Origin of the sequence: Blautia faecis (assembly GCF_020554845.1) — a bacterium.
Classification (GTDB): domain Bacteria; phylum Bacillota; class Clostridia; order Lachnospirales; family Lachnospiraceae; genus Blautia_A; species Blautia_A faecis.
The window spans coordinates 1-57,524 of record NZ_JAJCIA010000004.1 but is presented as its reverse complement, the minus strand read 5'-3'; the positions used below and the strand labels follow the sequence as shown (position 1 = coordinate 57,524).

Sequence of the window (57,524 nt, the reverse complement as noted above, 5' to 3'; positions counted from 1 at the left end):
TGGGGGCCGGAAAATATGCGAGACCCTCTTCCATTGTACCGATATTAGCTCTGAAAATGTACATTATCAAGCGGATAAACTGCAGAAATGTACACGATCATTCTGCCTTATATTTGTCGAATATATGTTCTTTTATATCCTTGCTATTATCCGCACCTGACGGTAATATGCACATACCGAAAGGGAAAACAAGGAAAAAACAAAGGAGAACATACCATGAACGATAAAACAAGAGAGCAGATTGAAGCCATGAAGAACCAGACCATCGGAGTTGAGATCGAGATGAACAACATCACCAGAGAAAAAGCGGCAAGAAAGGTCGCCGAGTACTTCGGAACCAGAGCATGGAACGCCGCCGGCGAGTACGGATATTACAGCTGGGCTTGCAAGGATGGACAGGGCAGGGTTTGGAAATTCCAGAGGGATGTGAGCATCTACGGACCGGACGCAGAAAAATGCGAACTGGTCACCCCGATCCTCACCTACGACGACATCGAAACCTTGCAGGAAATCATCCGGCTGCTCCGAAAGGCAGGCGCAAAGAGCGGCCCAAGCCGCGGATGCGGAGTCCACATTCACATTGGCAAAGGCGACCACACCGCAAAGACCATCCGCAACCTTGTGAACATCATGGCGGCGCACGAACAGCAGATCGGCAGAGCCATCCGGATCGATGCAGGGCGCACCGGACAATATTGCCAGGTGGTCAACCATCGCTTCCTCGACCGGCTGAACCGCGAGAAGCCGACCACCATGCACAGGCTGGAAGACATCTGGTACGAAGGCAACGGTTCCAGCTGGGAAAACCGGAATGCCCACTACAATTCAAGCCGGTACCATATGCTGAACCTCCATGCCACCTTTACAAAAGGGACCATTGAATTCCGCCTTTTCCAATTCGCAGACCCAGCGGACGGAAAGTGCAACGGACTGCACGCCGGTGAGATGAAAGCCTATATCCAGCTTTGCCTCGCAATGAGCCAGCTTGCCAAGATGGTCAGGACGGCAAGCCCAAAGCCCCAGCAGACCGACAATGAAAAGTATGCGATGCGGTGCTGGATGCTGAGGCTGGGATTCATCGGGGATGAATTTGCAACGGCAAGGGAGATCCTTCTGCGGAACATGGAGGGCAACGCATCCTGGCGGAACAAATAAGCCGGGATGCACGGGCACCTTTTGGGCGGGCAACCGCCCTTGAGGTGGTAGAAGGAGGTGCAGGTTTATGAAAAGCACGTTAAAAAATGAAAACACACCGGGTGGCAGAACCTTTAAGGTGACCATCACCGAGACCTACCAGAGAACGGTGACCATTTATGAATCCGAGATGAAAGAGCCGACCGTGGAGGAAGCACAGCGTGTGGCAGAGGACTGGTGGCAGGACAGCCAGATCGAGCTTGGGACAGAGGATTTCCAGGGCGTGGAATTCACTGGCAGGGAGGACGGTGAGGCAGATGTTTGAGTTGATCAGCCGAGTCCCATCCAGATATTATCTTGCCTACGGAAGCAACCTCGACATGGAGCGGATGGGAAAGAGATGCCCCTACGCTGTGGTGGTCGGCACGACCGAGATCAAGGGCTACCGGCTTCTGTTCAAAAAGAGCAAGACCGGCTGCTATGCCACCATCGAGCAGGATGCCAATGAAAGCGTACCTGCGGTGGTCTGGAAACTCTCGGAATACGATGAACTCCTGCTGGACCGGTACGAGGGCTGCCCACGATACTACTACAAGAAGCAGTTCCAGCTTCCGGTCTGGAACCTGAACGGGAACCGCATGAAAAAGGCAAAGCCCTGCATCGCTTATGTGATGCACGAGGACCGGCGGCTTGGCTGCCCGGATGCCGAGTATTTTGAACTGCTGCAGGGCGGATACAGCGACTGGGAGTTTCCGCTGGACACACTGAAGCGTGGACTGGCAGCCAGTATCGGAAGGGCGGAAGCCATCCGGTATCTGAAGAAGCGGCAGATGATGTAAGAGTACACGATCAAAAGCAAAAAACATTGTGCAGTATATGATGCTCATCGGCCTTGATAAATCAGGGCAGAAGAGTGATATATACCATACCGCCAGACAAGAGCGGAGAAAACCGAAGGGAGAGATTCAAATGAAGAACAAGAAATATTACATCGCCTACGGCAGCAACCTGTCGGTGGAGCAGATGGCAGACCGATGCCCGGATGCAAAAATTGCAGGGCAGGCGGTGCTGGCCGGCTGGGAGCTTTTGTTCCGTGGCTGCGCCACCATCGCACCGAACCCGAAGAAGAACACGCCGGTTCTGGTGTGGGAGATCTCGGAAAGGGACGAAGGAAACCTCGACCTCTATGAAGGCTACCCGAACTACTACCGCAAGGAAGATCTGAACATCGAACTGCTCCGGGAAAGGGCAGAGCCGGAGATGGTGACCGCAATGGTCTACATCATGGAGAACGACTTCGGACGCCGCGCACCGAGCCGGTATTACTACAAAGTTCTGCATGACGGCTACAAGGCATTCCACTTCCCGATGCACATCCTCGAAGGTGCGCTGAAGGAATGCATGGATAAGGATGCCGCCCAGCGGATGATCGAGGAGGTGCAGGCATGAATTTCGCAGATAAGAAAACGGTCGAGAAGCTGAGAAAAGAGTTCCCGGTCGGATGTCGGATCGTCCTCGATGAGATGGATGACAGGCAGGCACCGACCATCGGAACGCAGGGAACCTGCAACGGGGTCGATGATGCCGGAAACATTTTAGTGAGCTGGGATACCGGAAGCCATCTAAACGTTGCCTACGGCGCGGACAGTTGCCACCGTGTGGCAACGGATGCCGAGGTCAAGGTGTCGCTCGACCGCCTTGGTAAAACGCGACAGACCGGCCCGCGTTGCCCCAGGTGCGGAGCAAAGCCCGACTGCTACGACCATCAGCAGCAGGCACTCAGCCGAAGGGCGGACATCCAGATCTGCAACCGCTGCGGAACGGAGGAAGCATTAGAGGACATTGCATGGGGCGGACAGCAGAAGATGCATCTTGCAGACTGGGCAATCGTGAAAGGGGGCTGGGTCGAATGAAAGTTCTTCTGATCAAACCGATGGAGCATCCGCAGGTGGTGGACATTGAAAACTCTCTGAAAGAGTTCTACCGCATCCTCGATTGCGACTGCATCACAGCCACCTACCCGTGGGAAGAATGCGCCGCCCTGGTCACCGATGACAACGGGCTGTTCACCGAGAAGTCATTCAGCAGATACATTCCAGAGCTGGAGCAGCCCATCAAGGGAAACTTCTTCATTTGCGGATTGGGCGAGGAAGATTTCGCAGAACTGCCCCAGGACCTCATCCGGAAATTCAGGGAACGCTTCTGGGTGCCGGAGGCATTCGTCAGCATGTTCGGACAGATGGCGGTCATCCAGATGGATGACGGAACGAAGCCGGAATAAGATAGCACAATCAGAAAAATACCCTCTCGGCCAGAAAAGACCGGGAGGGCTTGGTTTAACAGGAGGAGCCTATGGGACACAGAAAGATGCCTGCTTATGGCGAGAGGGAACACGGCGGCAGATACATTCTGGATGATTATGTGTTTTCCAGAAATCACAATAAGGCAGAGCGAATCCGCAGATGGAAGCGTGATCTGAAGAAAAGAGCCAGAGCGCATAACCGCAGGGTGATGTATCAGGCAATACGGGGCGAAGCCGATTAGACGGAAAATGGGGGCCTCAAAAGAATGAGAACCCCCTTCCAGTTTACTGTATATTACCTCTATAAAGCAACGATAGCAAGATGAACCGCCGCCATAATGTACACAAACATCTGGCAGCGGTTTTGTGTATCATACCAAACCAAAACGGGGGATACGAGGCAGAGCCCCAGTCTCTGCTGGGGAGCCTCTTGGGATTCCTTAGAAGAAATCCCTCATGCTCATGCCGACCTCGTTCAGTCGTTCCTCCATGCTGTGGTAGTGCCAATCCTCTTCCTCTTCTTCGTCATCTTCCTCAAGCTCCTCTGGGAAAGGGTCGTGCCGCCATCCGGCTTTCTGGTATTCTTCTTCCCGAATGTCGTTGCGGTCGTAAATGTCCAGCTCGTATTCTTCTTCAAGCTCTGCGATGCGGTTTTCGATTGCGGTTTCAACTTCTGTAATGGTCTTTTTCATGTTTTTTGTCCTCCGTTTTTGGTTTGGTTTTCTTTGCTTTCGTTGTGTGTATAATGCCGCAGAAACACATATATAGCAAGTCAATCAGGGGTCATATATGTACCAAACATGAGGGACGAAGATCGTTGATAATATGAGGTTTTATGGCCTTGCTATCACAGGGCAGTGACGGTAATATACAGCTACAAAAAGCAAAGGAGGACAGCAGAATGGCTGATTGGAGAACATGGAAAAAAGGAAGAAAGACAACATGGCACTGGGACGAATTCGATGGTAGCGGAAGCCGGGAAGGGATCATCACCGAGGTTCATGAAGACCATGCGATTATGGAAGCAGACGGCATGCACCTCTGGATCGACGATGACACGGCAGAGATGTTCAGCTAAGAAAAACGGGGAGGGAAACTTCCCCGGATAAACACATAAATCCACCAGTTCAGGGCGCAGATGATCGTGTACTTTAGCCGCTTGATAGTGTCCGGCAGTGACGGTAATATACAGCTACCAAAACGAAAGGGGCAAAGAACATGGAACGCTACACTTACGAGATTATCTTTACACGGCTGGATGGACAGCCGGATGAAATCCAGCAGCACACCAGCGAGGAGCTGGCAAGAGAATGCTTCCGGCTTTTCGATGAGCCGGATAGCGCAGAGATGTACAGCAAAATCGAACTTAGCTGCCATGACTGGGAGACAGGCATGGATGAGATTCTGGAAACGATGACATTCTGAGGAGAAAAAAACATGACCTACACAAAAATCAGCCTTTACCTTGCAAACGGAATTCCAGAGGCACTCAGCAACCTCTGGTACGGAAGCGACAGCGCGGTGGTCGAGATCAGGGATGCCGTTGAGGATGCGAAGAACGGCAAGGACCTTCTGAACCGCATCCAGAAGATGAAGCTCCTGCGGAAATTCACCCTCGACAGGGAGAATGACAAGCGCATCCGCTTCAAGGGAACGGACTGCTGGGGCAACGTAAGCTACCTTGAAATCATCCGCTAAAGGCAAGACCGACAGGCGCAAGGGGCTGGAAATGACCAGCCTTTTGCTCGTGTCTGTCTTCCGAAAGCTGGCATGAAAAGCACATAAATATGACAATTACAGGATTGAATGATCGTGTAGTTTAGCCGCTTGATAGTGCTCCGAGGTGACGGTAATATACAGTCACCGAAAGGGGAAAACAACAAAAACGGAGGATACGACAATGACGAAGAACGAAGAACGCATCAATAAACTTTTCAAGGAACTGGTACCGGAGACGGGCAAGGCAGACAGCCTCGCAGGGGAGCTGGTAAGGGCAATGAGCCGCATCGGATACCGCTTTTACAACGATGGCGACCAGCTGGGCATCGGCTACGGCAAGGAAACCTGCAACCCTGCAGGGCGGTTCCTTGGAGTCAAGGGCAACGACAAAATCGCAAAGCTGACTGCAGATGCCTGGGCAGTCTACAGCGAGGAAGCCTACGAAAAGGTTCTGGACATCCTTTGCGGAGCGGTTGCCGACTATGTCGAGCAGAACCCAGACCTTAGAAACCAGCCGACTGAAGATATGTGGGACTTCAAAGATGAGGAAGAAGACCAGGATGACAGCTGGGATGAAGAGGAAGATGACTGGGACGAAGAGGAAGATTACGAGGACGATGAAGACTACTAAGCCAGAGAAACACATGGGGCTTGCCGGAAACGGCGGCCCTTTTCTTCTGCCGTAATACGCACAGTTCCGGGGGAACATATTTGTGTAGTATAGCCGCTTGATAGTGTGTGACATAGACGGTAATATGCACATACCGAAACGGAAAACCAAGAAAAACGGAGGAAACCACCATGAAGAAGAACATCACCAAGGAAGAGGAAAAAGCCCTGCTGGAGATCGCCAAGCGCCTGATGGCAGCGATAGACAGCCGGGGCGACCTCGAAGCCCGCGATAATGACAGCGAGGACTTCATTGAGGTTCCGGTCTGGGGCATCCAGAAAGCAATGGAAGAAGCCTACCTGCTGGGACGGATGACCAGATAAACCGACAGCCCCCGACACAGCCCCACACAGGGGCTTGTGCCACGGGTGGCAAAACGATCCGAATGAACCGACAACGTCCAACACAGGGGCAGATGTGGCGGCGTGGATGCGCCAGAAAGGAGAAGCACATGGAAGAGCGGATGATGGATGTCATCGTGGAAATCTACAACCACATGGAGGACAGCGATAAGGATGCCTTTACGCTGGAGGATGCCGAGGATATGGTGGAAGACCAGATCAGGATGGATAAGGAAGCCGGACGGGAACCGCTGGCATATGACCCGCAGTTCTTCTACGATACCATTGTGGAACTCATGGAGCAGGATGCAGAGTGATGTACATTCTGCTTGGTATTCAGGGCAGAAGATCGTGTACTTTAGCCGCTTGCTATCTGCTGCACCTGACGGTAATATGCACATACCGAAAGGGGAAAGCCCCAAGGGAAAAACGAAAACACGGAGGAATTCACCATGAAAAAGCATTTGATCGACTTTCCAGAAAACAACATCAGCATTGAGAGTTTCTACGACCGACTCAGACCTTGCTACGACAGCATCATGCAGTTCGGTGACCGGGTTTTGGTTGCCCAGATGAACTGGAACGGCATGCTGGAGGGAGCGGTATACGGATTTGTGGAAGACCCAGAGGAAGGCTGGTCACCGATTGAGTGCCGACTGGAGCTTCTGAAGATTTCCGATGAGACCTACACGGATGCCGGTCACGCGATCGAGTGGTGCATCAAGAACGCACACTGAAAAAGGGCAGAGCTCCTTCGGGGGCTTTTGCTCGTAGTGGCGGATTTCTCCAGTGTGGAAATACACATAAATCCGACAAAAAGAGGTGTGTATGATCGTGCGGCATAGCCGCTTGCTATGTCCGGGCAGTGACGGTAATATACAGTCACAACGAAGGGAAAAGCCCTACGGAAAACAAAACACACGGAGGATACAGACCATGACGAACAAAGCAAAAACCTACCTCAAGAACATTCAGGAAGCCGACACCGAGAAGAAGCTGATCGGCATCGAGATCGCCTTCAAGCAGGACATGACCCTCAGCTGCAGCGACCTCGGAAGCCTTTGCAAGGCGGCAGAAGACAAGCGGTACAGCCTGCGGAACAACGAGGAAACGCTGAAGCTGAAGCAGATCCTTTTCTTCCGGACGAAAGCGGAGATGGATGCCTACCACGACATGAGCCGCAAGCCGGAAGACTGGACAGAAGCGGAGATCGAGCAGCAGAGAAGCCGCTTCTGCAGCGTCTGGCAGGTCATCGAGGAAGCGGAGCTGGTCGATGAGTACGAGGCTTGGAAGGAAGCCAACCCCAACGCATAACAGCACCCAAAAGGTACACGCCCCGAAAAGGGGCTGTGCCTCGTATCCGATGTGTTTTATATAAAGTTGTCGAAATGGGAAACTACTTACTATTCATACGAAAAAGTTTCTCGTTTGGGAAAATGATATTTTAAGGACTTCTTCGGAGGTCCTTTTTCTTTACCCATTTTTACAGAAGGGAGGGGAAGCCAATGGCTACCAGAGGCAGAAAACCAAAGCCGACCGCCATGAAGGAGCTGGAAGGCAATCCGGGCAAGCATCCGCTGAACACCAGCGAACCGAAGCCCAACAAGAAAGCACCGGCCTGTCCGAAGTGGCTGGAGCCGGAAGCAAAGAAAGAGTGGCGCAGACTTGCAAAACAGATGGAAGCCATCGGCATCCTGACCGAAGTGGATATGGCGGCCTTTGCCGGTTACTGTCAGGCATATGCCCGATGGAAGGAGGCAGAGGAGTTCATCACCCAGCACGGCACCATTGTCAAGACCCCGTCCGGCTACTGGCAGCAGGTGCCGCAGGTGTCCATCGCACAGACCTATCTGAAGATCATGAACAAGTTCGCAGAGCAGTTCGGCCTGACCCCGTCCTCCCGAAGCCGCATCATTGCTTCAGACGGCGGTCCTGCGGATGCTACCGATGAGATGGAAAATCTGCTGGGAGGAGGTGGAAGCTGATGGCAGAGTGCAGACCGAAAAACTATCCAAAACTGAAGGACTATAAACCAAGTCGGTTCATGCTTCCCAGCTGCCATTACGATGCCGCAAAAGCAGATCGGGCAGTAACCTTTATTGAGAACCTCCGACACACCAAAGGTAAGTGGGCAGGAAAGCGGTTCTGGCTGCTTCCGTGGCAGGAGCAGATCATCCGGGATGTGTTCGGCATCGTGGACGAAAAAGGGAACCGTCAGTTTCGCACGGCTTATGTCGAAATCGGCAAGAAAAACGGAAAATCCGAGCTTGCCGCTGCGGTGGCCTTGTATCTGCTTTTTGCCGATAATGAGCCATCTGCCGAAGTCTATGGTGCTGCAGCTGACCGCCAGCAGGCATCCATCGTTTTTGATGTTGCCCACCAGATGGTGCAGATGACCCCGGCACTTTTGAAACGGTGCAAGATCATGGCGGCTACGAAGCGCATTGTGAACTACGGGAACGCAGGATTTTATCAAGTCTTGTCTGCTGAAGTTGGAACGAAACACGGCTTGAACGTGTCGGGTCTTGTTCTGGATGAGGTTCATGCCCAGCCAAACCGGAAACTCTACGATGTCCTTACCAAAGGTTCCGGTGACGCCCGTGAACAGCCGCTGTTCTTCCTGATCACCACGGCCGGCACGGACAAGGAGAGCATCTGCTACGAGCTCCACATGAAAGCCCTTGACCTGCTGGCTGGACGTAAGATCGACCACACCTTTTATCCTGTGGTCTATGGACTGACAGATGAGGATGACTGGCATGATGAAGCCAACTGGTATAAAGCAAATCCCTCATTGGGGCAGACCATTCAGATCCAGCGTGTCCGGGATGCATATCAGGAAGCACTGGATAACCCGGCAGAGGAGAATGTGTTCAAGCAGCTTCGTCTGAACATGTGGGTGTCCTCGCTGACTCGGTTTATCCCGGAACACATCTATGACCTCGGCAATCAGCCAATCGATATGGAAGCACTTAAAGGCCGTGACTGTTATGGAGGACTGGACTTGTCCAGCACTGGAGACATCACGGCTTTTGTGCTGATGTTCCCGCCCAGAGTTCCAGAGGAGAAGTACATCATGCTTCCGTTTTTCTGGATACCGGAGGACACGATCCCCCAGCGGGTGCGCAGGGCATCCGTTCCGTATGATGTCTGGTATCAGCAGGGCTACCTGATGGCGACCGAGGGAAATGTCATCCACTACGGCTTTATCGAAAAGGTTATCGAGGAGCTGGGCAAGACCTATCACATTCTGGAGATTGCCTTTGACCGATGGGGAGCCGTGCAGATGACCCAGAACCTTGAGGGGATGGGATTCACAGTCGTTCCTTTCGGTCAGGGATTCAAAGATATGAGCCCGCCTACCAAGGAGTTCTACAAGCTCCTGATGGAAGGCAGGATCATCCACGGCGGCAATCCGGTCATGGCATGGATGGCGGGGAATGTGGTCGTGGATACCGACCCGGCTGGCAACATCAAGCCGACCAAGGCGAAGTCGCCGGAGAAGATCGATGGTATCGTCGCTGCGATCATGGCGCTGGACCGCTGCATCCGAAATGAAGGTCAGCAGCAGGGAAGCGTCTACGACGAACGTGACATGATCGTTTTTTGATATGAAGATTTGGAGGAAAACACAATGAAGTATCTGATGAGTGCAGAATGGTGGAAGGCAGCCGGCATCCGTGCTGCAAAGACGATGTTCCAGACTGGTGCGGCTCTGGTCGTGACACAGATGCCCGGCGGCAGTGTGGACTGGATGGCGGTCGGCAGTGCAGTGATCGTGGCAGGTGTTGCGTCCCTTGGCACCAGCCTTGCCGGTCTGCCGGAACTGGAGAAGGGGGATAAGGCTTAATGGGATTCTGGGAATGGATGGGGTTTGAGAACCCAAGGGATTCTCCCAAAACAGAACAGCCAAAAGAAGGTCTGCCGCAGGTCACGGATAATGTCCGCGATTCCGGGCAGACCTTTGTGTTTGGGCGTTCCAATGCCGGGGAGCAGGTGGATGAAAAAGCCGCCATGCAGATCCCGACTGTATATGCCTGTGTCCGTCTGCTGGCAGAGTCCATTGCGGCACTGCCGCTGCATCTCTACCGGGTGACAGACAACAACGGCAACAAGGAAAAGGCACGGGATCATCCGCTGTACAAGATCCTGTATCGCCAGCCCAACCCGGAGATGACATCCTTTGTCTTCTGGGAAACACTGATGACCCACCTGCTCCTCTGGGGCAACGCCTATGCACAGATCGTCCGGGATGGCAAGAACACGGTGCTTGGTCTGTATCCGCTTTTACCGGAAAATGTCGAAGTGGACCGGGATGAGAGCGGCGAGCTCTATTATATCTACCACGCATACACGGATGAAGTTCCGGGAGAGCAGAACAAGGACATCTACTTCCGCCGGGACGAGATTTTTCATGTGCCGGGACTGGGCTTCAATGGGCTGATCGGTTTTTCACCAATCGCCATGATGAAGAACAGTCTCGGTACTTCCATTGCGGTAGATAAATACGGTTCCTCTTTCTTCAAGAACGGCGCACAGCCCAGTGGTGTGCTGGAACATCCTGGCGTTGTGAAAGACCCGAACCGTATCCGGGATAGCTGGGAAGCGGCTTATGGCGGTGCAGCCAATGCCCATCGCGTGGCTGTGCTGGAAGAGGGCATGGCCTACAAACCGATCTCCCTGCCGCCGGAGGACAGCCAGTTTTTGGAGACGAAGCAGTTTTCCGTGACGGAGATCTGCCGCATCTTCCGTGTGCCTCCGCATCTGGTGGCTGACCTGTCCAGGGCGACCTTCTCCAACATTGAATACCAGTCGCTGAACTTCGTGATGCACTCCCTGACCCCGTGGCTTGTCCGCATCGAGCAGGGCATCATCAAGGATCTGTTGCTGGAGGAGGAGCAGGATACCTACTTCCCGAAATTCAATGTGGATGGTCTGCTCCGTGGCGATTACCAGAGCCGGATGAACGGTTATGCGACCGGCATCAGCAACGGCTTCCTCTCTCCAAATGATGTGCATCGTCTGGAGAACATGGATCTCATCCCGGCAGAGGAGGGCGGTGACGACTACTACCTGAACGGCGGCTATGTGAAGCTGAAAGATGCAGGGGTGGCACAGCAGAATAAAGCTGCCGCAGCCCAGCAGAATCAGCCGAAAGAAACACAGCCCGACCCGGAAGAAGAACCTGACAGCGATAATCGGCTGAGTGAGAGTAAGCCACGGAAAAATGGAAGGAGAACCCGATGAAGAAATTCTGGAACTGGATCAAAAACAGTGACGATACCAGAATCCTCCGGCTGGAAGGCCCCATCGATGAGGAATCATTCTGGGGCGATGAAATAACGCCGCAGATGTTCCGGGATGAGCTGGAATCCGGCGAGGGGGATGTGACCGTCTGGATCAACTCTCCGGGCGGCAATGTGTTCGCCGCTGCTGAGATCTATACCATGCTTAAGGACTACAAGGGCAGTATCACGGTCAAGATCGATGCGATTGCGGCATCTGCTGCATCCGTTGTGGCGATGGCCGGTGACACTGTCCAGATGAGTCCTGTTGCCATGCTGATGATCCATGACCCCAGCACCGTTGCGATGGGCAACACCAAGGACATGGAAAAGGCCATCGAGGTGCTGACCGAGGTCAAGGAAAGCATCATCAATGCCTACGCAGCGAAGAGCGGCCTCAGCCACGCCCGCATCGCCAACCTTATGAGCAATGAGACCTGGATGAATGCGAAGAAGGCGGTGGAGCTGGGCTTTGCAGACGAGATCCTCTTTGCAAAGAAAGAGGAGGAGCCGGACAGTGACCCGGTAGACCCGGAAAATCCGGAAGAAGACCCTGACAGTGAACCGGGCGAGGGCGAAGAAAAGAAGCCGTTCCAGAAGGATACGGCAGGGCACCTTTTCTCTAGCCGTCAGATGGATCTAATCGTCTTGAACCGTCTGGGTGTGAAGCCGGAAGATGTGGGGCAGAAATACACTGAACCAAAGAAACCGGATGCCGAGCCGCCAGCTGACCCGAAACCGTCCGCAGAGCCGACCCCTCCGGCAGAACCGCCTGCCAATCTGGGACCTGTTCTTGACATGGACGGCAAGACCGAGGATGGCAGCATCCCTTACAATATCCTGATGAAACAGCTTGAGTGCATGAAGTGATGTGCATCCAGGCTGTTTTTATATCCAATCAACCATCACAAATTTATGGAGGAAACGTACTATGAGTAAGATTCTGGAACTGCGCACCAAGCGCAACACTCTCTGGGAGCAGACCAAGGACTTTCTGGAGAAGAACCGCGGCGAGAACGGTCTGGTAAAGGCTGAGGCCGTGGAGCAGTACAACAAGATGGCACAGGAGGTCAAGGACCTGGGTGCAGAGATTGAGCGTCTGGAGCAGCAGGCACAGATCGAGGCACAGCTGTCCGCACCGACTTCCAGCCCTGTCCACGCTGACCCGAAGAGCGGTGCCAAGAAGGATGTCAAGCCGACTGCCACTGCCGAGTATGCCGAGAACTTCTGGAACATGATCCGCAACCGTGGCCATTACGGCGAAGTCCGCAATGCCCTGTCTGTGGGTGAGGACACTGAGGGCGGCTTTACCGTTCCCGATGAGTTTGAGAAGAAGCTGGTGGAGGCACTGGAAGAGAATAACATCTTCCGTGGCATGGCAACGGTCATCCGCACCAGCTCCGGCACCCGCAAGATTCCTATCGCGGAGGATACCGGTGAGGCAAGCTGGATCGATGAGGGCGAGGAGATCCCGGAGAGCGATACCACCTTCGGTCAGACCATGCTGTCTGCGTACAAGCTGGGCACTATGATCAAGATCTCCAATGAGCTGCTGAACGACTCCGCATTCGACCTTGCCACCTATATCGCCCGCCGTTTCGGTGTGCGTATGGGCAACGCAGAGGAGCGCGCCTTTATCACCGGTGACGGTGTGGGCAAGCCTCTGGGTCTGCTGGCTGAGACTGGCGGTGCCAAGGTCGGTGTGACCGCTGCCCAGAAGGATGCCGTTACCTTCGATGAGATCTTTAAGCTCTACTACGCACTGAAGGCTCCGTACCGCAAGAAGGCACAGTTCCTCTGCAACGAAGCCCTGGTGCTGCAGCTGATGACCATCAAGGACAACAACGGCAACTATATCTGGAAGCCTGGTCTGGAGATCGGCAAGCCTGATACCCTGCTGAACCGTCCGCTGAAGACTTCCGCCTTCATGCCGGAGATCAAGGGTGGCAGCAAGGTCATAGCCTTTGGCGATTACAGCTACTACTGGGTGGCTGACCGCCAGAACCGCACCTTCCGCCGTCTGAACGAGCTGTATGCCCGTACTGATCAGGTCGGCTTCCTGACCACCCAGCGTGTGGATGGCAAGCTGATCCTGCCGGAAGCCGTACAGCTTCTGCAGATGGCACCGCAGGGCTAAGAAAGCCAGGAAAGGAGGAGCCGGTTATGGCACTGATCCCGCTATACGAAGCGAAGACCTATCTCCGGGTAGACAGCAGCGATGAAGATGCCTTAATCGGCATCCTTTTATCTTCTGCGGAGCAGATGTGCAAGGATGTGGGCCGTTTATCGGAAGACCAGTGGGAGGCAGTCAATGCCGCTGATCGGGATGCCGAGAACGGAGTACAGCCTACAAGGGAACTGGAAGCCCTGCGCAGCACCTGCCGTGTGGCGATTCTGTATGCACTGGGGTATCTCTATGAGCACCGGGACGAAGCCGACCATCACCAGCTGATGCTGACGCTTCGTTCCATTCTGTTTGCTGTGAGGGAGGGGGTGTTCTGATGATCGAGAAGCTGAATGAGCGGATCACGATCGAGAAAAGCACGGTTGTGACCGATAAGGTCGGAAACCATCGGAACACATGGGAGAAATATTTCACCTGCTTTGCCTACGCTTCGACCTATCAGGCGCAGGAAGAAGAGGGTGAGGTCATAGCCGAGCAGAAGAGTGTGGTGTTCACGGTCCGCTGGTGCAGTGAGACGAGAGGCCTGACTTCCACTGGCTACCGCATCCGTTTCCGGGAGCAGCTCTACAATATCGAATCCGTTGACCCGATGAATTTCCAGAAGAAAACGCTGAAGATTCATTGCCGTTTGGAAAGGAGGCAGCCGGATGAGCAGAACTGTCAACATCGATGAAATGGCAGATGCCATCAATGAGGGCTTGAAAGAGTATGCGACCCTTGCCTCCACCGAGGTCAAGAAAGCTGTCCGTAAATCTGCCAAGACCGTCAAGGAGCAGATTCAGTCCGGCGCACCGTCCAGAACCGGGCGGTACAAGGAAAGCTGGGTAGCGACCAAACAGTCGGAATCCAGCCAGAGCCTTCAGATGGTGGTGCATTCCAAGAACCGCTACCAGCTGGCACATCTGCTGGAAAAGGGTCATGCCAAGCGCGGCGGCGGTCGTGTGGCAGGAAGACCCCATATTGCTCCGGCAGAACAGGCCGGTATCGAGCAGCTCCAGTCCCTTATCGAAAAGGCACTGAAGTGAGGAGAAACCAATGACCCACGAAGAAGTAAAAGCTCTGGTGGAGGAAATGGGGCTTCCTTATGCGTATGACCATTTCGCAGAAGGGGAGAGTCCTGATCCACCGTTTATCTGCTTCCTGTATCCGAAAGCCGAGAATTTCGGCGCAGATAACCTTGTGTACCACCATTTCAACCGGCTGGACATCGAGGTGTACACCGATTACAAAGACCCGGATATGGAAGCAACTATTGAAGAAGTCCTGACCGCACACGAACTCTACTATGAGAAAAGCGAGGTCTGGATCGAAACCGAAAAAATGTATGAAGTCCTGTATGAGCTGACTGTGTGATGCTCATGCAGGATATTTTTATGGGAGGAACACTATGTCGAAGAAAAGCAATAAGGTCAAATTTGGCCTGAAAAACTGCCATTATGCAAAGGCGACCTTTGACGAAGATGGCAGTGTCACCTATGCGAAGCCGGTCCGCATCCCCGGTGCAGTCAGTCTTTCGATGGATGCCAATGGCGAGATCGAGCCGTTTTATGCGGACAATATCGCCTACTATGTCGTGAATAACAACTCCGGCTACGAGGGTGATCTGGAAATCGCACTGATCCCGGAGAGCTTCCTCACGGACATCATGCACGAGGAGCTGGATGGCAACGGCGTGCTTGCTGAGAACGCCAATGTGGAACTGGAGCATTTCGCCTTCCTGTTTGAGTTCGATGGCGACCAGCGCCACATCCGTCATGTGCTGTACAACTGTGTGGCAAGCCGTCCGTCCATCGAGGGTGAGACCAATGAGGACAGTAAGGAAGTCAAGACGGACACTCTGAACCTGCAGGCAACCCCTCTGGCAAACGGTTATGTCAAGGCAAAGACCGGTACTAACACCACCGATGATGTCTATAACAAATGGTACGATGCGGTCTACGAGCCGCAGGCAGAAGCTGTGGACACCGAAGACACCAGTCACACCGAGGAGCCGCAGGGCTAAGTGACCGACACACACTGCAGGGCTTCGGCTCTGCTTACATTATTATAAAGAGGTATACGATTATGAAGAAGTTTTTTCCTTTGTTCGCAGTGATCATCGTTCTGGTGCTGGCTGTCTGCTCGTTCCACATCATCCCCACCGGTTACACGGGCGTGAAGACCAGCTTCGGTCAGATCCAGAAAACCACCATTCAGAGCGGCAAGCTCAACTTCTGCATTCCCTTTGTGCAGAGCATCCACAAGGTCAACAACAAGCAGCAGGATAAGCACATCGAAGCGCAGGTCTGGGGCGAAGCCTCCGACAAGACCCCTGTGTATGCCGCTGATGTGATCGTGACCTATCAGGTGCTTCCTGAGAAGAGTGCATGGCTGTATGCGAATGTGTCCGACATCAAGAATCTGGTTGGTGATGAGCTGGTGGCATCTGCCATCAAGTCTGCGATGGCTGAACTTGGCCCCAATGAGGTGACAAACCGCACCAAGATTGAGCCTCTGGCACAACAGAAGCTGGCAGAATCCCTTGTGCAGAAATATGGTGAGGACGTTGTGTTTGTGAACAAGGTCGTCATCAACGACATGAATTTCGAGGATGCTTATAACGAAGCCATCCAGCAGAAGTCCATTGCACAGCAGAATGCAGATAAGCAGAAGATCGAGAATGAAGCCGCCATTGCCAAGGCAGAAGCGGATAAGCAGGTGGCAATCACCAATGCAGAGGCGGAAGCCCAGAAGACTTCCATTGCCGCAGAAGCACAGGCAGAGGCAAACCGCAAACTGGCAGAAAGCCTGTCCGATACGCTGATCGAGTACCAGAAGATCCAGAAGTGGGATGGTAAGCTGCCTACTGTGAGCGGCGGTAATGCACTGGTGAGCATTGACCCGGCAGAGTAAGAAACACGATATACGGCAGGGCTTCGGCTCTGCCAATTTTACATGAAATTTTGGAGGATTACGATTATGGCAGTTACGAAGAAAATCGAGATCGATGGCAAGGAAGTCACTTTTAAGGCAAGTGCCGCCGTGCCGCGCCTGTACCGCATCAAGTTTGGCCGTGACATTTATAAAGACCTGCGCCAGCTGGAAAAGAGCGTGGGGGAGAACGATGAGGACAATTCCAACCTCGACCTGTTCAGTCTGGAGATGTTCGAGGACCTGGCATGGCTGATGGCTCGTCATGCGGACCCGGCAAAGGTGCCGGACAGCCCGGAGGAGTTTCTGGACCAGTTCAACACCTTCTCCATCTACCAGATCCTGCCCCAGCTGATCGAACTGTGGGGTCTGAACGTGCAGACGGAGGTGGAATCCAGAAAAAACCTCGAAAAAGTGAGCGGGAAATGACCACCCCGCTCTTTCTGCTGCGCTGTGTACAGCTCGGTATCAGCATCGCCGACCTCGACCTGCTGACCATCGGGTTGGTCAATGATATGTTTACGGAGCGGCAGAACGACGAGTATCCGTATAAGGAACTGGCATCGCAGGAGGACTTTGACCGGTTCTAAGGCGAAAAAACAGACGAACGTGCTTATATTGTGAATGAAATAAGCACAATCGTCTGGCAATGGGTATAAAAAATCCCCCAGCCGTGCACAACTGGGGGAGAAAGAAGGTGGCCCGAAGGTCATCTTCCCGGTCTCGGACCTCGCAAGGTTACCGAAACCTGATCATCATCAAAGTATAGTCGATTAGGCAGAAAAAGTCAATCGGACTTTTCGTGCTTCAGAACTCTCTTCTGGGCAAGTTCGTACACTTCTTCATCAGCACGGACTCCAATGACAATAATCATCATAGATGTCTCAGTACGTCGAAGCTGATAGACAATGCGCAGACCCGCAGAGCGGAGTTTGATTTTCAGAAGTCCTGCAAGGTTAGTGCTGTTGTGATTGCCGAGCGGTTTGCCGTAGCCCTGTTCATCAACAGGCAGTGGATTTTGCTGAACTTTTTTGATGGCTTTCAGAACAAGATTGCGCTGGCTACCATCTAAACCTTTGAGGTCTTTTTCTGCTTCAGGGAGGTATTCAACTTTCCAGCTCATTCGATTTCTACCTCGTCAAAACCGGCGAGATCGTCTTCTGTAACACCGAGACGGCGGTTCATTTCTTCCTCAGAAATCAAAGAGGTGGGATCAAAGTGTGCCATACGTTCAGAAGCAACAGCCAGCAGACGAGCATCATTTAATTCATCCATTAAACGGACATATTCGTCCGGGGAGATGAGAACGCATTCGGCAGCATTGTTTTTCATAACAACCTTGGCACCGCACTGCTTGACATCTTCAAATATTTTTCCGGCAAGACCACGGTTGAATTGGGTGATTGGAACAGTGTTGGTAATAGCACTCATAACAGAAGCCATAATCGTCAACTCCTTTCTTTGATTGCATTATAGCACACGTTTGCAAAAATATCAACCGGTTAGTCGATAAATTTACTGATAAATATATTGTATGCTGAAAGGATGACTTTGATACACAGCTAATAGCATTTTTTCCTTTAGCCTGTCTGCTTCGTGCAGATGGGCTTTTTTCATGCCTGCGAGGAGGTGGTTACGCAAATGGCATCCAGAATCCAGGGCATCACCGTTGAGATCGGCGGCGATACCACAAAGCTCTCCAAAGCACTGGAAAGTGTAAACAAATCAATCAAGGGGACGCAGTCCGGACTGAAGGATGTCAACAAACTCCTGAAACTGGACCCTTCCAATACAGAACTGGTCGTCCAGAAGCAGAAGATGCTGAAGGATGCCATTGAAGCCACTAAGGAAAAGCTGGCAACTTTGAAAACTGCCGCACAGCAGGCTAATGAGCAGCTTGCCAACGGTGAGATCACCCAGCAGCAGTACGATGCTCTTCAGCGTGAGATCGTGGAGACCGAACAGAATCTGCGATCCTTACAGGATCAGGCGGCTACTACCAATGCGACGCTTGCCAAGATCGATGAAGCTGGAGAAAAGCTCCAGAACATCGGATCTTCTGTGGAGAATGTAGGCAAGAAGTTCCTTCCGGTGACTGCCGCTGTGACGGGTCTTGGCACTGCCGCAGTGAAGACCGCAGCCGATTTTGATTCCGAGATGAGTAAGGTCTCTGCCATTTCCGGTGCGACCGGGGATGACTTTGACCAGCTCCGTGCGAAAGCCCGTGAGATGGGTGCAAAGACCAAGTTCTCTGCATCCGAGGCAGCTTCGGCGATGGAATACATGGCCATGGCCGGATGGAAGACTTCTGACATGCTGAACGGCATCGAGGGCGTCATGAACCTCGCGGCCGCTTCGGGTGAAGACCTCGCTACGACTTCAGATATTGTTACCGATGCCCTTACCGCGTTCGGCTTATCCGCTGCGGATTCTGGGCATTTTGCCGATATCCTCGCAGCCGCTTCCTCCAATGCGAACACCAACGTCTCCATGATGGGCGAGACGTTCAAGTACTGTGCGCCTATTGCCGGTGCGCTGGGGTTCTCGGCAGAGGATACCGCAGAAGCCATCGGACTTATGGCAAATAGTGGTATCAAGGCTTCGCAGGCTGGTACGTCCCTTCGTACCATCATGAACAACCTTTCCGGTGAAGTGACCTTTGCAGGCAAGAACATCGGTGAGGTTACGATTGCCACCAGCAATGCAGATGGCAGTATGAGGAGCCTGAACGATATCCTCGCAGACTGCCGTGTAGCATTCTCCGGCTTGACCGAATCTGAAAAAGCATCCAATGCAGAGGCACTGGTCGGCAAGAATGCGATGTCCGGTTTCCTTGCCCTGATGAATTCCAGCGAGACGGACATCAACAAACTGCGTGGTGCCATTGAAAATTGTGACGGCGCATCCGAGAGCATGGCAGAAACCATGCAGGACAACTTAAATGGTCAGCTCACCATCCTGAAATCTCAGCTGGAGGAGCTGGCTATTTCTTTTGGCGATATCCTGATGCCCACCATCCGCAAGATCGTATCTGCCGTGCAGCAGTTCGTGGACAAGCTCAACAGCATGGATGAGGGTACCAGGGAAACGATCATCAAGATCGGGCTCCTGGCGGCATCCATCGGTCCGCTGCTCATTGTGCTTGGCAAGACCATATCGACCGTCGGCACAGCGATGCGGGGATTCAGTTCTCTTGCAAAGGGTGTCCGGCTTCTTATCACCCATGTGGGCAGTGCCAGCGGTGTGTTCAGCAAGCTGGGTGTGGTTCTGGGTGGTCTGTCCGGGCCGGTCGTAGCAGTGGTGGCGGTCATCGGCACACTGGTGGCGGCGTTCATGAACCTCTGGAATACGAACGAGGAATTCCGTACTGCCATTACCGGTATCTGGAACGACATCGTTTCCAAGGTGAAAGGGTTCTGTGATCAGCTGACACAGCGGATCAATGGGCTGGGCTTTGATTTTAAGGATGTCACCGAGGTACTGAAAGCAGTCTGGGATGGCCTTTGTCAGGTGCTTGCCCCGTTGTTTGAGGGAGCATTCCAGAATATTTCGACCATCCTCGGCGTCGTTCTGGATACCTTACTGGGTCTGTTCGATGTCTTTTCCAATGTGTTCTCCGGCAACTGGAGTGGCGCATGGGAAGCGGTGAAGGGTATCTTCTCCAGTATCTGGGATGGCGTGAAGTCTGTATTCTCTACGACTCTTACCGCATTAAAGAGCGCACTGGATGTGTTTCTTGGGCTGTTCGGTACGGACTGGCAGACGGTCTGGGGCAGTATCAAGAGCTTCTTTGAGACCGTGTGGAGCGGAATCAGCAGCTTCTTTTCAAACACAGTTTCTGCTATCCAGAGTGTGGCAACGACTGTGTTCACTGCAGTTTCGAGCTTCTTTACGACTGTCCTTACGAGTATCCAGACGACCTTCAGCACCATCTGGACTGCCATTTCCACAGCCGTTTCTTCTGTGTTGAATACGATCCATACCACGGTGACAACTGTGTGGACGGCGATCTCGACTGCGATTTCTACGGTCATGAACACCATCAGCACGACGATCACTTCGGTGTGGAATGGCATCTACAACACCATGAAACCTCTGTTGGATGCGTTCAAATATCTGTTTGAAACCATCTGGCAGGCAATTCAGATCCTGATCGGTGCAGCACTGACTGCGATCCAGACGAAGATCACTTCCATCTGGAACGCCATCGTCGCCTTTGTGACTCCGATCCTGACTGGATTGCAGACGACTTTCTCTACGGTTTGGTCCGCGATCCAGACAGCCATATCTACGGTGCTAACTGCAATCCAGACCGCGGTGACAACTGTATGGAACGCTATTGTATCGTTCCTGTCTCCGCTGCTGACTGGCATTCAGACCCGGATGAGTACGGCATGGAATGCAATCAAGACGGTCATTTCGACTGTCCTTTCAGCAATCCAGTCCACGGTTTCTTCCATCTGGAGCGCCATCAGCAGCAAAATCTCCGGTGTGGTAAATGGTATCAAATCGGTGGTTTCTTCCGGCTGGAATGCCATGAAGTCTACGGTTTCGTCCCTCAGTAACAGCATCAAGAGCGCGGCGACCACAGCTTTTAACTCGATGAAATCCGGGATTTCCTCTACCATTTCCGGTATTAAGTCCACCATCACGAACGGCTTTAACAGTGCAGTTTCCTTTATCAAGGGTCTGGCTGGACAGGCATTCTCGTGGGGCTCGGACATGATCGGCAACATTGTGTCCGGTATCCAGTCGAGGATTCAGGATGTGGCAAGCGCCGTATCGGGAGTGGCGGACCGTATCCGCTCTTTCCTGCACTTCTCTGTGCCGGATGAGGGGCCTCTGGCAGATATGGAAAGCTGGATGCCGGACTTCATGCAGGGACTGGCAAACGGCATCACGACCAACACCAGCCTTGTAACTGCGGCGGCAGAGAATCTGTCCACCACGCTGTCTACTTCCATCACCAACTCCATGAGGGGAGTGGAGCAGGCATACAGTAAGAGCTGGGCGGCCATCAGCCAGACGGTGAAGACCGGAACGGCAGGTGTGAGTGCCGCGATGAGATCCGCATGGAGTTCCATTACAACCAGTACCACGAGCACATGGAACAGCATCAAGACCACCATCCAGACCAGCTTTGCGGCGGTGAAATCCAATGTGACCTCTGCGACAGCAGCTGTCAAATCTTCCATGACCAGTGCATGGAGTGCGGTAAAGTCGCTGACAACGACCAGCTGGAACGGTATCAAGAGTGTTATCACCACAGCATGGAATGGAATCAAGTCTCTGACTACTTCGGCAACTGCTTCTGTCAAATCTTCCATGACAAGCGCATGGAACGCAGTGAAAACTCTGACGAACACCAGCTGGAATGGTATCAAGACGGTCATCACGACTGCATGGAACAGCATCAAGAGTCTTACAACTTCCTCTGTATCCGCAGTTCGCAGTACGGCCACAAGCGGCTGGAACACACTGAAATCCACCACGACCTCTGCCTTCAACAGCATCAAGTCCACGGTGTCTTCGGCAATGTCCAGCCTGCGCAGCACGGTTTCTTCCGGTGTTGCAAGTATCAGGAGCAGTTTTAACTCGCTCGGTTCGATTGCTTCTTCTGCATACCGCTGGGGCGCAGATATCTGTTCCCAGATGGCGGCAGGTGTCCGGGCAGCGGCCGGTTCCGTGATCGCAGCGGCGGAAAATGTCGCAAGCAGGGTCAGAAGTCTGCTGCATTTCTCTGTACCAGATGAAGGACCTCTGTCTGATGCAGATACCTATATGCCCGACTTCATGAAGCTGCTGGCGACCGGCATTAAAAAAAATGTCAAGTCGGTGGTGAAAGCCGTGCAGGGACTTGCCGGGTCTATGAGCAACAACCTTACGACCCCGGTAGATTCTCTGGGCGACTGGATGGATTCTGTGGTCGGCAGTTTTGCTGCCACGATCAAGAGAAGCCAAAATGGTATCGGCAGTGCTGCAAGGGATGTGGGCAGCGGTATCCAGTCCCAGCTGATGGCCGGGCTTTCCGGGCTGAAAACACAGTTCCAGCAGCTCTGGACTGACCTGCAGGGTATCACCAAAACAGCAGTCGGCAGTATGAGCGATGAAGTGAAGCAGGGCTTTACGGACATAAAGGATTCCATTGGAGAGCTGAGTTCTCAGACCGGTTCCCTTGGAAATGCGATCCGCAGCCTTGGCGATACCTTCAACTCGGATTTCTTAAAGAGCCTCGGCAACGGCATCAGCAAGGTCGGTGACACGGTCAATACGGTCACGGGGCTTGTGGACAAGCTCGGTTCCATGAAGAATACCATCGGAAACCTCGGAAGTACGTTGCAGAACCTCGGCAATGTTCTTGGCTCCGAAAACGGAGGCGGTCTGCTGTCCAACATCGGCAGTTTCCTGTCGAAGATCGGCAGCGCAGATGGTGGTCAGATCGTGTCGAACTTTGGCAACCTGATCTCCGGGCTGACCTCCAAAATGGGCGGTCTGGGAGAGGGAATCTCCGGTATCATCTCGAAGCTGGGAAGCCTTGGCTCCAGCGGTGGGGGAATCCTGTCGAATCTGGGCGGGCTGCTTTCCGGTGTAGTGACGAAGATCGGCGGCTTAGGCGGCAGTCTTTCTGGGCTTCTGTCTGGTGTGGGTTCCACATTGGGCGGAATTGCTGGTTCTGCCGGCTCCGCAATCGCAGGACTGTTCGGCTCGGTTGGCACGGCCGTATCTGGTCTGGCGGCAGGTGCGGGTACGGCTCTTGCAGGCGTAGCAAGCTCCGCAGGTGGTTTCCTCGCATCCGCAGGCACAGCACTTGCTGGTCTGGCGGGTCCTGCAGGTATCGCAGTGGCGGCCGTTGGCGGCATCGGTCTTGGACTGACCGCTCTCTGGAAAAACTGCGATGGCTTCCGGGAAGGAGTCACGAATATCTGGAACAAGGTCACTTCGGTATTCTCGAATGGAGTAAATGCCATCAAGAACGGTATCTCCAATGCGGCTTCTGCCATCGGCAACGTGGCATCGTCCATCTGGGGCGGTATCAAGAACGTGGCTTCCTCGGCAGTCAGCTGGGGCAAGGATATCGTTGGCGGTATTGCAGGAGGCATCAAGAAGGGTGTGAGCTGGGTCGGCAGTGCGGTCAAGAGTGTGGCAAGCGGTATCCGTTCATTCCTGCACTTCTCTGTGCCGGATGAAGGACCTCTGGCAGATGCGGACACCTATATGCCCGACTTTATGAAGCTGCTTTCCGGCGGCATCAAGAAAGGCGAGGGCGGACTAATCAGCCAGATCAAGTCGATGGCAGCAAAGGTGCAGCAGGGTATGGAGGGCATCAGTTCCTTCAGTCTGCCGGAACTGACCCTGCCGCACTTCGATGGCTCTGGCTGGAACTTCCCGCAGGCGGCTCTGGCCGGAGGCGGCACCACCCGGACGACCAACCTTGGCGGTGTGTATATCACGGTCAATGGCTACAATGCCCGGAACGACGATGAACTCGCACAGACCGTTGCCGATAAGATCAACGGCATGATCCACGAGGATGATTCGGTCTTCAAGTAAAGGAGGTAGATGCGTATGGGCTACAATGCCCCAAAGCAGACAGTATCACAGTTTCAGCTTAAAGGCAGATACGCCAGACAGTATCTGTCCTTTGCCGGGAAGTCCAGTAAGGACTTCCTATTATATTTGTCTGGACCCGGTGTGTATGATTCCCCGGCTGCGGATGTGGAGAGTACCTCCGTACCAGGCAGGAACGGGGACATCATCACCGAGAATGCAAGGACAGGCAGGCGCAGATATCAGAACGTGGATATCAAGTATAAGGCATTTTTCTTCAACGGTCTGCCTGCCAAGACCGCAGCGGTCAAGGCATGGCTGTTATCTCCGATCGGGTATCAGAAATTGCAGGACACCTACGACCCGGATTTCTTCCGGATGGCAGTCTGCAAGGATGCTCTGGAATTTGATGTGACAGCCCAGAAAGCCGCTGAGATGGAGCTGACATTCAACTGTAAGCCCCAGCGTTGGAGCGTGGATGGGCAGAGGGTGATCCGGCTGGATGGCAGGTCGACCTTAAAGAACCCCTTCGCTTTTCCGGCACAGCCTATCTTCAAGATCTACGGGGATTCTGGCGGCGAACTGTATGTGGGTGAGGAGAAGATCACCATCCACAGCATCAAGGACTACGTGCTGCTCAACTGTGAAACGCACAACGCTTACAACGCTTCCGGCTTCTGCAATGAGACCATCCTTTCGGATGATTTCCCGGAACTGCCGGAGGGAAAGACACAAATCGCATGGACAGGCGGCATCACGGCGGTGGAGGTGACTCCACGCTGGTGGACGCTGTAAGAGGGAGGTGCAGCCAGTGATCCCATGTTTATATGCATCAACAGAGATGAAGTTCAATCATAACGGTATTGGAAAGCTGGCAGATGCACAGTCTTGTACCGTAACGGAAAAGAGAAACGGAAGCTATGAGCTGAAGCTGGTCTGTCCGGCAGATGGCATCCATGCAGAGATGCTGGAGGAGGGGAATATCATCCTTGCCAAGCCATCCGATACCATGCAGTCTCAGCCGTTCCGCATCTACAAGATCACGACCCCGATAGATGGAAAGCTGGAAGTTCAGGCTCGGCACATTTCCTACCAGCTGAACTTCATCACAGTTTCCCCGTTCTCAGTGACTGGGTGTGCGGGAGCAATGCAGGGGCTGAAAAGCCACGCTGCTTCTGACTGCCCTTTCGATGTCTGGACGGATGTGGACTCCAGTGCCACCTTTACGCTTGGAATTCCATCCTCCTTCCGAAATTGCCTTGGAGGTATGGCCGGGTCAGTTCTGGATGTTTTTGGCGGTGAATTCGAGTGGGATCGGTACACGGTCAAGTTTCATAAAACCAGAGGTACGGATCACAATGTCCACATCATCTACGGGAAGAACCTGACAGACTTCAAGATGGAGAAATCCATCGAGAACACCATCACGGGTGTGCATCCGTACTGGGTGGATAATGAAACCCAGGCGGTCATGGAACTGCCGGAGAAGGTGGTGCTGCAAAGCAAACGGTCGATCCCCTACCAGAAGATCACCGTGCTGGATTGTACCAGCAATTTTCAGGAAAAGCCGAGTGAAGCGGCACTCCGGGAATACGCACAGAACTATATCGACACCACGGACTTAACAGAGCCGGAGATCGATATCAAGATCGACTTTTTACAGCTCTGGAATACGCCGGGGTATGAGGACATCGTGGAAGCAGAGCGTGTTTCCCTTTGCGATACGGTCCATGTGTTTATCTCAAAGCTGGGAATCGAAGTCAGTTCCAAAGTCACCGAAACAGAGTATGACGCGCTACTGGAACGCTATAACAGCATCACGCTCTCAAACTCAACGGTCAGCAGCCGAAATTCTTCTCTGACAGGTTCGCTCAACAGCATCCGGAATACAGCGACGATTGCCTATGATACGGCAGTCCGTGCGGAAACGGCAGTGGGAGAGCAGGTCGGTGGGATCACAGCATCTATCATTTATGACGGTGCGCTTTTTGCTGCGCTGTTTGGCCTTCATTATAAAAATGAAACTGACAATAAGGGAAATACGACCCGGTATGCATTCAATGCGGCGACTTTGAAACAGTCCACGGTCGCATGGAAGAACAGCTCTGCTGGGTTGTTTGTATCCACGGATGGCGGTAAGACGTGGGGCTATGGCTGGGAGGCGGATGACACTGCAGTCAGGACAGCGATCCTGCTGGAACAGACCCTCAAAGAACTGGATGACCGCTATAAGAAAGCCACGGAGCTTTCCGAGGAGCTGCTGAAGGAACTGGATGAGCGGTACAAAACAGCGACCGCCATTTCTGCCGAGCTTCAGAAAACGCTCGATCAGCGGTACGAAACAGCAAAAAAGCTGTCCAAGGATTTATATGAGGAACTGGATAAGCGGTATGGCACCCTTACGGAAATCTCGGAAGATCTGCAAAAGGAGTTGGACGAGAGATACAGTGCGGCGAAGAAGCTGTCGGAAGAGGTCGAAAAAGAACTGGATGAAAAGTACCAGCCGAGTGTCCCGGTATCGGAAACCGCACCGGAAGCCCCAGCAGCAGATACGCTCTGGGTCGATAAGAAGAACCTTCGGTTAAAGCTTTGGGATGGAGAACAGTGGCAGACCATCGGCCATGAGCCGGAACAGCCAACGGAACCGACCACACCAACGGAACCGGAAAAGCCGGAGCCGGAGAACCCGGACACCGAAGGAAAAGATAATGGGAACAAAGAAGAAACAGATGATAAGAAGACCGATCAGGAAGGAGGGGGCGCGTAATGGTCACAAGCATTTATCAGAAAGTGGAGCTGTCGCTGACGGAGAATCTTATCCCGGTGACAGTCCCAGTCAAACAATATGACAACAAAGCACGGAAAGTTCGCTGTGTTTTGTATAACAACTCGGTGCAGTATTCCGTGCCACAGGACTGCATCGTTGCCTGTTCCGGTACCAGACCGGACGGTACGATCTTTCACTACACCAGCGAAACAGCATCCGACCTTGTGTTTGTTGAAAATGGGGCGGTCGTCTTTACGATCACGACCTTCATGACCGCACAGGCCGGGCGGTTTCCGCTGGATGTTGTTATGCTCAGCACAGCGGGTGATGTCCTTGGTTCGTTCTCCCTCACATTGAAGGTGGAGCGGGCGGCCATCAACAACGGTAAGATCGCCACCTATACCTACGCGGGTGTGGTGGAAGCTATCCGCAAGGGACTGCTGGAAGTGTATATCACGGACGATGGCTATTTTGCCGTTGTGTCGGAGGATGGACTCGGCTTCAGTGACAAGTCGGAATCCAGCACCATCCAGAAATTCATTGAAAATCTTTTGAACTGTACGGTTACGGATGACGGCTATCTTGCTTTCACCACTGAAGACGGTCTGAAGCTCATCTTTTCAATGGACGGTGACGGACGGCTGATCGTAGAGTTTACAAACGGCTGATGGAGCCGGGAAAGGGGAAAATATGTCGGAATATATCGGAAACCGAATCGTCCCTCGCCATGATGGTGTCTGGGACAAAGCAAAAGAATATGAGCCTCTTACCATTGTGTATGAGGAATCCACAGGCGACAGCTATATGAGCCGGAAACCTGTACCGGCCGGAACGCTTCTGTCACAGGAGGAATACTGGGCGATGTGTTCCCGGTTCTCGGAACAGATGGCTCTGTACCGTCAGAATACGGCAGAAGAAGTGGAGCAGTTCCGCAAGGATACTGCGGCAGATGTAGAGCAGCTTCGTACAGATACTGCATCAGATGTGGCAGCCTTGCGCAAGATGACCGCACAGGATGTAGCGGATATCACCCAGAAGGTCGATGCCGCAAACAGTGCGGTTGCGGCCAGTAAGTCCGAGATGGATAAGACTGCAGAAACGCTGAAAGCCCAGATCAATGCCAACGTCAAGGCATCTACAGATAAAAATGCCAACTATGCACAGGAGCTTGTAGATGCCCGTGTGGATGATGAGGGAAAGACTTATCCCACAGCCGGTGACAATATCCGTGCGGTCGGCAGGGTGCGTTCCATGCAGAATATCATGAAGAACTGGGTGATCAAAAATGGTTACGCAAACCAGAACGGCAACCTTGTAGCTTCGGAAAGCTGGCGCGTGGCGCACATGGTCCCGGTCAGCGGTGATGCGATTCTGGTGGACGGTCAGTTCGGCTATATGAGCGGCCGGAATGACTATAACAACGTGGTCTGCTATGACATGGACCGTAAGTTCCTCGGTGGCTGTTTCCGGGCAGAGAGCGGCAAGGTCTACGACAACTATGTGATCACATTGCTTCCGAACACCCGATTTATTTCGGTCACCACCAATGAAAAGCTGTTCTCGAAGCTCTCGGTGTACCTCTATGATAACATGCTCCCACTGAGATTGCTGTCAAATTACGCAACAGGCTGGCAGTGGATGAACGGCAGCGTGGATATCAGGTTCACGGGCAGCAAGGTGACAGTCACATTCCCGGAGGGAAAGAGTGTGTATGTCTGCCGCCGTACAAATGGTACACAGTATGAGCAGACGAAACTGGGGGCAGAGAACAGTACCTCGATTGATTTCGCTGCGAAAGGCTGGTGGGCAATCTATTACGATGGAATGGAAGTATCTGCTGACGAAACGGGAGAAAAGATTGAACTGCCGGTCATTAAAGCGGAAAACACGGGCGGTGACTGGGGCGGTTTGTTCACAAGGAACCGCTTTGTGTTTGCAGTGCTTTATGACGGCAATGTTGTGTATGCGGCTCCGTCTAACAGTGGGACGGTTATCAACGGAATCGATTATGGAAATCCGGCGAAAGCAGCGTACAATTCGATGACCTGGCACAAGTACCGTTCAGCAAAAATGTTCCTCGCTACAGGCCAGTTTGCGATCGATACGGTCAACCGCACCATTCAGGTCACGAAACGTATCCTGGCGGTTGTCGATAACGGTGCTTACTACTGGATCAGTGCTAGTGAGGAGCCGGTACCGATGTTGGATAGTACGGAAGCAGAAAAGCATCACATGCTGATCCTTGCCTATGACTCGTCCATAGATCAGATCAATCTTTACAACACTGCACAGTTCCGGGCATTGGGAGTAAACGGCTACTATATCGCTGCATGGTATGAAAACCATTTCTGGTATCCGCACATGGGTTCTTCTTTCAGCATTGTACTGGATGGCACGACTTATAAGGCTGGTGAGCTGTTCGATGAAGAGCGGCGTGACTACTATATCGAAAAGAAGTATGAGGACCGCTTCCAGCAGCTCCGCACGGATCTTGCCGGTAAGGATTCCCGCCATATGTATCTGGCAAGCGGTGGCATTACCATTGACCAGAATGCCGGTACGATCCAGGTCAGTACCAAGTGTCTGGGTGTTCCGGATACGTTCCACTATGAGTGGATCACGGCAGGCGATCCGGCGGAGATGGCATTTAACACACCCAGCTCGACTTTTGGCATGCCGATGCGCATTCTCGCTTATGACGCTGGTACGAAAACCATCAATCTGTACGACACCAGCCTGTTCCGAAAGCTGGGTACGAATGGTTTCTATATTGCATCCTGGTATCAGAGCAAGCTGTATAATCCGCACATTCACCCGGATGTGAAGTTCATTGTGGGCGGTAAGGAATACAAAGCGGGTGATCTCTTCGCAGATAACGCGGCATCTTTCATCCCGAAGCGTATCACGGATTATGTGCAGAAAGCCATTACTCCGGCTGTAGAGGATGACATCGTGACCCCGTCCCACTGGGACTGCATGGAGGGACGCCAGCTTTCCATCTTCTTTGACTGTCTTTCCCGCCACGATGGCAAGGAAAATCTGTATGTGCTCGCCAGAGGCACGAATGCACCGAGCCTGACCCGGAACGAGTACTGCATGAACTACACGCCGACGAAGGACAGTACGGATTTTGCACTGACCGTCCGCCGTCTGGATGAAGATGACTGCCATACGGTATCGTCCAAACCTGTCCAGGTCAGGGTTCACCATAAGCTGAAGGACAAGCTCACGAAGAATATCTGCATCTGTGGAGACTCTCTCGTGGACAATGGTTCTGTGGCAACGGAAGTGTACCGTCTGCTGGCAGAGGATAATGACTGCGTGATCCACCAGCTGGGAACGAGAGGACCGTCTGGCGGCAAGCACGAAGGACGCGGCAGCTGGACCTTTGCCCGGTATCTGGCAGATACGGATTACGCCGGCAAAACGAATGCGTTCTGGGACAAGATCAAAGGCCGTCTGGATTTCCAGAAATACTGCGAGACCAACGGCTATGAGGGCATCGATTACTTCCTGATCGCACTTGGCACCAATGATGTGTCACAGGGCACTACACTGTACCGCACGGAAGCTGAGGTGCAGAAGTTCGTGGATCAGGCAAAGCAGTTTATTGATGCTCTGCTGGATAAGGAGACGGGCTTCCCGAACTGCAAGATCGGTATCGGCCTTTGCGGACCCGGTTCGGATTATTCTTATCAGTGCGGTTCCAGCATAGGTATCTTCCATATGAGCATCAACACGCTGAACCTTGCGCTGATCAAGGCATTCGATGCCGGCAAGTATCGCAAAAACGTGACCTGTTTTGCCCACGGTCTTCGCACGGACCGCCGTCTGGCATTTCCGTATTCGGATAAGCCGGTGACGAACCGATTCACGGAAACCAGCCGGACGCTGACCAACAGCATCCACCCGTCCGGAAGAGGCTATCAGGCATGGGCAGACGGCTATTACTGCCAGATCCGTGCATGGCTGACGGAAGACAGCAAATAAAACGGCATTATGCCGGGAAAGGAAACAATATGATGAATCGTCAGAAAATTCGGGGGGGGGGGGTACTATGTAACCCTTGATTTTCCCAAGACAGGGCCTCCCAATCTGCTGGATGAACCGATAGTAGTTGTAGCCGGAATTGTCCGGCAGAAGGGAGAATCCTATGTCTAAATTTATTGGAAGAAGAATTGTTCCGAAACACGATGGTGTATGGGATATCAATAAGGAATACGAAGAACTCAGTATCGTTCTGGATAAGGCGTCCGGTGAGAGCTATATCAGCAGAAGACCTGTGCCGGTCGGTACTGCAATCTCGGATGAAATTTACTGGATGCAATACAGTCTTTATAGTGCGCAGATCGCAGAGGCTGTCAAGGAAATGGAAGATACAGAAGCACGTCTCATCCAGTATGTGGATACCGCAGAATCCAACATGAACAGTCGGGTGAATTCTGCTGAAAGCCTTACTAATAGCAACAAGGCAGAGCTGAACAGCCGTATGGATACGTTGGACAAGCGACTGGATGCTAATGTGTCTGCTTCGACTGACAAGGATAAGGACTATGCAGCAGAGGTTGTGGATGCAAGAGTAGATGAAGAGGGAACGAAATACGGTTCTGTCGGTTCCCATATTCGAGCAATTGGAAGTGGCAAGGGTATTTTGAAAGGTGCAGTAAATGGAAGCCGCCTGTCGTTCTTGGACATTACTCCAGAACTGGTTTGGACTGCAGATAAGTATATTTCGAGAAAATATGGTGGGCTAGATAATTTCTCTCAGGGCTCAAATGTTTATTTTGCCACGTTGGATTATATTCCGTTTCCATATGGAGGCTGCTGGCTTCAAGTATATTCTGCCATGTCCACAGTTGAAAGCGATAAATCAGGTATTGCATTTTATGATGCAAATAAGAAATTTATCAGCGGAAGCGATTACAATCGGGAAACTAAGAAACTGGCATTTCGCAGAATTTTCTGCCCAGATGGAACTGCTTATATACGCATGAGCTGTATGGGGCAGGACAATCTCAATGGCGTGGGTATCTGGTTGGATGATTATAGAATCTCAGTGGGGCATCTGGTGGATCGTGCGGTAACACATGAAAAATTGGCAGAAAAAAGTGTTGAAACGGATAATCTCGCGGATGAAGCGATAACATCAGAGAAACTGTGTGACAACGCTGTGCAGGTGAAAAATGCTGCCTTTTTGGAAATCCCGCTGGAGATTGTTTTGACACCGGATTTGTATATTGCACGTGCGAAGGGTGATTTGCGGACTTATACACCGGGAACAAACACCTATTTTGCAACAGAGGACTATCTGCCGTTCCCGTATGGTGGAAGTAAATGCCTTTTACGCGCAAGTATGAGTACAGCTTCCACTGATGTTTCAGGTCTTGCTTTTTATGATCAGGACAAAAAGTATATTTCAGGATTGAAGTACAATCAGGAAAAGGGTGGTATTTTAAGCTACACGGATTTTATCTGCCCCAAGGGTACTGCGTATATCCGCCTGACCATGTATAAAGAAAATTTAAAAGATTTTGCCAAGATTTGGTTTATGGATACGGTCGTATCTACCGGAAAGGTACAAGATGCTGCAATTACTACGCAGAAAATTGCTGATGAAGCAATCACAAAAGACAAATTGGAAAAAGATATCCAAAAAAGACTGACAGCAGGAATCAATGATCTGTTAGGCTTGAATCTCTCAGATAATCCTCTGGAACGGATTCGAAATGATGCTGGTTTAATGACCGTATTTCGTCATGTGGGCTGCATTGGTGACAGCCTTGCAAGCGGAGAAGCAGTATACAAAAAAGCCGATGGCACCACAGGAGGGAAGGATTTGTTTGAATATTCCTGGGGACAGTATCTTGCTAGAATGACCGGGAATACCTATTACAACTGGTCTAAGGGTGGACTGCGTTGTGATACGTTCCTTTCCAGTTCGCTTGCAACGGAGTGCTTTGATGGAAATCATAAGTGCGAGGCTTATATTATCGGTCTTGGACAAAATGAAAACAATCGAAAGTACAAGATTGGTACGGTGGAAGATATCAATCTCGGCGACTACACACAGAATCCAGACACCTATTATGGCAATTACGGAAAGATCATTCAGAAGATTCAGGAAATGCAGCCGAAAGCTAAAATTTTTATTCTGACTGATCCATTAAAATCTGTAGAAAATGCTGGCTACAATTCGGCAGTTCGGGAGATTGCAGGAATATTTAAGAGCGTCTATCTGGTTGATCTGTATACCTATGGAACAGCTTTGTATAATTCTGGCTTTCTCTATCAGCAGAAACGTGGCGGTCATTACAATGCAGTCGGGTACTTTATCTGTGCCATGATTATTTCTACCTATATTGATTGGATCATGAAGAAGAATCCGAATGAGTTCCGTGAGATTGAGTTTATTGGATTGGACAATAAATTCTATTAAATTTCCACCGTCCCTGACAGACATACCTCCCAAATGCCTGTGAAACGGTGTTCATTATAGAAGGAGTATACACAAGGCGGCATTGACCGTCTATTTTTATGCCCAAATGGGCAGGAAAGGACAAGATTATGCAGAATGTGATCGACAAGATTGAATGGATGTTCGCAGGTCTGGGTGGTTTCCTGGGCTGGTTCTTTGGCGGGTTTGACGGCTTTTTGTATGCACTGGTGGTGTTCGTGGTCTGTGACTACTTCACCGGGGTGCTGGCGGCAGCGATCAAGCATGAGCTTTCTTCTGAAGTTGGCTTTAAGGGCATCGCCAAGAAGGTGTGTATCTTTGTGCTGGTTGGTATTGCCAACATCATCGACACACAGATCCTCCAGAATGGAGCGGCCATCCGTACAGCAGTGGTGTTCTTTTATTTGGCGAATGAAGGCCTGAGCTGCCTCGAAAACGCAGCCGTTATCGGTCTTCCCGTGCCGGAGAAGCTCAAGGAGATGCTGGCACAGCTGAAGGAAGAAAGAGAGAATAAGGACGATTGATCAATGGGGAGAGGTGTAACAGCCTCTCCCTCAAATTTTAGGAGGAATGAACCATGAGTAAGAAAGAGTATCCCGCAAAACTGACGACCGGTTATTACCGTGTGCGAGAAGTCTGGGAAGATGAGGCATCCCAGTTTGGCGCGTACCGTCTGCTGGCGAATGCAAAAGCCAAGTGTGATGAGAACCCCGGCAGCCGAGTGTTCGACAATGACGGCAACGTGATCTATCCGGAAGAGGCTGTCCCGGATACTGGTGCAGATGAGAACGAGGAGAAAGCAGTCGTGGACGATATCCCGGAAGATAAGCCGGAAACCACAACCCCTGTGGAAGATATCCCGGCGGAGAAAGAAGCTGAAGACGAAGTGGATGAGAATGAGTTCCCGACTGCGGAGGAGCTTCCGGCGACCATTGCCTACGGCAAGCTCAAGACCCTCATGAACATCCGCAAAAAGCCGAGTCTGGATGCAGAGGTCGTAGCGGTCTACAAGAAGAATGCCCTTGTGGAAGTCGTGCAGTTCTGTGATGGCTGGCTGAAGATCAAATGTGCCGAAGCAGAGGCCGGTGTCGCATATGTCCTGAACAGTGCGGACACCTATGCGTTCACAGCTGGCAGAATCTATACCGTTGTTCCCGGTGATAATCTCTGGAAAATCGCAGATAAGGAACTGGGAAGCGGCAGCCGCTGTGCAGATATCCGTGTGCTGAATGGTCTGACTTCCAATGCCATCCGGGTCGGCATGAAACTGCTGATTCCGTAACAACAGAATAACCACAGTACGAGGTTCAGAGTGATCTGGACCTCAATTTTTTTAGCAGGAGGAAATCATTATGGGATATACCAATAGTCCACTCGTTGTTTACACTAAGCTCTCCCCGAACCATTCCGGGCAGAGGACACACAGCATCGACCGCATCACACCGCATTGTGTGGTCGGTCAGCTTTCTGCGGAAAGCATCTGCGGCTGTTTCACCAGCACAAGCCGTCAGGCAAGCTGCAACTACGGCATCGGCACAGACGGCCGTGTGTCGCTTTGTGTCAAAGAAAAGAACCGCAGCTGGTGTTCGTCCAGCAATGCCAATGACCAGAGGGCGGTCACCATCGAATGCGCCAGCGACATGAATGAGCCGTATGCCATGAACAGTGCCGTATATGACTCTCTGGTCAAGCTCTGCATTGATATCTGCAAGCGTAACGGGAAGAAGAAGCTCCTGTGGCTGGGTGATAAAAATAAGACACTCAACTATGCTCCGGCGGCAGATGAAATGGTGCTGACCGTTCACCGCTGGTTTGCGAATAAAAGCTGCCCTGGAAACTGGCTGTATGCCCGCCTGGGTGATCTGGCCGCAAGGGTAACTGCAGCACTGGGCGGTTCATCCTCATCTGGCATGCAGGCTTCTTCGCTGAAAAATCTCTCGGAAGCAGAGGCAGTGGCAAAGATTGGCCCGCTGTTTACTGCGAACCAGAAAACCACTGGCATCCTTGCCTGCGTGTCGATGGCACAGTTCATTCTGGAATCCGGCTACGGTAAATCTGAGCTGGCACAAAATGCCAATAACTGCTTCGGCATGAAGACCTCGCTTTCCGGGAACAGCTGGAGCGGCAGCAGTTGGGATGGCAAGTCTGTCTATCCTAAGAAAACGCAGGAGCAGAATACCGATGGCAGCTATGTGACGATCACTGCTGACTTCCGCAAGTACGCCTGTGTGGAAGACTCCATTGCCGACCATGCAGCATATCTGCTCGGAGCGATGAGTGGCAGCAGGAAACGCTATGAGGGTCTGGCAGGCTGTACCGATTACAAGAAAGCGGCACAGATCATCAAGGATGGTGGTTATGCTACCAGCCACACCTATGTTCAGAACCTTTGCAATATCATCGAGCGTTGGAACCTGACGCAGTATGATGCGGTAAAGGATTCTGAAAGCACCACTATTTCCGGCTGGTACCGTGTCCGTAAGAGCTGGCAGAATGCCGCTTCCCAGAAAGGTGCGTTCCACGACCTCACCTATGCAAAACAGTGTGCAGATAAGAATCCGGGCTATTATGTTTTTGACCCGGCGGGTAAGGCCGTCTACCCGGAACCGAAGTCTTCAGTCCCATATACTGTGCATGTATCCATTAAAGACCTCAACATCCGCAAGGGACCGGGCACGAATTACGGTAAGACCGGTTATTACACCGGGAAAGGCGTGTTTACTATCGTGGCAGAATCTGCCGGTGCTGGTTCTGCGAAGGGCTGGGGCAAGCTGAAATCCGGTGCAGGGTGGATCGCACTTGACTTTGCGGCCCGTATCTAAAAACACGCCCCGTCCTTACCGGGCGGGGCGTACATATCGTGCAGATAAGACAATAATCTCCCAGATTATTCTCCGTCTTTCTGCGCCGAAATTACTTGATAATATCACGAAACAGAGGGAATATGTGACTGCCCAAAGAGAAGAAAACGGGCAGGAACGGAGCGAAAACTATGAGTACTGGTACGGATTTCCTTGCAAATCTGCAGAAAAAGACTGTGAAGAATACAGTACAGCAGAAACAGCAGAAGAGAGTAAATGCATCTGCTGTGGATGTCTCGGCTTTACTGGAAGCCGCTCTTGGAAAAAAGAAACCTGTGGAAGCTGTGGCAGATGTTCGTCAAAGTACGGATGCTGCCACAGCTTCTTTTTTACCACTGGCTGATACGCACCAAGGCAGGTCTACTCAACAAAAACCAAAAAACGCATCAGATAAAAAACAGACACCCCAAAAATCAAAAGACATCGTGGACGCCGGTATCACAGCTCTTATCCAGAAAGCTCTGGATGCCAAAAAGGTCATGGCAGAGCCTGACATTGCAGAACGGCTGCAGAGCAGTATGGAGAGTGAGTTTACGAAGCTCTTCACACCGGAAGAACCGCAGGAAAACAAGTTCGTTTCGACGGCGACCTTCCGGGCTACCAAAAAGAAAGCCGGAACCCTTAATGTGGCGGCTTACATCCGCGTTTCTACGGACATGAGCGACCAGGAGAACTCCTATGAAACGCAGGAAAAATACTTTAACCAGCTGATTGAAAATAATCCAGTATGGAATGCAGTCGGTGTGTACTCCGATTACGGCATCTCCGGCACTTCCAAGGAAAAGAGAACCGGATTCCGCCGACTGATGCGTCATTGTAAGGACGGGAAGATCGACCGCATTGTGTGCAAGTCCATATCACGATTTGCCCGAAACACGGCTGACTTTATGAGTGCACTGGATGTCCTGCATGACTGCGGGGTAACGATTCTGTTCGAGAAAGAAAATCTGGATACGGCAGACCCGACCAGCGACTTCATCCTTACGACACTGGCAGCCATTGCACAGGAAGAAAGCCGCAGCATTTCCAGTAACATCCGGCTGGGGCAGAAGATGCGATTTCCGAAGGGGGATGTTCCAAACAAGATCATGTACGGATACCGCTACAATGGGAAAATGGTTACCTCCGAGAGCGGATATGAGTATAAAGATATTGAGATCGTTGAGGAAGAAGCCAGGGTCGTCCGGCGTATTTTCCATGAAGTTGTGGAAGGGAAAGCCTATACGGAGATTGCAAGGGGACTGAACATGGACAAGATTCCGGCTCCTGTCACCGACGCAGTGAGAGTAAGAAAGAAAAAATCCAAGAAAGGGCAGTTAAACAGTGATCTGCTGGATGGATGGACAGGCGGGAATATCACGCGGATCGTCCGTGCCGAGCGGTACATGGGTGCAGTCCTTATCCAGAAGAAGTTCACATCGGATTACCTGACACATGAAGTCCGGGACAACAAAGGCGAAGTTCCTCAGTATTTTGTCCGGAACCATCATCCGGCAATCGTTGACGAGGACCTGTTTGAAAAGGCACAGGAAGTTGTAAAAGTAAACAGCGATTTATATAACAGGACAAGATCCGGCAAGAAGCCGAGAGCGTTTTCCCAAAGACTAATCTGCGGGGAGTGCGGCCGTTTTTTCCATGTGACAAACGGAAATGGGAACTATCCCATCTGGCGGTGCCCGACGAGCAGCCGGACGACAGGAAAACGTATCTGCCATGCAGAAAAAGTATACGAGGAACAGGTTGTCCGAGCCTTCCGTAAAGCAGTTCTGGAGCGGTTCCGGCTGACGCTTAAGCCCATCCATGACAACGTGGCTGTGGCAGACATCATGAGCGGCCGGTTCAAAGAGCAGTATGACAACTTCACCCCGGAAGCAGATTCTTTTGTAAGCCAGATGCTTGCACGGCTGGAGAGCATTCAGAAGCTGGATTTTATGGAACGCGACCGTGCTTTTTATAAAAAGCAGATAGCGGCCGCACACACCAGTGTGGAAAGCACCAGTAAGAAGATCCGGCTCCTGAAAAGTCAGGTGGATGTGATGCAGACCCGTCTGGAACTTCTCGGTGACGAGATGATCGACCCTGCTTCTATTGAGGAGAAGAAAAAGCTCATTGAGAAACTGGAGTGTGATATTCAGAAGGACACGGACACTGAGCAGAAACTGACCGAACAGCTCGACTATATGGAAGACTACTGGGAAGAACTGGAGGGCGACTATGAACGAAGGGAAAAGGCAATCGAGTGGATGAAGAACCTCCCGGCGGGGCGGGATGGTACGGTGGCCTTTCTGAATGAAGTGACCGAAGAACACTGCAAGGCATTCCTCCTCTCCATCACGATTCATTCACCGCTGAAGTTTACGGTACACTGGTTCGATGACACCAAGACCGAGGTAGAGATGGATTCCAATATCGAAGATTACCGCAATACCGCAAGCTATTATGACGGGCATACGATGCGCGACGGCAGCCAGCGGAAGAGGCATGTAAGATAAGACCAGTTGCAAGGCTGGAAGAAAGGAGCAGATTATGACAAGACAAAAAGTGGATGTGATCCCCGCCAGTGTGCGCTCGGTACAGAACGGCGGGCAGCTGAAAAGCCAGACCAACATCCGTGTGGCGGCTTACTGCCGTGTTTCCACCGGCGATGAGAGTCAGCAGACTTCCTACACGACACAGAAAGCATTCTACAAAGACCTCATCACCCGGAAGCCCGGCTGGATCTTTGCCGGCATCTACGCGGATGAAGCAAAATCTGGTACGAACCGGGAACATCGAGAGGAATTCAACCGCATGATAAAAGATGCGATGGATGGAAAGCTGGACTACATCGTTACAAAGTCCATTTCCCGATTTGCACGAAACACTATTGACTCCCTGACCTGTACCCGTGAGCTTCGGCAGCTGAAGCCGCCCGTGGGTATCTATTTCGAGAAAGAGAACATCGACACACTGGATGCCAAAGGTGAGCTGATCCTTACGATTCTTTCTGCACTGGCACAGGATGAGAGCCGTTCCATTTCCGATAACATCCGATGGAGCATCCAGAAGAAGTTCCAGTCTGGTGTCCCGCATATCAATCTGAAACGGATGCTGGGATATGAGCTTGGGGCAAATAAGCAGTGGGTCATCGTGCCGGAGCAGGCAGAGATCATCCGGTACATTTTTGACCGCTTCGTGAAAGGCCAGACGGCGAATAAGATCGCACTGGAGCTGAACCAGATGGAAAAGTTCACGGTCAACGGAAAGAAATGGAGTGCCGGCTCGATCCTGATCGTCCTGCGGAATGAGAAGTATGTGGGCGACATCGAGATGCAGAAGACCATCACCAAAGACTTCCTTACCCACCGTTCAAGCATCAACAAGGGCGAAGCACCCCGCTACTATGTGAAGAACCATCATGTGGGTATCATCGACCGTGTGACTTGGGACAAAGTGCAGACCATGCTGTTCGAGAAGCCGAGGGCAGACATGACGAAAGGCCCCGGCAAGAAAAAGGTAAAGAGCATTAAGGGTTCTCCGTTTGGAAACCTGCGCTGCGGTGCGATCCTGGAGAATGGGCCGGATGCCGGAAAACCCTGCGGGGAAGGATTCTTCCGTACAACCTACACGGGTGTGGCAAATGGTTACAGCGATGAGCGGAGTCTTAAGGCGACTGGTGAGGATACCGGAGAGTATCTGGAAAAATACACTTATTCGTATCCCGTTTGGCGGTGCAAGCGTAAGGTCGGGGAGCGGGACGGTGAGCCGCCGAAGAACGGTTCTCCCGACCAGAAAGCGTATTGCCGGAGCAAGAAAGGCTGCATGTCAGATGAGGAAAAGGAAGCTGCAAACAAGCGCTGCCCCTCAGAACGCTACCATGAGTGTGCGCTGGAGCAGAGTTTCATGGAACTGCTCTACAGCATGAAGCGTGATTTTGAACAACACGGAGATGCCTCCATGATCGTGGCGATGTTTGACAATGCCTATGAGCAGGCTGTCCGGCTGGCGAATAACAACAGCATCTCGGTGCAGAGGATGGCAACGGTGGAAAATCAGATCAAGGAGATGGAAGAACGCCTGCAGGATGCCATCAGCCATCAGGTGGCGGCGCTTCGGGAAGCTGCACTGGAACAGAACGTGGAACTGAATGAAGCCCTTTCCAACGGGGAGGTGACCATTGACGACATCGACCTGGACATCCGGAGCGGACTGACACCGGGAAGCATCGGAGTGAGCTTCTATGGGACGGAAACGGAGGAAGGCTCGGAAGCCCAGATTTATACAGAACTTGTGAACGACCTGCAGGAACGGCTGAAAACACTCCAACAGGAACGGCAGACGATCGAGGAGGAACAGGGTGTGCTGGCGATCATGAAAAAGAACTTTGAATACTTCCTTGCCTGCCTGAAAGAACTGCCGGATACCAATGCAGGCGGAATGCCGCTGAGAGTCAACGGTCTGGATGTACAGGGAACCCTGCTTCGGGATGTGGACGGAAATGCCATCGAAGGCCGGAAACGTGCCATCACCAGCGGAAAGCTCAAGCTGACTCCTGAGCGGATCGCAGAAGCACCAGATATGCTCCACTTTGAAAAAGGCATCTACTGTGCTTTTGTTGAGAGCGGGGTACTGCAGGGGGATGTGGCAACCTATAAGACAAACTTCGGTGTGACACTGACCTCAAAGGGCAACCGCAGAACGCTCGACAGCTTCATGGGCTATAAGCGGAGTGACATGGACGGCAATGTGGTCTATGTGGACGCTCCTTATAAGGTGTACGGATTCAGCATTCAGTACCGCAGATACCTGACAACTGCAGCGAAGCGCGAGAGGGAAGAAGCGGTGTGATGGAAGGAGACAGGACCCTGCCGGGTGTGGTTTTTGTGGCTGCATCAGGCAGGGCTTTTTTTGTTTTTAAGGTTTTATTGTGCTGCTATTTTGCCTGCTTTTTTGTCTGGCCTTTTTTACCCGTAAGGATTGCTATGTGCAGAATCCTGTTATATGTTGTGGGTGGCGAGAAATACACATACGACAGAAAATACACATAGCGAGGAGTGTTTGGAATGAAAGATGTAGCTGGGATGCTGGCAGAGAAATATGGTGCAACAGCTGATGAAATTGTGGCGGCCGGTGCTATGAAATTATATCTCCAGAGCATGGAGCCGGCAGAGGCACTGAGAAAGGTAAGGGCTGTGTATGAGCCAAAAGTGATCATGCTTGACAGTGGCGAAGGCGTGCCGGTACAAAGCAATATTGATGGTGCAAAGTACGCTGCGTTCATCGATGAGTCTGTGGTGTTTGCTGCTCAGAAGATGAGAGGGCGTGGGGATGCATTGGCAGAAATGGTTATGGAAAAGCTGAAAGCCGTGGATGGAAAATGTCTGATCAAGTGTGCCAGCGTGGAGTTCATGAGTTTTATCGAGGATGTATATAGGAGTTTGCGTCGGCGTGAATATTAATGGAAAAATTTACAGGTAATCATTTCCAAGGTATTGGATAGGGTTGTTTATTTTTTTTTTAGAAGAGCATGACCGCTTGAAATAAGCGTGTTTTGATGGTAAGATATTGATGGGGAGATTTATTCTTCACAACCTGAAAGAGGGTGATATCCGATGAATAAGTGTAGAGATTTGGATTTCGAGCGAAAGCATGAAGAAGATCTTCAAAGATTGCGAGGTTTTAGGCTTTTGGATGATGATTTCATGAGCAAAGTCTTTGAAGATATAAAGTGTGCAGAATTTTTGTTGCAGATTATTCTGAATCGAGACGATCTGAAAGTGAAAAAATCCAATAGCCAGTATAGCGTTAAAAATTTACAGGGAAAATCTGTGCGGTTGGATATTCTTGCAGTGGATAGGGAAAACCGTGTATACAATATTGAAATTCAGCGAAATGATAAAGGTGCTGGTGTTAAGCGAGCTAGGTATAACAGCGGTATAATCGATGCGAATGTTACTGAACCAGGCGAGCAGTATGAATACCTGAATGAAACTTATGTGATTTTCATCACAGAGAATGATGTTCTTAAAAGAGGACTTCCGATATATCATATTGACCGTATGATTAAAGAAACAGGAGAATCATTTGGTGACGAATCGCATATTATATATGTGAACTCTCAAATCAAAAATGAAACGGCACTTGGAAAACTGATGCATGACTTTTCTTGTACAAGTGCAAAAGATATGTATTATGAAGTATTAGCTAATCGAGTACAGTACTTCAAAGAAGATGAGAAAGGAGTGGCGGTTATGTGCAAGGTTATGGAAGACATGAGAAATGAAGCTGCAAGAGAAAACTCTCTGGAAACAGCCCGTAGCTTGCTGTTGATTGGAAAGCTAACTTATGAGGAAATAGCGCAAGCTACGAAACTCACAGTTGATGAGGTAAAAGAACTAGATGAGAGAAGAAGTGCATAATTGAAACTCATCGCCTACCGGTGCAGTGTGTAACTATTGATATGCTTTTTCCATTGATGGCAGAGAAAACCAGATGTCTAAAAAACTGAAAGAGTGAGCGAAGTGTGCAAGCAGATGGAAGATTTAAGAAATGAGAGTATTCTTGAGGGCATCGACATTGGCGACCTTAGAACGACAGTAAAGTATTATAAAAAGGGCAAGATTACCCTTGAAGAAGCTGCTGAGGACTTGAACATGACTGTGGAAGAATTTAAAGAGAAGATGAACCAAATTCCAGCAGAAGCAGTATAAAACATACCAGCCCACTGGCGCACTGTGTAGATTCCTACATGGTCCGCTGGTGGGCTTCTTTTTTTGTCCTTACCCGCATAAACCACAGACAGCACTTCGGTGTGTTCCAAAGTGCAGTTGTGGCTTATGCGGGCTTTTTTGTTATATGATCAACAAGTTATAAAATCAAACTCCTAAGCCGTATAAAATTGCTTTCATCTCCTTTACCATCCGGGTGAGAATCTCCTGCTCAATTGCATTACAGTCTAAAAGCAGACGGTGGATCTCGGAATCGGCAGTGGACGCGGAGTGCGCCAAACTGTCTACAAGAAGATCATCTGCTGAGATGTTAAGAATATTAGCAATGTCGACCAGAGTTTCAAGGCTGGGGCGGCTGATTGCCGCTTCAATCTGACTGATGTGTTTGCGAGATACATTCAATTTTTCGCAAAATTGTTCCTGAGTTAATCCGGATGCGTTACGGAAAGTGCTGATACGCTTTCCAAGTGCAGTATAATCTAATGCCATGTATGTTCCTCCTTATGTGTACCCGCATAAGGCTGTTACGATTATCCCGCAGAGAAAAATACATAGCAACTTGATTACAGGAATTCTAAGGCCGCAAAGGTCTACACCTCTATCTGTTATGTGGTCTAAGGCTGTTTTGCCACCTGTTGGGTGGCAAAAACGATGATGTGCCACCTGATGGGTGGCAGTCAAAACACCACACATACTCTATAATATAAATGTAGAAAAGACTGCACACAGAAAGGGACGATGATGACGAACAAAGAAGAAAAAGGAATTCTTACATTATACAGTGATGTACAGGCGACTTCTGTTCGTTGGCTGTGGTATCCATTCATAGCAGTTGGAAAGATCACATTGCTGCAAGGTGACCCCGGTGATGGCAAATCCACAATGATGATGCACCTGATAGCCGAGCTGTCTAAGGGAGGAACCTTGCCAGATGGTAAAACCATCGGAATGCCGCAAAGGGCTATTTACCAGTGCTCAGAAGATGGCATTTCAGATACCATTAAGCCTCGGCTTGAAAAATGTGGGGCAGATTGCAGAAATGTGGCCTTCATAAATGAAGAAACATACAGTGGCTTGACACTGGATGATGAGCGCATCCGGCAGGCTATTATAGAATTCCGGCCGCGGCTGGTAGTTATCGATCCGATCCAGGCATATCTTGGAAGTGATTCCGACCTCCAGATTGCAGGAAGAGCCAGAAGGCTGATGCAGCGTCTTGGCATGTGGGCATCTATGTATGACTGTGCCATTGTGCTGATCGGACACCTTAATAAAAAAGAGGGAACAAAGGGTCTTTACCGGAGCCTTGGCAGCATCGATGTTGTTGCCGCTGCCCGGAGCGTTCTACAAGTAGAACGGGATGCGGAAAAGTCAGATATCCGCATTGTGCGGCAGATAAAAAACAGTCTGGCTCCGTCAGATGGTGAAATCAAATTCTCGATAACAGCGGAGCAGGGCTTCAAATGGCTGGAGTGTGAAATTAAGCCAGATCCATCAGCGGAGCCGGAAACACCAGTTTTTGAGTCAAAATCTGAGAAGGCGGCGTATCTGATCAAGAAGCTGCTTTCCGGGGGTGACATGAGATCCAGAGAAATCTATATGCGGATGAGCGATGAAGGTATCAGCCGCAGGACAGCAGAAAATACAAAGAAAGAACTCGGCATCCGGAGTTATCGGAAGATGCGACAGTGGTACTGGAGCATGAAGCCGGAGGAATGAGAGGAAGCAAATGATAAGCAGTGGAGCAGAGGCGGCAGACCGCAAGCAGAGAATCAGAGACAGATATAAAGGCGTGGATACTTCTGAGTTGGAAGTTATCCCGGCAAAAACTGTGGAGGGGCTTGGAGAAAGCACCTCTATCCGTCGTGTTGCCGCATATGTCCGTGTTTCCACTGATAATGATGAACAGACTTCTTCGTATGAACTTCAGAAAAATTATTACACGGATTATATCAAGGCACAGCCGGGATGGGAATTCGTTGGAATCTATGATGATGAAGGCATCAGCGGTACATCATTGGAGCATCGTAAAGGAATGCAACAGCTGATCGAGGACTGTAAGGCCGGAAAGATTGACCTGATCCTCACAAAGTCCATCGCCCGATTCGCCAGAAACATTGTAGACTGCCTTTCCGTCATTGAAACACTGAAAAATCTTGACCCGCCCGTGGGTGTAAAATTTGAAGCGGACAACATCTACACACTGGACAGTAACGGGCGCATGATCCTGACGATTTTGGCATCCGTGGCAGAGGAAGAATCTCATTCCAAGTCTATCATTATGAACTGGTCCATTGACCGCAGGTTCAGCCGTGGACTGTTCCTTACGCCGGCCCTGCTCGGATATGACCAGGACGAGGATGGCAGCCTTGTGGTGAATCAGGACGAAGCACAGACGGTAAAGGTGATTTACTATCTGTACCTGAATGGATTTTCATTCACCGAGATTGCAGAACTCCTGACAGAATATGGCCGGAAGACAAAACTGGGGAATACGGAGTGGAATCCCGGCACTCTTGCAGGTGTCATTGCTAATGAACGCCATTGTGGGGATGTATTGGCAAGGAAGACCTTCACACCGAATTTCCTGACGCATAAATCAAAGAAAAACAATAACGACCGGACGCAGTACCGGCAGAGAGATCATCATGAGGCAATCGTGTCCAGGGAAGTCTATAATGCGGCAAATCATCTGCGGGCATCCCGAAGTTATACAAAGAAAAATCGCCCACTGCCAGTCCTGAGTGTGGTGGATGATGGAATCTTACGCGGATATGTGCCTTTTGATAAGGACTGGACCGGCTTTTCGGCAGAAGAATACCGGGAAGCATCTGAAAGCGTCATGCGGGAAAAACAGCAGGATACGGTAGAAGTCATGAACCGTTTAGACCTCAGCGGATATGAAGTTGTGCGGGCACAGTATTTTGCTACTTTACAGAATCCGGCTATGACGATCTCCAATGGCAAGTTGCGTTTTAATACAGCCTGCCTGAAAAAGTTTGAAGATGTGGAGTATGTAGAACTGCTCCTGAATTCGGTTGACCGCTGCATTGCCATTCGCCCATGCGAAAAGGATAATCCGAACGCAATCCGCTGGGGCAGACTGAAAGAGGGACGCTGGTGCGCCAGTACACTCGGATGCCGCGGTCTGGCAAAAGCCCTTTTTGACATGATGGAATGGGAAGAAGGTTTGAAATACCGTTTCCGTGGGCAGCTCGTGGGACAGAACGATGACAAGCTGATGCTGTTTGAACTGGATGAGCCGGAAATGGTTAAGGTGGAAGAAATTGTCCTGCCATCCAAGGAACAGGATGAAGAGGGAAAAACCGTCAAGCAGACGATCTATATCTTCCCGCCAGAATGGGCAGGTACTTTTGGAAAACCGATCACAAGTATTGCACAGGTTGGCATTTTGCAGCTGGAACATTATGCAGGAAACTGGGATGTGCTCCGGCCGGCAGCAGAGATAGAAGAAATGAATACTTTTACCGCAGATGGCCTGAATGCTCTGCTCCATGAAGCGGAAAAAATAATGGAAGGATGGACTGACACAGATGAATGAAAATACGAACGCCATGCCACCGGAAGAGCAGGCAGAAAATGATAGAGACGCAAGAGCGGAAGAATTAGAAAGTACATTTTCCTATGATGGATACCAGGTCGTGCGGAAGGAGCTGTTTGCACATCTCCGTGACCCCGCGATCGTGATCCGCAAGGACAGCATCACATTTAACACGGCCTGCATCACCGGGCTGGAAGATGTGGTTTATGTACACGTCATGTTCAACAGTGATTTGAAGCGTATTGTTGTACGCGGCTGTGATGAAAACGACAAGGACGCTCTGCGCTGGTGCATCGCCAAGCCAGATAAACGTAAAAGCCGGAAGATGACCTGCAAGCCTTTTTCAGAACTGGTGTATAAGGAAATGGGCTGGGATACCGAATGCCGGTATAAGATGCTTGGATACAGAATTTCATTTGAAGGGGAAACTCTGTATGTTTTTGACCTGCTTGTGCCGGAGATCTTCCATGAAGGCCAGAAGCGAAAAAATGAAACAGACCAGAAAAATGCGCAAGAGACAAAGCCTGCAAATACCAGAAAGGGATTTTACCCAGATGATATTGCAGGTACTTTTGGCGTACCTGTAGAAGAACATCTGAAAGAATCTGAAGTTAAGCAAATGGATGGCTATGTATCAGTGGGGATGCTGACGGGTAAGACCGTCCCCGACACCGGGCTTGATTAAAACGGCCACCAGGATTCCAAGGGGGAAGTGCGCCCATTTTTAAGGAGGGGAGAGTAGTGAACGAAAGAATATGGAACCAGCGGATGCTGGGTCTGACTTTTAATGTCGAGGATGGAAGGATCACAATCTTCCGCAGCACGTTGGAAGCATTAGGCTGGCCAACCCACTATCGCTTTCTGTACAACCGAGAGGCAAAACAGGTAGCTGTGCAGAACTGTACGGCTGAGGATGCAGGAGCTCATAAGACACCGAAGCTGACTGTGAGCAACAGCTGCGAGATCAAGTGCGTGGCGTTGGTGCGGATGATCTACCGGGACATGCGGTGGAACCGGAACAATACATATCGTCTGGAGGGGAAAAGCGTCCCCAGACAGCAACTTGTGAGTTTCGATCTGGACATTCCGTTTTTGGTGGAAAACGGGAAAGCTCTGGACGAAAATCCAAGCCCCACAAAGCCCCTGTGTGGCGAAGAATTGTCCGCTGCGGAAAGTTCCTCGGCCTCGCCAATTAAACGCGACAGTGGGGCGCTGTGAGGGGTGTGTGGCGAAGTCGGCAAAAGGCAGCCAATCGGGTCAGAATCCAGGATGCTTGCAAGGCAGCAAGGTGGAAGGTGACCGGGTGGGCAGGAGCTATACAGACAAGTCTACTCAACAAGTAAATAAAATCACTTTTGCACCTATGAACGTAAAAAATAAGTGATTAAGCTCACTTATGGCTATTGGAAATAAGTGATTTTGTTCACTTAGAAAAAGTGAGCTTTTTACGCCACCCGGAGTTTTGGGTGATGCTATCATTTGGTAAAAATAAGTGATTATAATCACTGAAAATCATTACAAACTGAAATAAGTGAGCTTAATCACTTATAAGGAAAAAAAGTGAATATTTTACGCTCTGATGTACTTTGAGGTCGTCGATTAGTCAATAATCGGCGGCTTCTTTTTTATGCCCGGAAAAGTGGGTATGTAGCGACATATGGCAATAAGTGAGCTTTATACGCCACCGTCGAGCAACTTCTCCGAACAAATTTGAGTGCAGAAATGTCTACTCAACAAACCATAGCAACGTACAATAGACTCCAAACTGACACAAGGACAGATGAAAAAGTTAAAGGAATCCATTAAGGCTATTGCGGAGCAGTTAGGAATGACCATACCGAATATTGATGAAACACGCAGTAGGAGAAGCTACAACCGCTATATTCTGGAGTATCAATCTGTGCTTTCAGAGCCGGATGATGCTGTTCAGAATGCTGTGTTGATGGAAACATCTTTTGCAGAAGTGTCTTTTCCGACTGCTGTTCTGCCGGTTCATAGCTATATTGGAGATATGATGGTAGAAGAAGCACCGGAATAGTCATGTGGATTATGCGATTCATCAGGCTATAGATAATGCCAATAGTAATAATACAGGCTTTTTTGATAAGAAGATAAAAAAAGAGTTTAAGAGAGTATTACATACAAAGCGAGAAGATATAATTCGTTGCGGTAGAGGAAAGGCAGTGATTACCAGTGGATATGGATGGTGTGAATATGTAATACATGCAGTGGGGGCACGTAGTGATTGTAACCAGGGGAGAATTCATGGAGTTTATTCAAGTTCATGCGTAGAGAAGCTGACGAGTTGTTATGAGAATATTATGCAGCTTATTTTTTCTCATCCTGGGATAAAAAGTGTTGCAATTCCTATTATTTCAGCTGGAAATTATGGATTTGGCTTTGAGTACGCATTTACCATTGGTTTAACGACAGTATATAATTCCCTATTGGAGAAGAAAAAAGAATTAAGAGAACTTTTTGATAGCTTGGAATTAAAGAAAATTTATTTTATAGTTAATGAGGATAGTAATTATACAGAAGCCCTTGAAATAAAAACGCGATATAAAAATACTTTTTTGAAGGAACACAGGGCTGTTTCTAGAGGTGCGATCAAGAGCCAGAAGGAGTACTCGAAAGAAATTGAATTGTATGATGAGCAGAAAGGCTATTTTGCAATTGTATCATTGGTGCGAAAGTTGCTTTTGAAAATGAGGTGGGTTCTGGGTGGATGGACATTTATTAAAGATTTTGTAAGCAAAGAGGATTGGGTGTGTAGAAGACAGATCGTTGAAATTACTGCTTTAGTAAAAATGGTTATTCCAATGATTGTGTTAGCTCTGTCTGCTTATTTTAGAACAAATAGTATTATAAATATTGGTTTATTACTGGTTGTTGGTTATGATCCTTTGGATACAGTTACATACCTTTTGTCTTTGATGTTCTTTGCTGATATTCAGCGTCCATCAGCAAATGTTAGTAGATCTTTGATAATGCTGAAGAACAAAAGGATAATGGAATGGTTTTATGTGGTAGATATGGAAGTTGATGGAGAGTATGGTTAAATGGTTAATATATATTCGTTGAAACAATTTTTATTAGAAAAAAATCCTGATCTGTTTAACGGGATTAAAGAGTTTAGAGAATAACCACATTGTGAACTTTCGAAAAAAGCTCTCTTAAACAAATTTTTGGGCTGAGGAAAAATAGTAGAATGTTATTTGATAAAAATTTATTTGAATCAAAATATGTGCCGGCAGAACAAAGAACACCAGTTGATACTTTGATATTGATTGGAAATGGATTTGATATTTGGCAGAATTTAGATACAAGAGTTTTAGACCCTTGTAAGAGACCCTCATCCATAGACCAGGGTTTGGCATGGAAATACCGTGCGGAACAAATCAGCAAAATCTTGAAGGGAGTACAGTGATGTGATATGGGGAGTATGCTCCATATACGTTTATAGAGGATGAAACGGAATTTGAAAAACTGGTTCAAAAGATGGGATAAATATAGGTAAAGCTTGCACCACAGCTTGTGCGAATAATACCAATGTAAGAATTCATAAACACGCATAAAATTATTGAGACCAAAAAGTTTTCATGATATCATTATTGGTAGAAAATAGTGATACTGTGGAAGCTTTTTTGTATAGGGAGTGTGTGATAGATGGGAAGATTTGTGAATCCGGACAACAGTGCTTTTCAGGCTGCTTTGAATTCCAGAATTTATGTGGATAAAACTGGTATGATCGAATATATGAATCGCGTTCTGGAGACTACAGATGCGTATATTTGCAACAGCCGCCCCAGGAGATTTGGGAAATCCTATGCGGCGAATATGCTTGCAGCATATTACAGCAAAGGTGCAGATTCTGAGAAGATGTTTTCCGACCTTTCAATTGGAAAAACACAGGATTTCAAAAAGTATCTTAACAAATATGATGTAATTCACATTGATGTTCAGTGGTTTCTGGCAAATTGTGAAGATAAGAACAAAGTGGTACAGTTTATTACAAAAAGCGTACTGGACGAGTTGCGCGAAATTTATCCAGAGTGTTTGGTTCTCCAAGACGGTTCTTTGTCTGATGCGCTTTCAAGAGTTAAAAATCAAACAGGACAGAAATTTGTCATTATTATTGATGAATGGGATGTTTTGATTCGAGATGAAGCGCAGAATCAGGCTATACAGGAAAATTATATTAATTTCCTGAGGGGACTGTTTAAAGGTACTGAGCCAACTAAATATATTGCTCTCGCATATCTGACAGGTATCCTTCCAATCAAAAAAATGAAAACCCAGTCAGCACTAAATAATTTTGATGAGTTTACTATGCTTAGTGCAGGCAATATGGCGCCTTATGTCGGTTTCACAGAAAGTGAAGTGAAGATGCTTGCAAAAAAATATCATCAGAATTACGAAAAGGTCAAAAGGTGGTATGATGGTTATCTCCTAAATGGGCAGCAAATATATAATCCACGGGCGGTTGTGGGAGTTATGCTAAATGGCGAATTTAAGAGCTACTGGTCAGAGACTGCTCCTTACGAGACAATCGTGCCGTTGATCAATATGGGTTTTGATGGCTTGAAGTCTGCTGTTATCGAAATGTTATCAGGCGATGAAGTGAAAGTGAATACGGCAACTTTTAAAAATGATACGGTAAATATACAGAACCGCGATGAGGTTCTTACGTATATGATCCATCTTGGCTATCTGGGGTACGATCAGAATCGAAGGTCTGCATTTGTTCCTAATGAAGAAATTCGGCAGGAACTTACGCTTGCTGTAAGGGAAATTGTGGTATAAAAAGTTATAGGTACTTATAGGAAAAATATCACGGAACTGTATTGTTTATTGTTATATATTGCGGTAATATAAGTTTATAAGCGGAGGTGATTGTATGTTTAAAGTAAATCCATATAGACCAGGTGCTGGTTTAATGCCAGTATATATTGCTGGACGAGATGAAGACATTCAGAACGTAAGTCAAATGTTTGATGCGTTAACTATGGATATACCTACTCAATCAATTATTTTTAGTGGTTTGCGCGGCGTTGGAAAAACTGTTTTAATAAATAAGCTGCAAAGTATTGCAGAAGAAAAAGGTATTTTTTGTAAGCATATTGAAATTGAGGAGAGAAATGACTTTATTTCACAGATTGCTGAATGTTCTCAGGCATTTTTAAGAACAGTAAGTGCAAAAGAAAAATTTAAACATTTAATACAGAAGCCATTAGAGGCAATAAAGTCCTTAGTTGTTTCTTTTAACCCAGAAGATAATTCATTTTCTTTATCAATGCAGGATAGGGAATTGTATGTGTCAAATAATTTAACGCAAACACTTACTGAAGTATTTTCAACAATCGGAGAAACCGCACAAAAAACGGAAACGCCAATTTGTTTCTTTATAGATGAAATTCAGTATATGAAGCAAAACCAGCTAGGATCTTTGATCGCTGCATTGCATAGAGCAAATCAGTTAGGTTATCCAATTATGATTATAGGTGCAGGATTGCCTAAAATATATAAAATGCTTTCTGATGAAAAATCTTATTCCGAAAGATTGTTTATGTATAAAAAAATCGATTCATTGACGGATGAGCAATCAGAAAAAGCAATTGAAGAGCCAGCAAAAAAATTCAATATAATATATGCACATGAAGCCACAAACAAAATAGTAGAAATTACAAAAGGGTATCCTTTTTTTATTCAACAGTTATGCAAAATTGTGTACGATAAAACAAATAAAGATGTCATAGAATTGTCTGATGTAGAAAATTGTATAGATGAATTTTTATCATCTCTGGACGAAGGATTCTTTAAATCAAGATATGAAAGATGTGCAGAAAGTGATAAAAAATTTATTTTTGCAATGGTAGAATGTGGTGAATTACCATGTACGATATCAAATGTTGCACACAATCTTAATAAAACAGTTGGATCTATTTCAACAACAAGAGCACAGTTAATTAGCAAGGGAATTATATATCCTGTAAGATATAAAGAACTTGATTTTACGGTTCCAGAATTTTCAGGATATATACAAAGACTGGAAGAATATAAACAGTGGTGTGTATCAAAGTAGAATCAAACAGTAACTCTCTGTGAGCTTTCAGAAAACATCCCAATAAAATTATTGAGCACCAAAAGTTTTCATGATATCATTATTGGTAGAAAATAGTGATACTGTGGAAGCTTTTTATATAGGGAGTGTGTGTGATGGGAATATTAGTGAATCCAGATAATTTGGCTTTTCAGGTAGCATTGAATTCCGAGATATATGTTGATAAAAGCGGACTTATTAAGTATACGAATAAAGTTTTGAATACATTGCAGGCCTATATTTGCAATAGCCGTCCGAGAAGGTTTGGAAAATCTATTACAGCGAATATGCTTACAGCTTATTACAGCAGAGGCTGTAATTCAGAAGAAATGTTCGCCGGATTGGAAATTGGTAAAAGTGCAGATTTTAAGAAGCACTTGAACCAATATGATGTAATACATCTTGATATCCAATGGTGTATAGAGCCAGCTGGTGGACCTGAAAGGGTGGTTTCTTATATTTCGGAAAAGACGATTGCGGAGCTTGCGGAATACTATCCAGGTGTATTGAAAGAGAAGACGGAATCTTTGCCAGAAGTGTTGTCTCGTATTAATGGTGCAACTGGAAAAAAATTTATTGTCATCATTGATGAATGGGATGTCCTTATTCGTGACAAGGACGTTAATAAAAGGGTACAGGAAGAGTATATTAATTTTCTCAGGGCAATGTTCAAAGGAACAGAACCAACAAAATATATTCAACTTGCATATCTTACTGGTATTCTTCCAATTAAAAAGGAAAAAACTCAGTCGGCATTAAATAATTTTGATGAGTTTACAATGCTGAGCGCAAGTAATCTGGCTCCGTATATTGGTTTTACAGAAGCTGAAGTGAAAAAGCTGTCAGAAAAATATCAGCAGGACTTTGATGAAGTGAAGCGATGGTACGATGGCTATCTTCTGAAGGATTACCAGGTTTATAATCCCAGAGCCGTTGTCAGCGTAATGCTAAGGGGGGAATTCAGAAGTTACTGGTCAGAAACAGCATCCTATGATGTGATTGTGCCTTTGATTAACATGAACTATGATGGGCTGAAAACAGCTGTTATTGAGATGCTTTCCGGAGCCGAAGTCAAGGTGAATGTGGCAGCTTTTCAAAATGATACGGAAGATATTAAAAGTAAAGATGATGTATTGACTTATATGATCCATTTAGGATACCTTGGTTATAATGAGATCAGGAAGACTGCTTTTGTACCAAATGAGGAGATACGACAGGAGCTGACGACTGCTGTTGAGAGTAAAAAGTGGAATGAAATGCTGATATTGCAGCTGAATTCGGAAAATCTGCTGGATGCTACATTGGATATGGATGGTGAGGCGGTTGCAGAAGAGATTGAAAAAATCCATAACGAGCATGTGTCAGTAATTCAGTATAATAATGAGAATTCCTTGAGCAGTGTGCTTACAATTGCCTACTTAAGCGCAATGCAATACTATTTTAAGCCAATCCGTGAATTTCCTACAGGACGAGGATTTGCTGACTTTGTATTTATCCCAAAGCCAGAGTACAAAAATGATTATCCGGCATTGCTTGTGGAATTGAAGTGGAACCAGAATGCGCAGACTGCATTAACACAAATTAAGACTAAAAAGTATCCTTCTTCGATACTGAATTACACAGGCGATATTCTTCTTGTTGGAATCAATTATGATAAAAAAAGTAAGGAACACCAGTGCCTGATTGAGAAGTACGAAAAAGATTGATTTTGCCAGAACAGTGCCGAATGAAAATAACTTAAAAGGGCAGGTGTGGATGTTCTCCACAACCTGCCCTTTCGTGAGGGGAATGTATCAGAAACCTGTAAGTCGGAATACCATTAATTCGCTTGCAGAGTCGTCGTCACGGTCCTGTGTCATAAGAACCATCACAGAACCATCCTCTGCAACTTTCATATCTTCAATCCAGGGGTATCTGGTTCCAAACATATCGTAGCAGTCTACTTCGGCGAGGAGAGTTCCGTCCTTTGACCAGAAGTAGAATTCTCGCATATTTCCATCTGCTGCAATATAGCCATTCGCTGTCTCAGCTATTCCCGTGAGACTTCCGAAATAAGCAGGATCCTCGTGCTGGTCACCGCCAAGAAGCAGCTGCTGGTTGCCATCCAGATCATAAACTGCTATTTTCGATGGGGTGTCATCTCCTGCAAGACGTCCGTATACCATAATATGATCATTGCTGATCTCAACCAGGCTGACAAATTTAAAAATACCGGTTCGTGCCTCGTCATCATTCATGGAGGTTAAGATCCAGGGCTCTGTAAGCACGCTGCCGTCCTGGAAGGTTACTTTTTCCGTATCATAGCCAAGGTAGCTGGTAATGCCCCAGGCACCGGATGGGTGTACAGACAGGTAACCACTTGTGCCGGTCTCCAATATGGTCTGCCCGTCTTTCATAACAATTCCTTTTCCACCGTTACGGGAAATATAAAGTTTTCCGTCCGTGTCTGTAAAAAGATCCATTCCCTGCTCGTCCATTGTATCAGAAGAAAGAAGATTCAGGGTGCTTCCAGTATATTCGTAAGTTTCCAGAGTATTATTCAGCTGATGATACATCCGGTCTCCAGATATTGCAAACTGGTGACGCATGATCTCAAATCCGTTCTGGGAAACACTAAATGGAATATACTCCGGAGTGACGGTATAATCTCCAACAGCTATACTCTGCGGAGCCGGTGTGAATGGAGTTCCATCCCAGGGGTAAGGTGATTCCACATTGCCAGTGTCCTCTAATTTCAGTTCCAGATTGTTAAAAACATTTCTGACAGAATCATTTTCTTCTCCGGAAATGATAACTTTGTAGGTCACACCGGATGGCTCGTGACGATAAATGTAGTAAATTCTGTCAAAATTGTCTGTGGTTCGTATATAATCCACATCACCAATGGTTGTTTTTTCAATAGTGCCGTCTGCATAGTCATGAAGATCGATATCGGAGGTCTGCAGATATTTGCGGAAAGAGTAGCTTGATTCTTCATTTGCTTTAATGGTGAAATCATTTTGTGAACTGTCCTTGTCATCACCTTCAAATACGCTGACGGAGCAGGTGTATTCATAATCGCTGATATCATTCGGATCATAGCTCCAGTCATCTGGAAGGTTAAGTTTGAACAGGGTTACGTCAATGGTGTTGTCACTTTCTCCGTGAACGGTGAGAGCGCTACTGGCAGTCAGAAGCACAAGTCCGGTCACAAGAGGTAGTATTTTCCATAATTTTTTTCTCATATTTAGCACCTCTTTTCTATGTGGAATGTTTTGTATTTTTATTTTCCCAGATTTTGGAGACGTTGTCACTGACACAAATGACAGGTAATCCGTAAGGAAAGCGTTATTGCTGGAAAAAATGCGGATATCCGGAAGCAGCAAATGGGAATAAAAGTAATTTGTCCGGCATAGGCTATTGAAAAAAGGATATTTGGCATGATATCAATTGGCCTGTGTATGATCGTAAAAAATGAGGAGGCGGTACTTCGCAGAATCCTCACGCCGATGAGCAAGCTTGTGGACAAAATCTATATTTGCGATACCGGATCGGTGGATAAAACGAAGGAGATTGCCAGGGAGTTTACCGATGAGGTTTATGATTTTTTGTGGAATGATGATTTCTCAGCTGCCCGCAATTTTATTACGGAAAAAGCAGATACGGATTATTGGATGTGGCTGGATGCAGATGACGTCATTACGCCGGAAAATCAGGAGAAGCTGCTCAGGCTGAAAGAGAGCATGGATTCAGACACGGATGTGGTTATGATGGATTATGCAGTGGGATTTGATGAATGGGATCATGTTACTTTTTCTTATTATAGAGAGCGTATTATGAAGACTTCCCGGAATTTCAGATGGCAGGGGCGCGTCCACGAAACGGTTGTTCCGGCGGGGAATATTTTATATTCGGATGTGGTGATTGAGCATCGGAAAATAAAGGCTGGAGAGTCTTTTCGCAATCTGCATATATATGAGCAGATGATTGATTCCGGTGAAAAAATGGAACCGAGACATTTCTTTTATTATGGGCGGGAGCTTTTTTATCATAAGCAATATGAGTATGCAATTTTAATTTTAAAAAAATTTCTGGAAGAACCAGATGGCTGGATAGAGGATAAACTGAACAGCTGTCTGGTTCTTTCCTGCTGTTATCAGGCAATGGGAGAGAATGCAGCTGCTTTTGATATACTTTTTTACAGCTTTACGATGGATGTTCCGAGAGCGGAGATCTGTTGTGAGATAGGAAGATTGTTTATGGAAAAAAGGGAGTATGTGACGGCAGCATATTGGTATCAGCAGGCTCTTCTTGCGCCACGGAAAAAGAAAAACGGCGGTTTTTATATTGCAGACAGTCATGATTTTATACCTGCGATACAGATGTGTGTATGTCTGGATAAAGCGGGAAGGCACAGGGAGGCGTTTGAATTTCATAAAAAGGCAAGAGCATTGAAGCCTCTGCATCAGGCAGTTATTGGAAATGAGAAGTATTTCAGGGATGTTTGGGGTATGGAGTGAGAGGGAAAATTCACCTGTATTGTTAGTATTTCATATATTGATAGTGAATATCTAAGCTGTTATGGGAGAATGTGTATGTTTTTTGATCGTCATAATCAGAAAAATTCTTCTGAAAAGGAAGCTTCCGGTGATATTACCTGTACATCCTGTTTTGGAAACAATAATCGCTGTGGCTGCGATTGCAGTTGTCCGGGACAGGGAGCCACAGGGCCTCGTGGTGCAACCGGTCCTATGGGACCTATTGGTCCAAGAGGGTGTCCCGGTGTGACTGGTCCTATGGGACCAAGAGGATGCCAGGGAGCAGTAGGCCCAGCAGGTCCTATGGGCCCGCAGGGAGAGCCTGGCATGCCAGGTGCTATGGGTCTCGACGGAGCAACAGGTCCAACCGGCCCTGCCGGGGCGACAGGTGTAACCGGTGCTACCGGAGCAACAGGTCCAACCGGCCCTGCCGGGGCGACAGGTGTAACCGGTGCTACC

The 57,524-nt window shown here is 49.2% G+C and carries 58 protein-coding genes and 3 pseudogenes; 56 read left to right on the top strand and 5 right to left on the bottom strand.

The annotated features are described in order from the left end of the window. Nucleotides 1–216: 216 nt before the first annotated feature. The 7 genes from LIZ66_RS03210 (at nt 217) to LIZ66_RS03180 (ending at nt 3,678) form a co-directional block, all read left to right on the top strand. Nucleotides 217–1,155 carry an amidoligase family protein gene (locus LIZ66_RS03210; RefSeq protein ID WP_227200396.1) on the top strand — a complete coding sequence of 313 codons (939 nt, stop codon included), beginning with the start codon at nt 217–219 and terminating at the stop codon, nt 1,153–1,155. Nucleotides 1,156–1,222: 67 nt separating this feature from the next. After that, a complete protein-coding gene (locus LIZ66_RS03205) occupies nt 1,223–1,459 on the top strand; it encodes a DpnD/PcfM family protein (protein ID WP_227200398.1) in 237 nt (78 codons plus the stop codon). Then, a complete protein-coding gene (locus LIZ66_RS03200; RefSeq protein WP_227200399.1) occupies nt 1,452–1,973 on the top strand; it encodes a gamma-glutamylcyclotransferase family protein in 522 nt (173 codons plus the stop codon). Before LIZ66_RS03205 ends, LIZ66_RS03200 begins: the two co-directional genes overlap by 8 nt. 130 nt (nt 1,974–2,103) lie before the next feature. Next, nucleotides 2,104–2,583, top strand: a complete 480-nt coding sequence (locus LIZ66_RS03195) for a gamma-glutamylcyclotransferase family protein (RefSeq protein ID WP_227200400.1) — start codon at nt 2,104–2,106, stop codon at nt 2,581–2,583. Next, nucleotides 2,580–3,047 carry a DUF4314 domain-containing protein gene (locus tag LIZ66_RS18725; protein WP_306797061.1) on the top strand — a complete coding sequence of 156 codons (468 nt, stop codon included), beginning with the start codon at nt 2,580–2,582 and terminating at the stop codon, nt 3,045–3,047. Before LIZ66_RS03195 ends, LIZ66_RS18725 begins: the two co-directional genes overlap by 4 nt. After that, nucleotides 3,044–3,415 carry a DUF3846 domain-containing protein gene (locus tag LIZ66_RS03185; protein WP_227200401.1) on the top strand — a complete coding sequence of 124 codons (372 nt, stop codon included), beginning with the start codon at nt 3,044–3,046 and terminating at the stop codon, nt 3,413–3,415. The genes LIZ66_RS18725 and LIZ66_RS03185 overlap by 4 nt, the downstream gene beginning before the upstream one ends. Before the next feature lie 71 nt (nt 3,416–3,486). Then, the gene (locus LIZ66_RS03180; RefSeq protein ID WP_227200402.1) at nt 3,487–3,678 is read left to right on the top strand and encodes a hypothetical protein; all 192 of its coding nucleotides are present in this window, start codon (nt 3,487–3,489) and stop codon (nt 3,676–3,678) included. 198 nt (nt 3,679–3,876) lie between these two features. Here the strand turns inward: LIZ66_RS03180 and LIZ66_RS03175 are convergent, their stop codons facing one another. Further along, a complete protein-coding gene (locus LIZ66_RS03175) occupies nt 3,877–4,128 on the bottom strand; it encodes a hypothetical protein (protein ID WP_227200403.1) in 252 nt (83 codons plus the stop codon). A 209-nt stretch (nt 4,129–4,337) separates the two neighbouring features. Here LIZ66_RS03175 and LIZ66_RS03170 point away from each other — a divergent pair, with 209 nt between their 5' ends. From LIZ66_RS03170 to LIZ66_RS03065, 22 genes and pseudogenes are all read left to right on the top strand, one after another. Next, a complete protein-coding gene (locus LIZ66_RS03170) occupies nt 4,338–4,514 on the top strand; it encodes a hypothetical protein (RefSeq protein WP_195455161.1) in 177 nt (58 codons plus the stop codon). Nucleotides 4,515–4,654: 140 nt separating this feature from the next. Then, nucleotides 4,655–4,861 (top strand): hypothetical protein, encoded by a 207-nt coding sequence (locus LIZ66_RS03165; RefSeq protein WP_173702793.1) that lies wholly within the window; start codon nt 4,655–4,657, stop codon nt 4,859–4,861. A 12-nt stretch (nt 4,862–4,873) separates the two neighbouring features. Then, nucleotides 4,874–5,134, top strand: a complete 261-nt coding sequence (locus LIZ66_RS03160) for a hypothetical protein (protein WP_173702794.1) — start codon at nt 4,874–4,876, stop codon at nt 5,132–5,134. Nucleotides 5,135–5,336: 202 nt separating this feature from the next. Continuing rightward, nucleotides 5,337–5,786 (top strand): hypothetical protein, encoded by a 450-nt coding sequence (locus LIZ66_RS03155; RefSeq protein ID WP_173702795.1) that lies wholly within the window; start codon nt 5,337–5,339, stop codon nt 5,784–5,786. A 170-nt stretch (nt 5,787–5,956) separates the two neighbouring features. Then, on the top strand, nt 5,957–6,148 hold the full coding sequence (locus LIZ66_RS03150; protein ID WP_227200404.1) for a DUF6900 domain-containing protein: 192 nt from the start codon (nt 5,957–5,959) through the stop codon (nt 6,146–6,148). A gap of 62 nt (nt 6,149–6,210) precedes the next feature. After that, complete coding sequence (locus LIZ66_RS03145) at nt 6,211–6,483, top strand: hypothetical protein (RefSeq protein ID WP_227200405.1); 273 nt, start codon at nt 6,211–6,213, stop codon at nt 6,481–6,483. Nucleotides 6,484–6,630: 147 nt separating this feature from the next. Next, nucleotides 6,631–6,903 carry an Nmad4 family putative nucleotide modification protein gene (locus LIZ66_RS03140; protein WP_147397789.1) on the top strand — a complete coding sequence of 91 codons (273 nt, stop codon included), beginning with the start codon at nt 6,631–6,633 and terminating at the stop codon, nt 6,901–6,903. A gap of 199 nt (nt 6,904–7,102) precedes the next feature. Beyond that, entirely contained in the window at nt 7,103–7,480 is a 378-nt protein-coding gene (locus LIZ66_RS03135) for a hypothetical protein (RefSeq protein WP_227200407.1), read from the top strand. Nucleotides 7,481–7,671: 191 nt separating this feature from the next. After that, nucleotides 7,672–8,151 (top strand): phage terminase small subunit P27 family, encoded by a 480-nt coding sequence (locus LIZ66_RS03130; protein WP_227200408.1) that lies wholly within the window; start codon nt 7,672–7,674, stop codon nt 8,149–8,151. A 59-nt stretch (nt 8,152–8,210) separates the two neighbouring features. Further along, nucleotides 8,211–9,776: a terminase large subunit gene (locus tag LIZ66_RS03125; protein ID WP_227200452.1), complete on the top strand. Its 1,566-nt coding sequence runs from the start codon at nt 8,211–8,213 to the stop codon at nt 9,774–9,776. Nucleotides 9,777–9,800: 24 nt separating this feature from the next. Then, nucleotides 9,801–10,016, top strand: a complete 216-nt coding sequence (locus tag LIZ66_RS03120; protein WP_227200410.1) for a holin — start codon at nt 9,801–9,803, stop codon at nt 10,014–10,016. Continuing rightward, nucleotides 10,016–11,413, top strand: coding sequence for a phage portal protein (locus LIZ66_RS03115; protein WP_227200412.1), 1,398 nt, complete (start codon nt 10,016–10,018; stop codon nt 11,411–11,413). Before LIZ66_RS03120 ends, LIZ66_RS03115 begins: the two co-directional genes overlap by 1 nt. Then, nucleotides 11,410–11,973 (top strand): annotated as a pseudogene (locus LIZ66_RS03110) (head maturation protease, ClpP-related); the annotation flags it as partial. The gene LIZ66_RS03115 and the pseudogene LIZ66_RS03110, both read left to right, overlap by 4 nt. Before the next feature lie 409 nt (nt 11,974–12,382). Further along, entirely contained in the window at nt 12,383–13,588 is a 1,206-nt protein-coding gene (locus LIZ66_RS03105) for a phage major capsid protein (protein WP_227200414.1), read from the top strand. Between the two features lie 26 nt (nt 13,589–13,614). Then, nucleotides 13,615–13,953 carry a head-tail connector protein gene (locus LIZ66_RS03100; protein ID WP_107000219.1) on the top strand — a complete coding sequence of 113 codons (339 nt, stop codon included), beginning with the start codon at nt 13,615–13,617 and terminating at the stop codon, nt 13,951–13,953. Further along, the gene (locus tag LIZ66_RS03095; protein ID WP_227200416.1) at nt 13,953–14,309 is read left to right on the top strand and encodes a phage head closure protein; all 357 of its coding nucleotides are present in this window, start codon (nt 13,953–13,955) and stop codon (nt 14,307–14,309) included. The genes LIZ66_RS03100 and LIZ66_RS03095 overlap by 1 nt, the downstream gene beginning before the upstream one ends. Beyond that, the gene (locus tag LIZ66_RS03090) at nt 14,284–14,661 is read left to right on the top strand and encodes an HK97 gp10 family phage protein (RefSeq protein ID WP_195455167.1); all 378 of its coding nucleotides are present in this window, start codon (nt 14,284–14,286) and stop codon (nt 14,659–14,661) included. The genes LIZ66_RS03095 and LIZ66_RS03090 overlap by 26 nt, the downstream gene beginning before the upstream one ends. A 10-nt stretch (nt 14,662–14,671) precedes the next feature. After that, nucleotides 14,672–14,989, top strand: coding sequence for a hypothetical protein (locus LIZ66_RS03085; RefSeq protein WP_112483370.1), 318 nt, complete (start codon nt 14,672–14,674; stop codon nt 14,987–14,989). Between the two features lie 34 nt (nt 14,990–15,023). Next, nucleotides 15,024–15,638, top strand: a complete 615-nt coding sequence (locus LIZ66_RS03080) for a major tail protein (protein ID WP_118524258.1) — start codon at nt 15,024–15,026, stop codon at nt 15,636–15,638. A 62-nt stretch (nt 15,639–15,700) separates the two neighbouring features. Further along, the gene (locus tag LIZ66_RS03075) at nt 15,701–16,528 is read left to right on the top strand and encodes an SPFH domain-containing protein (RefSeq protein WP_227200418.1); all 828 of its coding nucleotides are present in this window, start codon (nt 15,701–15,703) and stop codon (nt 16,526–16,528) included. A gap of 66 nt (nt 16,529–16,594) precedes the next feature. Beyond that, nucleotides 16,595–16,975 (top strand): hypothetical protein, encoded by a 381-nt coding sequence (locus tag LIZ66_RS03070; RefSeq protein ID WP_173886594.1) that lies wholly within the window; start codon nt 16,595–16,597, stop codon nt 16,973–16,975. Next, the gene (locus LIZ66_RS03065; RefSeq protein ID WP_173886593.1) at nt 16,972–17,136 is read left to right on the top strand and encodes a hypothetical protein; all 165 of its coding nucleotides are present in this window, start codon (nt 16,972–16,974) and stop codon (nt 17,134–17,136) included. The genes LIZ66_RS03070 and LIZ66_RS03065 overlap by 4 nt, the downstream gene beginning before the upstream one ends. Nucleotides 17,137–17,333: 197 nt before the next feature. Here LIZ66_RS03065 and LIZ66_RS03060 read toward each other — a convergent pair whose 3' ends face one another. Together LIZ66_RS03060 and LIZ66_RS03055 are read right to left on the bottom strand one after the other, a co-directional pair. Beyond that, nucleotides 17,334–17,669 (bottom strand): type II toxin-antitoxin system RelE family toxin, encoded by a 336-nt coding sequence (locus LIZ66_RS03060; protein ID WP_118574007.1) that lies wholly within the window; start codon nt 17,667–17,669, stop codon nt 17,334–17,336. Then, nucleotides 17,666–17,989: a type II toxin-antitoxin system Phd/YefM family antitoxin gene (locus LIZ66_RS03055; protein ID WP_118574005.1), complete on the bottom strand. Its 324-nt coding sequence runs from the start codon at nt 17,987–17,989 to the stop codon at nt 17,666–17,668. The genes LIZ66_RS03060 and LIZ66_RS03055 overlap by 4 nt, the downstream gene beginning before the upstream one ends. A 198-nt stretch (nt 17,990–18,187) precedes the next feature. On the opposite strand from LIZ66_RS03055, the gene LIZ66_RS18720 reads away from it, so the two are divergent. From LIZ66_RS18720 to LIZ66_RS02985, 14 genes are all read left to right on the top strand, one after another. Continuing rightward, on the top strand, nt 18,188–24,097 hold the full coding sequence (locus LIZ66_RS18720) for a phage tail tape measure protein (RefSeq protein ID WP_306797062.1): 5,910 nt from the start codon (nt 18,188–18,190) through the stop codon (nt 24,095–24,097). A 15-nt stretch (nt 24,098–24,112) separates the two neighbouring features. After that, nucleotides 24,113–24,889: a hypothetical protein gene (locus tag LIZ66_RS03045; RefSeq protein ID WP_227200421.1), complete on the top strand. Its 777-nt coding sequence runs from the start codon at nt 24,113–24,115 to the stop codon at nt 24,887–24,889. A gap of 16 nt (nt 24,890–24,905) precedes the next feature. Next, nucleotides 24,906–26,861, top strand: coding sequence for a phage tail spike protein (locus LIZ66_RS03040; protein ID WP_227200423.1), 1,956 nt, complete (start codon nt 24,906–24,908; stop codon nt 26,859–26,861). Beyond that, a complete protein-coding gene (locus tag LIZ66_RS03035) occupies nt 26,861–27,529 on the top strand; it encodes a hypothetical protein (protein ID WP_227200425.1) in 669 nt (222 codons plus the stop codon). The genes LIZ66_RS03040 and LIZ66_RS03035 overlap by 1 nt, the downstream gene beginning before the upstream one ends. A gap of 22 nt (nt 27,530–27,551) precedes the next feature. After that, a complete protein-coding gene (locus LIZ66_RS03030) occupies nt 27,552–30,851 on the top strand; it encodes an SGNH/GDSL hydrolase family protein (protein ID WP_227200427.1) in 3,300 nt (1,099 codons plus the stop codon). 163 nt (nt 30,852–31,014) lie between these two features. Next, complete coding sequence (locus LIZ66_RS03025; RefSeq protein ID WP_227200429.1) at nt 31,015–33,297, top strand: SGNH/GDSL hydrolase family protein; 2,283 nt, start codon at nt 31,015–31,017, stop codon at nt 33,295–33,297. Nucleotides 33,298–33,425: 128 nt separating this feature from the next. Continuing rightward, nucleotides 33,426–33,839, top strand: a complete 414-nt coding sequence (locus LIZ66_RS03020; RefSeq protein ID WP_227200431.1) for a phage holin family protein — start codon at nt 33,426–33,428, stop codon at nt 33,837–33,839. 53 nt (nt 33,840–33,892) lie between these two features. Then, nucleotides 33,893–34,597 carry a LysM peptidoglycan-binding domain-containing protein gene (locus LIZ66_RS03015; protein WP_227200433.1) on the top strand — a complete coding sequence of 235 codons (705 nt, stop codon included), beginning with the start codon at nt 33,893–33,895 and terminating at the stop codon, nt 34,595–34,597. A gap of 70 nt (nt 34,598–34,667) precedes the next feature. After that, on the top strand, nt 34,668–36,137 hold the full coding sequence (locus LIZ66_RS03010) for a glucosaminidase domain-containing protein (protein WP_227200435.1): 1,470 nt from the start codon (nt 34,668–34,670) through the stop codon (nt 36,135–36,137). 170 nt (nt 36,138–36,307) lie between these two features. Continuing rightward, nucleotides 36,308–38,668: a recombinase family protein gene (locus LIZ66_RS03005; RefSeq protein ID WP_173886590.1), complete on the top strand. Its 2,361-nt coding sequence runs from the start codon at nt 36,308–36,310 to the stop codon at nt 38,666–38,668. A gap of 34 nt (nt 38,669–38,702) precedes the next feature. Further along, nucleotides 38,703–41,003, top strand: coding sequence for a recombinase family protein (locus LIZ66_RS03000; RefSeq protein WP_227200437.1), 2,301 nt, complete (start codon nt 38,703–38,705; stop codon nt 41,001–41,003). A gap of 215 nt (nt 41,004–41,218) precedes the next feature. Next, nucleotides 41,219–41,614, top strand: a complete 396-nt coding sequence (locus tag LIZ66_RS02995) for a hypothetical protein (RefSeq protein ID WP_173886588.1) — start codon at nt 41,219–41,221, stop codon at nt 41,612–41,614. Between the two features lie 153 nt (nt 41,615–41,767). Then, the gene (locus LIZ66_RS02990; protein ID WP_173702814.1) at nt 41,768–42,574 is read left to right on the top strand and encodes a PD-(D/E)XK nuclease family transposase; all 807 of its coding nucleotides are present in this window, start codon (nt 41,768–41,770) and stop codon (nt 42,572–42,574) included. 114 nt (nt 42,575–42,688) lie between these two features. Continuing rightward, nucleotides 42,689–42,865 (top strand): hypothetical protein, encoded by a 177-nt coding sequence (locus tag LIZ66_RS02985; RefSeq protein ID WP_173702815.1) that lies wholly within the window; start codon nt 42,689–42,691, stop codon nt 42,863–42,865. 165 nt (nt 42,866–43,030) lie between these two features. Here the strand turns inward: LIZ66_RS02985 and LIZ66_RS02980 are convergent, their stop codons facing one another. Then, entirely contained in the window at nt 43,031–43,372 is a 342-nt protein-coding gene (locus tag LIZ66_RS02980; RefSeq protein ID WP_173702816.1) for a helix-turn-helix domain-containing protein, read from the bottom strand. Between the two features lie 249 nt (nt 43,373–43,621). Here LIZ66_RS02980 and LIZ66_RS02975 point away from each other — a divergent pair, with 249 nt between their 5' ends. The 11 genes and pseudogenes from LIZ66_RS02975 (at nt 43,622) to LIZ66_RS02930 (ending at nt 54,254) form a co-directional block, all read left to right on the top strand. Continuing rightward, the gene (locus LIZ66_RS02975) at nt 43,622–44,602 is read left to right on the top strand and encodes an AAA family ATPase (protein ID WP_173886587.1); all 981 of its coding nucleotides are present in this window, start codon (nt 43,622–43,624) and stop codon (nt 44,600–44,602) included. Between the two features lie 10 nt (nt 44,603–44,612). Further along, nucleotides 44,613–46,445: a recombinase family protein gene (locus LIZ66_RS02970; RefSeq protein WP_173886586.1), complete on the top strand. Its 1,833-nt coding sequence runs from the start codon at nt 44,613–44,615 to the stop codon at nt 46,443–46,445. Beyond that, on the top strand, nt 46,438–47,130 hold the full coding sequence (locus LIZ66_RS02965) for a hypothetical protein (RefSeq protein WP_173886585.1): 693 nt from the start codon (nt 46,438–46,440) through the stop codon (nt 47,128–47,130). The genes LIZ66_RS02970 and LIZ66_RS02965 overlap by 8 nt, the downstream gene beginning before the upstream one ends. A gap of 56 nt (nt 47,131–47,186) precedes the next feature. After that, nucleotides 47,187–47,663, top strand: coding sequence for a hypothetical protein (locus LIZ66_RS02960; RefSeq protein ID WP_173886584.1), 477 nt, complete (start codon nt 47,187–47,189; stop codon nt 47,661–47,663). Between the two features lie 562 nt (nt 47,664–48,225). Beyond that, entirely contained in the window at nt 48,226–48,483 is a 258-nt protein-coding gene (locus LIZ66_RS02955) for a hypothetical protein (protein ID WP_227227631.1), read from the top strand. Nucleotides 48,484–48,487: 4 nt separating this feature from the next. Then, nucleotides 48,488–49,507, top strand: coding sequence for a macro domain-containing protein (locus tag LIZ66_RS02950; RefSeq protein ID WP_227227630.1), 1,020 nt, complete (start codon nt 48,488–48,490; stop codon nt 49,505–49,507). A 149-nt stretch (nt 49,508–49,656) separates the two neighbouring features. Beyond that, nucleotides 49,657–49,875 (top strand): bacteriophage abortive infection AbiH family protein, encoded by a 219-nt coding sequence (locus LIZ66_RS02945; RefSeq protein ID WP_227200443.1) that lies wholly within the window; start codon nt 49,657–49,659, stop codon nt 49,873–49,875. Nucleotides 49,876–49,886: 11 nt separating this feature from the next. Then, nucleotides 49,887–49,955, top strand: a pseudogene (locus tag LIZ66_RS19765) (hypothetical protein); the annotation flags it as partial. 159 nt (nt 49,956–50,114) lie between these two features. Then, nucleotides 50,115–51,233: pseudogene (locus LIZ66_RS02940) on the top strand (AAA family ATPase); the annotation flags it as partial. A gap of 112 nt (nt 51,234–51,345) precedes the next feature. Next, nucleotides 51,346–52,530 (top strand): ATP-binding protein, encoded by a 1,185-nt coding sequence (locus LIZ66_RS02935; protein WP_227200446.1) that lies wholly within the window; start codon nt 51,346–51,348, stop codon nt 52,528–52,530. A 134-nt stretch (nt 52,531–52,664) separates the two neighbouring features. Continuing rightward, nucleotides 52,665–54,254: an AAA family ATPase gene (locus LIZ66_RS02930; protein WP_227200448.1), complete on the top strand. Its 1,590-nt coding sequence runs from the start codon at nt 52,665–52,667 to the stop codon at nt 54,252–54,254. Between the two features lie 87 nt (nt 54,255–54,341). Here the strand turns inward: LIZ66_RS02930 and LIZ66_RS02925 are convergent, their stop codons facing one another. Continuing rightward, nucleotides 54,342–55,772 (bottom strand): hypothetical protein, encoded by a 1,431-nt coding sequence (locus tag LIZ66_RS02925; protein ID WP_173772194.1) that lies wholly within the window; start codon nt 55,770–55,772, stop codon nt 54,342–54,344. Between the two features lie 195 nt (nt 55,773–55,967). Between LIZ66_RS02925 and LIZ66_RS02920 the strand changes: the two genes are divergently transcribed. Continuing rightward, nucleotides 55,968–57,047: a tetratricopeptide repeat-containing glycosyltransferase family 2 protein gene (locus LIZ66_RS02920; RefSeq protein WP_227200449.1), complete on the top strand. Its 1,080-nt coding sequence runs from the start codon at nt 55,968–55,970 to the stop codon at nt 57,045–57,047. Nucleotides 57,048–57,122: 75 nt separating this feature from the next. Further along, a partial coding sequence (locus LIZ66_RS02915) for a collagen-like protein (protein WP_276530706.1) occupies nt 57,123–57,524 on the top strand: 402 nt, incomplete at its 3' end.

Coding starts and splice junctions, on each gene's coding strand:
- LIZ66_RS03210 (WP_227200396.1), top strand. CDS start 217: ATGAACGATAAAACAAGAGAGCAGATTGAAGCCATGAAGAACCAGACC.
- LIZ66_RS03205 (WP_227200398.1), top strand. CDS start 1,223: ATGAAAAGCACGTTAAAAAATGAAAACACACCGGGTGGCAGAACCTTT.
- LIZ66_RS03200 (WP_227200399.1), top strand. CDS start 1,452: ATGTTTGAGTTGATCAGCCGAGTCCCATCCAGATATTATCTTGCCTAC.
- LIZ66_RS03195 (WP_227200400.1), top strand. CDS start 2,104: ATGAAGAACAAGAAATATTACATCGCCTACGGCAGCAACCTGTCGGTG.
- LIZ66_RS18725 (WP_306797061.1), top strand. CDS start 2,580: ATGAATTTCGCAGATAAGAAAACGGTCGAGAAGCTGAGAAAAGAGTTC.
- LIZ66_RS03185 (WP_227200401.1), top strand. CDS start 3,044: ATGAAAGTTCTTCTGATCAAACCGATGGAGCATCCGCAGGTGGTGGAC.
- LIZ66_RS03180 (WP_227200402.1), top strand. CDS start 3,487: ATGGGACACAGAAAGATGCCTGCTTATGGCGAGAGGGAACACGGCGGC.
- LIZ66_RS03175 (WP_227200403.1), bottom strand. CDS start 4,128: ATGAAAAAGACCATTACAGAAGTTGAAACCGCAATCGAAAACCGCATC.
- LIZ66_RS03170 (WP_195455161.1), top strand. CDS start 4,338: ATGGCTGATTGGAGAACATGGAAAAAAGGAAGAAAGACAACATGGCAC.
- LIZ66_RS03165 (WP_173702793.1), top strand. CDS start 4,655: ATGGAACGCTACACTTACGAGATTATCTTTACACGGCTGGATGGACAG.
- LIZ66_RS03160 (WP_173702794.1), top strand. CDS start 4,874: ATGACCTACACAAAAATCAGCCTTTACCTTGCAAACGGAATTCCAGAG.
- LIZ66_RS03155 (WP_173702795.1), top strand. CDS start 5,337: ATGACGAAGAACGAAGAACGCATCAATAAACTTTTCAAGGAACTGGTA.
- LIZ66_RS03150 (WP_227200404.1), top strand. CDS start 5,957: ATGAAGAAGAACATCACCAAGGAAGAGGAAAAAGCCCTGCTGGAGATC.
- LIZ66_RS03145 (WP_227200405.1), top strand. CDS start 6,211: ATGAACCGACAACGTCCAACACAGGGGCAGATGTGGCGGCGTGGATGC.
- LIZ66_RS03135 (WP_227200407.1), top strand. CDS start 7,103: ATGACGAACAAAGCAAAAACCTACCTCAAGAACATTCAGGAAGCCGAC.
- LIZ66_RS03130 (WP_227200408.1), top strand. CDS start 7,672: ATGGCTACCAGAGGCAGAAAACCAAAGCCGACCGCCATGAAGGAGCTG.
- LIZ66_RS03125 (WP_227200452.1), top strand. CDS start 8,211: ATGCTTCCCAGCTGCCATTACGATGCCGCAAAAGCAGATCGGGCAGTA.
- LIZ66_RS03120 (WP_227200410.1), top strand. CDS start 9,801: ATGAAGTATCTGATGAGTGCAGAATGGTGGAAGGCAGCCGGCATCCGT.
- LIZ66_RS03115 (WP_227200412.1), top strand. CDS start 10,016: ATGGGATTCTGGGAATGGATGGGGTTTGAGAACCCAAGGGATTCTCCC.
- LIZ66_RS03105 (WP_227200414.1), top strand. CDS start 12,383: ATGAGTAAGATTCTGGAACTGCGCACCAAGCGCAACACTCTCTGGGAG.
- LIZ66_RS03100 (WP_107000219.1), top strand. CDS start 13,615: ATGGCACTGATCCCGCTATACGAAGCGAAGACCTATCTCCGGGTAGAC.
- LIZ66_RS03095 (WP_227200416.1), top strand. CDS start 13,953: ATGATCGAGAAGCTGAATGAGCGGATCACGATCGAGAAAAGCACGGTT.
- LIZ66_RS03090 (WP_195455167.1), top strand. CDS start 14,284: ATGAGCAGAACTGTCAACATCGATGAAATGGCAGATGCCATCAATGAG.
- LIZ66_RS03085 (WP_112483370.1), top strand. CDS start 14,672: ATGACCCACGAAGAAGTAAAAGCTCTGGTGGAGGAAATGGGGCTTCCT.
- LIZ66_RS03080 (WP_118524258.1), top strand. CDS start 15,024: ATGTCGAAGAAAAGCAATAAGGTCAAATTTGGCCTGAAAAACTGCCAT.
- LIZ66_RS03075 (WP_227200418.1), top strand. CDS start 15,701: ATGAAGAAGTTTTTTCCTTTGTTCGCAGTGATCATCGTTCTGGTGCTG.
- LIZ66_RS03070 (WP_173886594.1), top strand. CDS start 16,595: ATGGCAGTTACGAAGAAAATCGAGATCGATGGCAAGGAAGTCACTTTT.
- LIZ66_RS03065 (WP_173886593.1), top strand. CDS start 16,972: ATGACCACCCCGCTCTTTCTGCTGCGCTGTGTACAGCTCGGTATCAGC.
- LIZ66_RS03060 (WP_118574007.1), bottom strand. CDS start 17,669: ATGAGCTGGAAAGTTGAATACCTCCCTGAAGCAGAAAAAGACCTCAAA.
- LIZ66_RS03055 (WP_118574005.1), bottom strand. CDS start 17,989: ATGGCTTCTGTTATGAGTGCTATTACCAACACTGTTCCAATCACCCAA.
- LIZ66_RS18720 (WP_306797062.1), top strand. CDS start 18,188: ATGGCATCCAGAATCCAGGGCATCACCGTTGAGATCGGCGGCGATACC.
- LIZ66_RS03045 (WP_227200421.1), top strand. CDS start 24,113: ATGGGCTACAATGCCCCAAAGCAGACAGTATCACAGTTTCAGCTTAAA.
- LIZ66_RS03035 (WP_227200425.1), top strand. CDS start 26,861: ATGGTCACAAGCATTTATCAGAAAGTGGAGCTGTCGCTGACGGAGAAT.
- LIZ66_RS03030 (WP_227200427.1), top strand. CDS start 27,552: ATGTCGGAATATATCGGAAACCGAATCGTCCCTCGCCATGATGGTGTC.
- LIZ66_RS03025 (WP_227200429.1), top strand. CDS start 31,015: ATGTCTAAATTTATTGGAAGAAGAATTGTTCCGAAACACGATGGTGTA.
- LIZ66_RS03020 (WP_227200431.1), top strand. CDS start 33,426: ATGCAGAATGTGATCGACAAGATTGAATGGATGTTCGCAGGTCTGGGT.
- LIZ66_RS03015 (WP_227200433.1), top strand. CDS start 33,893: ATGAGTAAGAAAGAGTATCCCGCAAAACTGACGACCGGTTATTACCGT.
- LIZ66_RS03010 (WP_227200435.1), top strand. CDS start 34,668: ATGGGATATACCAATAGTCCACTCGTTGTTTACACTAAGCTCTCCCCG.
- LIZ66_RS03005 (WP_173886590.1), top strand. CDS start 36,308: ATGAGTACTGGTACGGATTTCCTTGCAAATCTGCAGAAAAAGACTGTG.
- LIZ66_RS03000 (WP_227200437.1), top strand. CDS start 38,703: ATGACAAGACAAAAAGTGGATGTGATCCCCGCCAGTGTGCGCTCGGTA.
- LIZ66_RS02995 (WP_173886588.1), top strand. CDS start 41,219: ATGAAAGATGTAGCTGGGATGCTGGCAGAGAAATATGGTGCAACAGCT.
- LIZ66_RS02990 (WP_173702814.1), top strand. CDS start 41,768: ATGAATAAGTGTAGAGATTTGGATTTCGAGCGAAAGCATGAAGAAGAT.
- LIZ66_RS02985 (WP_173702815.1), top strand. CDS start 42,689: ATGGAAGATTTAAGAAATGAGAGTATTCTTGAGGGCATCGACATTGGC.
- LIZ66_RS02980 (WP_173702816.1), bottom strand. CDS start 43,372: ATGGCATTAGATTATACTGCACTTGGAAAGCGTATCAGCACTTTCCGT.
- LIZ66_RS02975 (WP_173886587.1), top strand. CDS start 43,622: ATGATGACGAACAAAGAAGAAAAAGGAATTCTTACATTATACAGTGAT.
- LIZ66_RS02970 (WP_173886586.1), top strand. CDS start 44,613: ATGATAAGCAGTGGAGCAGAGGCGGCAGACCGCAAGCAGAGAATCAGA.
- LIZ66_RS02965 (WP_173886585.1), top strand. CDS start 46,438: ATGAATGAAAATACGAACGCCATGCCACCGGAAGAGCAGGCAGAAAAT.
- LIZ66_RS02955 (WP_227227631.1), top strand. CDS start 48,226: ATGAAAAAGTTAAAGGAATCCATTAAGGCTATTGCGGAGCAGTTAGGA.
- LIZ66_RS02945 (WP_227200443.1), top strand. CDS start 49,657: ATGTTATTTGATAAAAATTTATTTGAATCAAAATATGTGCCGGCAGAA.
- LIZ66_RS02935 (WP_227200446.1), top strand. CDS start 51,346: ATGTTTAAAGTAAATCCATATAGACCAGGTGCTGGTTTAATGCCAGTA.
- LIZ66_RS02930 (WP_227200448.1), top strand. CDS start 52,665: ATGGGAATATTAGTGAATCCAGATAATTTGGCTTTTCAGGTAGCATTG.
- LIZ66_RS02925 (WP_173772194.1), bottom strand. CDS start 55,772: ATGAGAAAAAAATTATGGAAAATACTACCTCTTGTGACCGGACTTGTG.
- LIZ66_RS02920 (WP_227200449.1), top strand. CDS start 55,968: ATGATATCAATTGGCCTGTGTATGATCGTAAAAAATGAGGAGGCGGTA.